We start from the raw sequence: 57671 nt of genomic DNA, 5'->3' as shown, positions 1-57671 counted from the left end.
TATCAATTACTACAAAGATGTCGCCACTCTGTGGCTGGAGGGCTTTCCACCTATTCTTTTTAGTTTCCGGATTGATCCGAATTGGTCATCTCATTTTCGATGAGCCATTTTCCTTTCTCATATTTCCATTGGGTGATGTAGGTACCCGCTAATTCACCCGGCAGATTTCCTTTCCATATGCCTCTTTCTACCACTATTGGATCGGAAACTATTACCGATTCAGCTTTGCTTGTTGTAAAACGAAAACCTGCATTGTAAATGAATGCATAATAATCTTTAATGTTTTCCCTGCCATAGATTGCATGGTAATTATCGGGAATCATACAGGCATTAACGGAATACAACATTGCAAGAGAATCAATTTTTCCGGAGTTGAACCATTTAACAAAATTTGCATTGGTTTCAGTTATTGTTTTTTTAGCACGGTCTTCGCTTTGAGCCTGACTATTGCTGATAAACAAAAAGATGAGCACGACTGATACAATGGGAACAGATAAAATCGATAGTTTTTTCATTGTGTTTGTTTTTAAATTAAATAAATCCAGAACATATTTATAAAGTTGCCCGAGCCAAATCCTGGTCTTATAAGCCATCCTGTCGAGGTTATAAGAGAATTTGCCAAATGAACTATAGATTTCGTAATCCAGTGTTTCGAAAATCAACCTGATTGTATAACTCCTGGGGGTCACTTCAGCTGATTCAATCCGCTGAATTGTCCTTAGACTTACATTGCATTTTCCGGCAAGTTGTCCCTGGGTCATCCCCTTGGCTAATCTCAGTTCCGAAATTTTCCTTCCTAAATCTGGCTGTTTCATAATTCATTTGAAATTCGGTGCAAGGATATATTGAACTTAAAAACTATTCAAATTTTAAGCAGGTCGTTGATGCGTCATTTATACGCCAAATTAGTAAAAATGCTGATAACTTGGGTGTTGGCAAAACCACCCTGTCGAGGTGGGTATACCCTGTCGAGGTGGTAACACTCGTGCAGGATTACATGCTTGACTATCTGCAATCTAATTTTTTATCTCCTTAAAATACGACAATTTTGGTGGAGGAGGTCCACCTACCAACCTCGGGTATGTTTTAAAATAAAACATTGGATGTTTGCATTTGATTCAGCCAAAATGTAAGTTTATAATCAGAAATAAACCATAACATATTCCAGAACCTATGGGATACCCCAAAGGCCAAACCCTAAAAGCCAGTTGTGTCATTGTTGACGATGAGCAGCAAGCGACAAGCATGATGACAAAGCTTTTATCTGCACATTCTTACCTGAAAATTGCCGATGTTGTAAATGATTCGAAACAGGCACTTGTGAGCATATTACATCATAAACCGGATTTGGTTTTCATGGATATACAAATGCCCGGCATGGATGGATTCGAGATTACAGAAGCTTTAAGTCATACTTCTGAAAGGCCATTCATTATATATGTAACAGCGTATGATAAATTTGCAATAAAGGCCATAAAGGCATCTGCCTTTGATTATTTGCTAAAACCTGTAAATGAAACAGATTTAGCGCTGACTATGGAACGTTTTATGGAACAATATTTAATAAAACAGCATAAAGTGGAATATACTGTTTTACTTGAGCAGGCATTGGGAAAAAAGATAAAATTCAATACATCAGGAGGATTTATCCTGATCAATCCACATGATATCCTATTTATTAAAGCCGACTGGAATTATTGCGAAATTTATACAGGCAATGAAAAACCCGAGCTAATTACTATGAATATTGGTTCGTTTGAGGAGACCCTTCCAAAAAGCTGTTTTGCCCGCATAAACCGCTCCACAATTATTAATCTGGCTTATCTTGAGCGGGTCAACCGGCTTAAAAGAATTTGCATACTGAAAAAAGATAATAAGAAATATGAATTTAAGATTCCAATTTTAAGAATCAGAGAGTTGGAAAAATGGTTGAATTGACACTTTTCTTCTTTTTAATTCGCTTTTATGAATTTCCTATATTCGAATATCTTACAATCGTCCAGTTTAATTATATAAATTCCTGCCGACAAGTTATCTGTATTAATACTTGTATTAGCTATAAAACTTCCTTCATACAATTTTTGACCCATGGAAGTATATATTTCATAATGAATTTGTTCTGTGTTCCCAATTGCTTCAATTATAAGTTTATTATTTACGGGATTCGGATAAAGAATTAATTTCTTTCCAAAACCGGCATAAGCAACTTCTGTAATAATAATATTTATTTTATTTGAAGGAAATGAACTACAGCCATTCAAGGTGACAACTACATAATATTCCCCGTCATAAGTAGGAATATAATCCTGAGATGTAGCACCATCTATTAACCCTGATTGATTATACCATTGATTGCCTGTAGTTTTATCTGAGTGTAATACATTTATTGCCTGTGTGATTACCGGTGAAGCCGGAGTTTCTGGTTGCGGATTGATAATTACATTGCCAGAGGCTAACGAAGTACAACCAAAAACATTAGTAACGGTAAACTTATATTGACCTTGTATGAACCCGTAAAGTGTTATATCAGATCCGTTTCCTTCAGTAATTCTGCCACCCGGATCACTTGTTAATGTCCAGGTTCCTGTCTCAGGCAAATTACCTAAAGTAATGCTACCTGTGGCCTCCATACAAGTTGGCTGAGTAGTTGCAGCAATCGCAGGTGGATTCGGTATATTGTCCGAAATATCACATGGACAACTTTTAGTTATAAAATTTAATCCTGCTACCCAAAAACTATAGTTATTGTTACCGCAAATTGTTCTTACTTCCCAGTCATAAGACAAACCGCAAGTTAATCCTGTGGCTAAAAATTGGCTCGAGTCAGTTGTCCTGCTAATCCAGTTCAAATCATTTACAGATTTATATCGTACTTCATATTCCAAAGAACTATTTACATCAGAATGCCAGTTTAGTAATGCGGAATTCTGATTTATAACAGATACTCCCAGACTGGTTGGTGAATTACATGGACAGGTAGCCGTATTAAAATTCTGTCCCGACACCCATGAACTATAATTCCCATCAACACAATTTGATCTGACCTCCCAAACATAGGTCAATCCGCAGGTCAGCCCTGAAATCGAATAATTGCTTGCAGTAATAGATTGAGTTATCCATGATAATGACGTTGCTTCTTTATATCTTACTTCATATCCCGAAGCGCCTGTAATATTTGCCCAATCCAGATCAGCTGTTGTCTGACCACTTGCACCAACTGTGAGATTATTTGGAGAATTACACTGGCAAGCTGTAAACTTGAAATCTTTTGCCGGGACCCAGGAACTGAACACACCATCGCTGCAATTTGATCTTACTTCCCAGTTATAAGTTATGCCACAGATTAGTCCGGTTAAATAATAATTATTAACCAATGTTTGCTGCACTGTCCAATTTAAACTTGTAGATGGTTTATACCGTATCTCATAAAAATAAGCGCCATTTACATTTGTCCAATTGAAGTTTGCTACACTCTGGCTGGTTACGGTTGCAGCCAATCCTGTTGGAGATACACATGCGCAGCCATCCTGAATAACGGTAACATTTTGAGAATTTACACCTGTTCCAGAAAGTGTTATGATTGCAGAACGATTATTAATACTAATATTTTCATTATAATTGACAGTAAGTGTGGTTGGATTAGTTTTGGCAGCTGAAAGCCAATCAGAAGTTTCAGTTGATTTCCATTCAGTATTGGAATTTATTGAAAATGTAGCAATACCTGCAGATGAAGAAACATTCTGGCTCACAGGCATAATCTCCAAGAACAAAACTATGAAGTTTTCGGCAGTTGCGTCCTTTGTTATATTCTGATATGATCTGCTTGTGGGTGTAAACGAATAATTATCTTTTAAAGGTGTAACTGTACCACTCCAGCCATAGGATACATTCAATGAATAATCTCCGTTTAAATCCGATACAACAGACATAGGAATACCATCGGTATAATTGAGAGTCACACCAGAAGCTCCGGCATTGCCTGAAATCTTGTACTGAACGATATCTGTAGCATAATCTTGTGCGAATTTATCTGCAATGATATTGGTATAGGATCTGGTTGCAGGAGTAAATATCACCCCAGGTTTGGAAGGTGTTATAGTCCCGCTCCATTTATAGGGGACTATAATAGTATAGTTTCCAATACCATCTGAGATGGCTGTTTTTGTAACGCCATCGATATATGTCATTGTTACACCTGACGCACTTGTATTGCCTGAAATTTTAAATGTAACGGCAGTTGCTGAGAAATTCTGCCCGCTTTGATCTGCGATTACATTAGAATAAACGGCATTGATCGGAATAAAGGAATAACCATTTTTGGTGGGTGTAACAATGCCATTCCAATTATAAGATACAGTGAACGAGTAATTACCATTTTCATCTGAAATAACTGATTTTGAAATACCATCGGTGTAGCTGAGAATAACGCCTGCTGTTCCGGCATTTCCACTAATTGAATAGACTAACGGATTAGCACTAAAATTCTGAGCAGAATAATCGGATGTTATATTTATATAAGATCTGTTAACGGGTAAAAAACTATAACCTTCTTTAAAAGGGATTACATTACCGTTCCAATTGTAAGAAACCCTTATAGTATAGTTTCCACTGGCATCAGAACTAATTGTTTTATGTGATCCATCATAAAAGCTTAATGAAACCCCTGGTAAACCTGTATTGCCATTTATAGTATAGGTTATAGGATTCGCTGCAAAATTTTGAGCTGATTGGTTATTATTTAAATTTGAATATGATCTCGACACAGGGCTAAATGTATAGCCCTGTTTGGAAGGCGTAATGGTTCCACCCCATTCAAAAGGAACAATGATTGAATAATCACCATTTAAATCTGAAGTAACTGACTTTGACGTTCCATCTGTATAAGTTAATGCTGTTCCATATATGTCGGTAATTCCACTTATGTTAATGTACGGAGCTGTCGTTTGAGTTACAGTAACCGTTTTGGGTGAAAATCCATTCCCACTCAAGGTTATTTCACCGGTTCGTGAAATGCTGCTGCTCTTATTAGCAAGGGTGCTAATGACAGTAATTACCTGATCATTGCGTCCCTCAGTACAGTTTATGTCGAACCAGGAAGTGTTTTCAGTTAGTTTCCAAGCTGTGTTGGAGGATATGGTGAATCTGCTGCTGCTACCTGTATTGTAGCTTAAAGCAATATCATAATAATCAACATCAGCAACTGGATCATAATGAACTACCGTATGAGAAGCACTAGAGCTATTATTAAGTCGATCAGTGGTATTGATTAATATATCGTTTTGACCGGAAACGATTGGGATGACTAAATTAAAGCTACCATCTGAAGCTATTGGGATGCTCTGAAATTCAGTCGCATTTAATTTAACTATAACAGATTTCAGGCCAACTGCATCAATAATATTCCCCTTTAAATGTACGGTATCATAACTGGTTTGAAAACCAGCAGGGGGATATGCTATGTTTATTTGTGGACCATCCAGGTCAAACGGAGCATAGAATTTTACAGTTGAACCATATATGGCTGCAATAATGTTTTTCGAACTCCAACGAACTCCGCGGATATCTTCTGTTGTGCCTGTAACGAGATCATATAAGATACGATTGTCCGACGGATCTATTATCTTTAAATATCCGTTACCGCTTGTATTCCCGGCACAAACCAAGCTTTTTCCATCAGGTGACCAATCAATTGAATAAAAACTCCCATTATCGGATCCCAATGAAAACTTATTAATCAGGGCACCCGTACCAGCATTAATAATATATAAATTATTATTTCCTGTATATTTTCTTCCAAGTACAGCAACTTTTGTTTTATCGGGTGATATGGAAATGCCATATAAAAATGGCCTTTCACTGGAAAATTTCCATCTTGTTATCGGGGATGCATTAAAGTTATACAAGTACGTGTTACCTTTTTCTGTCACTACAGCAAGATAATTTCCTTTCCAGTCCATGGCCTGGATGAGATCTGTTGCATCGTCGGTATAGCAATAGGTTTTTTGGAAATTTTCTCCATTATTGATAATTATTTGATTAAGTGAGCCACTAAAACTATTCGCCAGAGCAAACCTGATATCATCAGTACCATCAGACCATGCAACAGTATTTGTCCTTGTATTGTTTGGATTGTATGGAGTACATACTTTTGTTTGATTATCATAAATATAAAAAACAGGATTATCGTTTGATCTCCCCATGATAAGCTTTTGGCCTGTCTTAGAAAATGAAAGGGATGTTGGGTTCCCGGTATTTGGACCGCTATAAACTATATCAAATGAAGGGAATCCGACAATTTTACCTGGCGTGTAAGCAAATTCATTGCCATCTGCATTCCAGTCGATTTCACATTCCATATTTTCTGTTGAACTTGCATCGACAAGTGTATAGAAAGGCTGAATTTTAGGAATATCACCAACAAAAACCGATAAAGAGAATGTTGAAGTTGTAGGTCCCGCGGTTATTGTTATGGTGGCTATACCACTTGTATTGACATTTAATACCGGTGCGGGTAAAAATGTGCCCGGATCATCATTTTCGCCTAATATCTGAGTGAATGATTGACTACCATTCTGAAATTGGCCGAAATTGGTAGATACAGTGCAGGACACGCCTTCGACTGCCTGACCATTACTTGAAAATGAAACAAAAGGATCTAATTTGTAACTGGATCCTGATGCGTTAGTTGACAATAAAAATGTATTAAGAGTTATATTGTAGGTCCCATTTCCGGCAGAAGTAACCTTAATTGTGGTGGAACCTGAGGGACTATTGGTTGTTTGTGCAGTTGCCTGGATTGTAGTTGTACCGGTTTGATCAGGAGTAAATAAAGTTTTCACTACTCCCTGAGCATTTGTTACAGCATTTCCCGGAATTAACTGACCAAAAGTGGAATAAAACTGGATTGGAATTCCTGACATTGGCTGCCCGAGTCCGTTTACCAACGTGGCTGTTATGGTTGATGTATTTGAGCCATCGAAAATAATCTGAGAAGGATAAGCAAGAACACTCAAACCGGCATTTGCTACCTGAAATGAAGCATTATATGAGGTTGCGGCCTGATAACCGGTCTTTGAGGCATTCACCATTAAGTTATGCGGACCGGTTGCTGTGGGGGCTGTGAATGTAGCCCTATAAATGCCGTTTTCAATTTCGCTACAGGTTACAGGTGATTTATTATCTAATGAATAGCTTACATTAGCACCGGTTAATTGATTATTTAAGGTAATCGAAACCGTAACATTTTCAGAAGGTAAATAAGCTGACTTATCAAATTGAACTGAAGAAAATGAAATTTTTGCCGGTGATGAAGTTGTGACCTTAATCATATACGGATGTAAATGAGGATCAGTCAATGCTTCTCCTTTTATTTTCATATAATATGTTTCTCCATATTGTACCGAAAAAGTAAAGTAGCCCGTATTATCAGGAAAATCGGAATGGTCTATTAGCATGAAAGGAGTTCCATTACTGGAGTTATAAAGTGCTATTTGCCAATTATTTATATTATTAAATTCACGTATATCAATTCTACCAGTACCAGTTATATCAGAAGTGAACTTATAGTAATCTACATCAAGATGATTGTTTTGTGATTTAAAGGTTGCAAAACCGCTTATGTATTGACTAATTGGCTGATTAATCTGTAATTCATAAGCAAATTGTTTTAAATCTGGTTCGTCCATTCCCCTTAACAAACTGTAAACATCCTTTGTTTCGTTCATATGAAAGGCATTCATTAATAACGTATCGGAAATTCCATGAGGACAAGAACCTTCATTATCGTGTAACCATTGTCGATTTAACATTACCACTCCATCAAACACAGTACCCCAGTTTGAAGTAAGCCAGGTATAAGGTATGTTGGTAGGTAATGGCATATAGGAGTTGTCTTTAAATTTATTTACCGGATCATTTATACCAGAAACTGAGTTTATTAAACCATCACAATTAATATCATTATTATGATAGCCTGTCCCTAGAATTCCCTCATAACCACCATATAAATACAACATATCTATACAGCTGCTTAAATCACATAGTTCAAATCTTAGGTCTCTTACAGCTTCTGATTTAGAATCAAGTATTAAGGGAATCGTAAGAGTTAAGTCGTTCGCACCTGAATGCGGTGTTCCAATTGTCAAAACCTTTGCCACATCATGTCCATCCGTTTGATTGGGATCTATCCAATAAGAATGAGGATTATTGGTTATTCCATTTATAGTTCTCTGTAAATACTCTCTTATCGCCAATCCGCCCATCGAATGTCCTACCAAGATAACTTTATCAGATTTTTCAAGTATCAATACTTCCTTAATCATTTTACCTAATGCGTAGCCCTGCTTGTAGATTGCGCTTTGGTTGCTTTTTATATGGTCTTCGTGTCCCTCTTCGGCGAATTGTGAATTATCAAAATTTATAACATATAACCGATTACTTGAAGGCACTGCAGGTTTTACTCTCCAGCCGATAACATCTATATCATTTGATAATATTGATGATGATAAACTTCCGTTGTCATGATTCAGGCAAACATCAAATATTTTAGCATCACCACCTAACTCGGCCACTATTTCATTCCAAGTAGTATTGCTACCTATAAGCCCATGAACAAATATTAGCGGATATGGAGGCTTCGCAAATTGGGACAATAGGTAAAAAGGAAAAAATTGAATTACCAGAAGGACAATAAATACCTTCATCTTGATATTTGAGGATAAGTGGTTTGCTTTCATATAGGATAATTAAGCAGGTATTATTTATACCTGAATGAGAATAAATTAAGGCGCCCTTTAATGAAGTAAGTAGTCTGCCATAAAAATATCGGATTCCATTATAGCTGATTTCAAATAATCATTTGGTTGATGGAAAGAAAGGATTTTATATAGAAAAGATATATCAGGTTGAATTCGTTATTAACGAGTGCTAATGGAAAATAAGTCATGCAAACGAGGCGAGGAGAGATTGACTATAAAAAAAGCCCCGCCATAATATGGCGGGGCTTTAACTAAATATCTAATATGCTAAAAAGCTAATAAGCTAAAACTTATACGCATTGTCTTCAATGAGCCTGTCGGCTATTCGGCGGCGGGCATCCTTGGTGTTTACGCCGGTTACCTTTGTTAAGGTTTCCATAGTTTTTACAAGAGATGTTGCAGTGGCTGCATCTGCAAAAGCGTAGATGGCATCACTGGCTTCCTTGCGGATTTTGTCGGCTGCATCATAAATGAAAACATCAGCAATATCCCTGTATATTGAAGCAGCTGCTTCGCCCTTCATTCCCTGAAGTTTCTGCACTCTGAGAACAAGTGATTCGCCTACATAGGTTTCCATCATCATATTGGAAATGTTGTTCAGCACTTCTTCCTCGCTCACAAGCTGTTTTCCGAACTTGGTGTTTACACCGTGAATGGCAATGAGAATGGCTTTCTTGAAGTTATCAATGTAACGCAGTTTTTCCTGGAACCAGTTTTCGTTTCCTGTCTTTCCATCAGTAAGCGTCGATGCTTTCTCATACATTTCGGATGCCCTGTCGAACAGTTTGAAATCGCCCTTCATGGCGCGCTTCATAGCTGTGTCAACAACCAGGAGGCGGTTGATTTCATTGGTTCCTTCGAAAATACGGTTGATCCTTGAATCACGATAGCCTTTTTCAACGGCCATCTCAGCGGAATAACCCATACCGCCATGGATCTGTACAGCCTCGTCGATTACATAATCAAGAACTTCCGATCCATATACCTTAAGAATGGCGGCTTCAACAGCATAATGACTGATACCATCAATCGAAGCCTTACCTTTATCGCAACCTTCCACTTTGTATTTTTCAATCAGGTCGTCTATATCCTTACTAACCCTGTAAGTGGCGGATTCGGATGCATAGGTACGGATTACCTGTTCGGCCAGTTTGTACTTTATAGCGCCGAATGTTGAAATCAGCACACCAAACTGCTTGCGCTCATTGGCATATTTTACTGAATCATTGATCGCTTTCTTTGCAGCTCCAAGCACATTGGCACCCAGTTTCAGGCGGCCCATATGCAGGATGCTCAATGCAATGCGGAAACCTTCACCACGGCGACCCAGCAGGTTTTCAACCGGAACTTTTACATCGGTATAGAAAATCTGGCAGGTTGATGATCCTTTAATACCCATTTTATGTTCATCGGGATTAACAAGGACACCCGGAAAATCCTTCTCAACAATAAATGCACTGAGTACCCTGTCGTTGTCGATCTTTGCAAATACTGTCTGCACATCGGCAAAACCGGCATTGGTGATCCACATTTTCTGACCGTTGAGGATATAATATTTGCCGTCTTCCGAAAGTTTTGCGTTAGTTTTGCCTGCGTTGGCATCGCTTCCTGCACCCGGTTCGGTAAGGCAGTATGCGCCCAGCATTTCACCGGTTGCGAGTTTGGTAACATAACGCTCACGCTGGTCTCCATTTCCATAATACATGATCGGCAGGGTACCGATTCCGCAATGTGCCATGAAAGCTACAGAGAATGAGTAACCGGCACCAATGGTTTCAGCTGCAAGCATCTGGGTTACAAACGACTGTCCGAAACCATTATATTCTTCAGGTATTGAAATGCCCATTAATCCAAGTTCGCCGGATTTTTTAAGCATGCTTTTCATCAACTCGCGATCCTGCTTGTCAACCTTATCCACATTCGGATATACTTCGGTTGTAAGGAAATCCTGGCAGGTTTGGGCGATCATTCGTTGTTCTTCGTTGAACTCCTCGGGAATAAAAACGTCTTTTGATTCTACATTCTCGACAAGAAATTCACCGCTTTTCAATACTTTTCTATCCATTGTTCGTTTTTTGAGTTATAAATCTAAATCCATTGCGATCAGCTCGGCAATGTCATAATTCTTTATTTCTTCTTCTTTGTTCTTGTATTTTAGACCGTCGGTCATCATGGTCATGCAGAAAGGACATGCTGTTGCAATCACAGAAGCACCGGTTTCAATGGCGTCTTCAATCCTTTCGATAAAAATCTCCTTGTTACCCTTTTCGGCTTCCTTAAACATCTGGGCACCGCCGGCACCACAACACAAGGCAAAGCTTTTGTTCCTCTTCATCTCAGCATAATTGCCAGTAAGGCCATGAATCACATTCCTGGGTTCTTTATAAATATCATTGGCGCGTCCCAGGTAGCAGGGATCATGGTATGTCACTTTCTTATCAGCAGGAAGAGCCTTTTTCAGCTTAAGCTTACCTTCCCTCATTTTTTCATCAAGGAATTGTGTATAGTGAATCACTTCATAATTACCGCCCAGGTCAGGATATTCATTTTTGAAGATGTTAAAGCAATGAGGACATATTGTAAGAATCTTCTTTACCTCATACATTTTGAACAGTTCAATATTCTGCAAAGCCTGCATCTGATAAAGCATTTCATTGCCTGCCCTGCGTGCCGGATCGCCGGTGCAGGTTTCTTCCCTGCCCAACACGGCATAACTTACACCAAGGTGTGTCAACACTTTGGTGAATGCCCTGGCCACTTTTTTATAACGGTCGTCAAATGCCCCTGCACAACCTACCCAGAACAGGTACTCAGGTTTCTCGCCCCGGGCAAACAATTCCGACATTATTGGAATATTAATTATCATTTACGATTTACGATTTACGATTTACGATTCTTAGCACATTGGCATATTGGCACATTGGCACATTGGCACGGCACATTATCAGTGTGACTTCATTTCAAGATCTTTTGCCCACAATAACCTGTCTTCAGGTGAAAACTGCCAGGGTGCGCCGTTGTTTTCAATATTGCTGAAAACACTCTTGATTTCACCGGGAGCAGATGCTTCTTCCATTACAAGGTACCTGCGCATATCCACAATGATTGTCGGGTGGTTGATATTGATCGGACATTCTTTTGCGCAGGCATTGCAGGTAGTGCAGGCCCAGAGTTCTTCCTCGGTAATGTAATCCCTTAACAGGGATTTATTATCGGTATAAGCCTTGCCGTTCTTCACCATACCGGGTCCTTTTTCATTCATCCTTGCCCGGACGTCCATGATAACCTTACGGGGGGATAGTTTCTTGCCCGTGATGTTGGCAGGACAAACAGAAGTGCATCTTCCGCACTGTGTGCATGAAAGAGAATCAAAATAATTCTTCCACGTTACATCTTCAATATCTTTAATACCGAACCGTTCGACAGGAGCATCGGTAACCGGGACGGCAGCTGCTGTATCAGGATTCAGCATGAGCTTCACTTCGCGGGTTATGCTGTCCATGTTCGTCAGTTTTCCCAGGGGATCAAGGCGTGACAAAAACGTGTTCGGAACTGACATGAATACATGGAAATGTTTTGAATAGGGAAGCATGTTAGCAAAGACGAATATCAGCAGGATGTGAGCCCACCAGCATACTTCATGAAGAATGTGAACGCTGCCTGATGAAAGATTTGTGAAGAGACCCGCAAAGGCAGAACTGACAGGGAAGACACCACTTACAGGTTCACCGGCAAGCGATTGCTGTGCTACATAAAAAGTATTCATCCCCAATAAAGACAGCATCAGAAGAAGGATCATTGAAAGTGCGATGTTTGCATCTATATGGGTGCTCTTTTTCATTTCAATTCCTTCAAACCGCTTGATATGAAAGAAAAGCCTGCGGCTGAGGAAAACAAGGATTGAAATCGCCACAATCAGGGCGAAAACATCACCGGATCCGCTGATGATTTTGTAGAGAACCCCCAGCACATTCAAAGCTCTTTCGGTATCGAAGAGCCCGTCGATTACCATTTCAATACTGCCGATGAGAATAACACAGAATCCCCAGAAAACAAGGGCATGAAGTAACCCGATTACAGGACGGCGGAAAATCTTGGTCTGTCCAAAGGCCACATCCATCATAACACCGAACCTTTTTCCCAGGTCTTTCACCGGAAAACCTTTCCTGGTGAGCCGGAAAAACCCGACAAGCCGGCTGACTGTATATGCGAATACACCCAGGGTAAGAAGGAGAGCTATAGAAAAGATTATTTGTTTCATCTATTAACCTGTTTGTTTTTGATTTTGCAGCTCGCAGACTGTCAGGTCATAGCTTACAGACCCTTGTCCCATTGACTCTGACGTCCATTCGGATTCTGTCAGGACATAGCCTGCAGCCTGCAGCCTATAGCCTTTATTTGCTTTTTATTTCTTTTACGGCTTCCACCAGTTTAGGTAAAACCTTCTGCACATCACCCACAATTCCGAATTGGGCTGCTTCAAAAATTGGAGCGTCCTTATCGGTATTTACAGCCACGATATATTTGGATGAACTGACTCCAGCCAGGTGCTGTGTTGCACCTGATATGCCAAGAGCAATATAAAGATTCGGCGCAATGATCTTGCCTGTCTGACCCGTATGTTCTTCATGACCCCTCCAACCTTCGTCGGAAACAGGTCTAGAACATGCAGTAGCTGCACCGAGCAGACCAGCCAATTCTACAAGCGGACCCCAGTTATCCGCCGATTTCATTCCACGTCCGCCGGAAACTACAATTTCAGCGTCGGTTAACAGTATTTTACCTGTTTGTTTCTGGACCTCTTTAACCTGTGTCCTGATCCCGGCACGGTCAACCTGAACAGAGACATTCTCAACAGTTGCTCCATTGTTCTTTTCTACAAGGTCAAAAGAATTCTGCGCCAGTGTCAGAATTTTGACATCGGTGTTGATCTGCAGATGTGCAAATGCATTTCCTGAATAGGCACGTTTATAAACAACAAATGGATTGGTGCTTAACGGAAGGGCACTTACGCCTGAGCCGATACCTGCCTTCAATTTAACTGACAGCCTTGGAGCAAGCGCTTTACCCGAATTGTTATTGGCAAGAATAACGACTCCTGCATTTTCCTGTACAGAAATTCCGGAAATAATTTTTGTGTAAGTCTGGTTATCCAGTACCTCAAGCCCTTCAGCATTGGCACTGATAATTTTATTTACACCATAATTGGCAAGTTTTGTCAACTCACTGTCGTCAACCTTACCAATTGAAAGGGCAACAGCGGATGTATTCAATAATTCAGCCACCTTTGCGGCATAGGAAGCAAGTTCGAATGACAGTTTCTTGAATTTACCATCCCAGTTTTCAGTATATACCAGTACAGACATAATTTTCCTGATTTAAATGTTGAAATGAATTTTACTAGATAAGTTTAGCCTCGTTTTGGAGAATCGCAATAAGCTGGCCCGGGTTTTCCGGATCGATAAACCTGCAGGCAGCACGGGGCTTGGGCATTTCATATTTTATAACCTGTGTGAAAGCATCACAAGCAACCGGTTCCATAAGCTTGATGGGTTTTGTGCGGGCCATCATGATACCGCGCATGGCAGCAATTCTTGGTTCTTTGGCAATACCTTTCTGAACTATGGCAACCAGGGGTGTTGGTACAGTAATTGTTTCCCTTCCGCCATCAATTTCACGGTTAATAATAACCTGTCCGTTTTCAATATTCAGACCGGAAACGGCAGATACAGAAGGATAATCAAGCAATTCTGAAAGCATACCGCCCACAGTTGATCCGTTATGATCACTGGATTCGATACCACAAAGGATAATATCGAACTGCTCCGCTTTTACAACTTCAGCAAGCTGAAGGGCTACGAAATAGGCGTCTGACGGTTCAGCATTGATCCTTATAGCATTATCTGCACCAATCGCAAGGGCTTTCCTGATCGTAGGCTCGGAAGCAGCAGTTCCTACATGGGCTACTGTTACCGATGCAATGCCGTTGGCTGCATTATCTTTTAATTCAAGGGCACGGGTAAGCGACAGCTCATCCCATGGGTTAATAACCCATTGAATACCTGTTACATCCAGTTTCCGGAAATCTTCTATAAATTTAACTTTGGTAGTGGTGTCAGGAACATTACTGATACATACAAGAATTTTCATCTAAGCAAATTTTTTAATTATACAACACGGAATATGTTATAACCTTCACTATGAGTGATTTATATCATAAACTATAAGGGGTTTTTGCAGCCTGCCCCTAATTTTCAGGCCTACAAATATAAAATAAAATAGAAAAATACAACCCGTATGGTGCTTATTTGGAATTTTTCAGAATTACATGTAATAAATGAAATATGTTGATAAAGTCAGGCCTTCCATTAGTCAAAATGTGAAAAAACGAAAAGGATTAATGATTAATTTTGTTAGTGTGATTCTCAGGAAATGAAGGAATTGATTCAACGGACTATAGATCTCTTAAAGAAAAAGGTAAGAGAAAATCTTGAGGTTATTAACAGTAACCAAACTCTTCTTAACGATTTGCTAAAACAACCTTTTTCAAAGGAAAGAACCTACCTGATAGAGAAAAATTACTCCGCCAACAAAACACTGCTGTCTGAAAACAACGAACTTATCAGTCTTCAGATTACACTCATCAGCTTTCTTGAAAAGCATAAAGAAATGCTTTCGGAATGGCAGCCGGAAAATGAAACTCCTATTGACCAGGACCTGGATGCACTGCTTGACGATGATGAATTGTTCGATCTGACGATCCAGGGAAAACTTGGCTTCGGAAAAGATCATCCCCGTTTCACCGATGAAGCCTTTTTTAATAAACTACTGAGTTATTATTCATCCATCGAGGCCTATGAAAAGTGCACCGCCATTATGGATCTGAAGAATAAAAACCTTTTGCGGGACTCAGATATAACTCACTGACACTTTTTTTAGCAGTTTCTCTTCGAGCAACTGCGCAATACGGTTAACCACGGTTCTTCTGATCTCCAGTTCCACAGGAAGATGCGGATCCTGGTGAGCTATATTGATGCGCGTACCGATAATAATTTTGATGGCATCGCTTTCCAGGATAAGCTTAACGATCTCATCAGCGGGCCCCCTGTTCAGCTTGGTATTTGGGCTGTATGCCTTTAGAATTTTCTCAACTTTATTCAATGTAAGGATGCCTTCGGTGAACAGATCGATACCCTCCATTACGTTGATCGGTGGCAGTTCGGGATCTTCAAACTTGAATACGTCTTCGATTTTCAGGTTCAGTTCACGTGAAACAATATCCCCTGTTGTAGCTCCCATTACAATCTTTTTGCCTTTAAATTCACGCACCTCGGCGGCAAGAGTTTTGTCATCTTCCTTGTTGTATGGTGGCCCGGTACAGATAAGCAATTCACGGGGCTCCCTGAAATAAATAATACCGCAGGTTGTATCATCCTTCGACTGAAAACCGTCGTTCCGGTAGGCCATGTTGAGGATCCGGCCGGCCAGGTCGCGTGCCGAAATATGAGGATATTGCCTGATCATATCTATGGCAAACCGGCCCACGTTGTCGATTCCCCAGCCAAACGGCAGTCTCGGCGTTCCAAGTCCCGACTGCGTTATACCGTCTGTGCAGAAAACGATTCTGTCGCCTTTAACCGGCGTGAAAGTACACTTTCTGATCTTCTTGGAACATTTGGTATCACCGTGGAGAACAATTGTCTTTGAATCCTCCGGTTTAAGTATTTTCCGGTCGCGGATAATTATGCATTCAGGGTTGTCATATTCCACCATGGTTACCCTGTTTCCCTGTTCGATATCAATAATAGTGAAGGTGGAATAATTCATTTTGCGCTCACTGCATTCAGGAAGCGTTTTCATAATGATTTCAGCCGTTTTCTCCGGCTCTTTGTGTTCTTTCGTAAAGTTAACTGCCATAGTAGCAGTAAGCGTGGCCAGAATGCTGGCTTTCACGCCATGTCCCATTCCATCGGACAATACAACCACAATGCGGTTTTCTTCCTTCACTTTGCTTGAAAGAAAGATATCACCGCATATCCGCTGTCCTTCATAGCTTTTCTGCTGGTAATCCACTTCAACAAAAAAATCCTCACGCATGGGAATGTATTTACGATTTACGATTTATGATTTATGATTTACGATTTACGATTTACGATTTACGATTTACGATTAAAAGAATTAATTGTCAGGTCCGGCAGAGACGCGATTCATCGCGTCTCTACGAAGGAACCATGTTACTTCTTGTGCCCCTCGCCTTTATAAAATTCTATAATCGAATTCAACATATGTTCAATGTCGGTAGCGCCTTCACCTAAAAGAAAGCCTATTTTCTGAACCATTTCAAGATTCCTGTCGATTACCTCCGTGATCCGGTTAATCACTTCTGCGCGCTGAACTTCGGGGGCTCGCATATCCCTGATGATGCCGCCTGCTATCTTTCCTTTCTCGATAGGGAAAATAGAAACGTTGAGCAATTCATCCCCCACTTTTATATCCCTGTTTTCAATGCTTTCATTCTCCGATATAACATACGAAAACAGGTTTACCAGGTGTGACGGGACCAGTTTATTCAGATCGGCGCCCGTAAGACCCGGGATCACTTCATTGATTTGCTCGGCCTCTTCACCCAGGATGGTTGTGAATGTGGCGTTAGCCTTTACAATCTTGAGCAAATGGTCGACGATTACAACACCGGCCCTTAGTTTTTCGAGCATGGCGTTGGTAAGCTCAGATGCCTGCGAAGCACTTTCCTTTTCAAATTTTGTTTTTGCCTCGGATTCTTTCAATGCCTTGCGCGCCTGGGCCAGCTTTTCGTTCAGTTCATGAAGTGATGACTCAAATTGTTTGCTGCTGCGGCGTGCATATGAAATACACATTTCAGGAATCGTAATGCCGTTGGCAATATCCCTTGCAAAATCAATACAGCTCGAATATCCGCATTCAAGGCATGCTACAGGGTTATTTTCGGGTTTACCCAGGTCACGGAGTATTTCAGCTATTTTTTCCTGGCCAGGCATCGGTAACCGCTGATCATCTGAATTAAATGTCCTTGTAAGGTCTAATTCCATATATTTCTGCAGGTTATCATACCATTCCACCCGGAAGAAGTTCTGAATGCGCTTGTTTGCATACTTGATCACCTGGAATTCCTTGTACCATCGGTTACCTCTTTTGGTCATACCCGGTCCGTCGAGGCCGTTCCCAAAACTGATATAAAAATGACGCTGGATTGTTGTGATATTAGCCTCAAACTGGGCGATAGCCGACAACATGGCTTCCTTGCCTTCGATTGAGAACATGCTTGCCGTCAAAAGGTTCTCATCCATATCTGCTGCCTGTGCAAAACCGTTTGTGAGAGGAAACAGGGAACCCTTATAGCTGATAGGACCATCAACAGAAGAAAATTCAAGGTTTGATTCGTCAATACTGTATATGGCAAACAGTTTCCTTAATTCTTCAAAAGTGATAACCACATCCACCCTGCCATCACCGTCATGCCGTAAGGCTTCATTTTTAGTGGCAATCTGGGGCCCTATATACAATATTTTAATGTCATCTGTATAAATTGATCTGACAATCTTTGCCATTGTGATCATGGGCGTTTGGAGAGGCGTCAGGTTACTGATCAGGTTGGGATGGAATTTTTCGATAAAGTTTACAACAACCGGATCAATTGAGGCAATATAGTAGCGTCCCCTGAAATCATTCAGCAAACTCAGGTATTTATAGGCTAAAAGGTCAATTGCAAAGGATATCTCATGCACATGATGCACACCGAGTGACTTGATCATGGTGACAAATTTCCGGTGATCGGATATGTCATCAAATTCAGCAGCAATACTTGGAGAAACCAAAGCCACGATTTTGTCACCCGATTCGAATAACTGCCTGGCTTCGTCGATTGAACTGCGATAGCTAAGTGCACCGGGTTCACAAACCTTGATGCAATCGCCGCAACCGATACACCAGTTATTATTCACTTGGGGGAACGAGTCATCCGCAAGCAAATGAATGGCCTTTACGGGGCACGTTCTGACGCAGGCATAGCACTTAGTGCACAGCTTTTCATCCAGATTGACCAGTGGTTCAGGCACCATACCGGTTTTATTTTAATAAATCATGCAGTCCTTCAGCAAGAATATGATGAATGTTTTCTTCGGACACTTCGTTGTATACTTTGCCTCCGATTTTCAAATTCGGACCAATATTGCACTCCCCAAAACAATGATCTCCCTTGAATAATACCTTTTCGGTGAGACCATGCTGAACGATATATCGCTGAACAATTTTCAGAATGTTCTTATTTCCCCGTGCAAAACATGAACTACCAAGACAAATGATGATTTCTCTGCGATGATTCATCAGATTTACTGAATATGCTGTAAAGATAGAAAAGAATAAAAACGGTACAACTTTATGCGTCAAGTTGTAAATAGTTATTTTTTGTATTTTAGCTTTATCAACTCATACATGATGAACAGCCTTCCTGAAAAAACAATTGAGCGTTTGAGCGAGTACAGGCGAACCCTGTTCCGGTGCCTTGACGAAGGTAAAACTCATATTTTTTCACACGAACTTGCTGATTTGCATAATATAACTGCCGTGCAGGTCAGGCGCGATATTATGTTCATGGGCTATGCCAGCCAGGGTCGTAAAGGCTACGATATTACTGAACTGATCCAGGTTATTGGGAAAATTCTTGACCCTACGGATGTTTTAAATATAGCTATTGTGGGTTACGGCCATCTTGGAAAGGCAATTTCTTCGTACCTTTTAAACAGGAGGCCTAATCTGAAGATTGTAGCAGCCTTTGATATCGATCCGAAAAAAATCGGATCCAATTCGGTTGTTACCTGTTATTCGGTTGACCGCCTAAGGGAAATAATTTCAGCCAGCAATATTTCACTCGCATTGCTTACCGTTTCAGCCGCAGCGGCCCAACAAATGGCAAAAGCCCTTGTAGCTTCAGGAATAAAAGGTATTCTCAACTTTACATCGGCCAACCTGAGCGTACCTCCTGATATTTACCTTGAAGAATATGATATGATCACTTTGCTTGAAAAGGTAGCCTATTTTGTTAAAATGGCCGAACGCCTTTCATGACTTTCGAGGGCAGCTTTAATTATGCGTATGACATTCAATGCTTCTTCAGGCTTGACAGCCAGTTCGGCACCATTGACAATGGTCTCAAATAAGTTTTTATAAAAATCCTGGTAACACCCTGCGTAAGTCTCAACACGTCCCCTGAAATGGATTCCATTCACAGTTGTATTCAGAATTCCCCAATTGGCTTCCGGTTCCCTGCCCCAATCGGGTTCATCGGGATACCGGCCGGCAATCAGCGCTTCCTCCTGCGGATCAGTGCCATATTTAACATAGGATCCTTCAGTTCCGTGAAGCATAAACCTTGGCCCGGGTTCGCGCACCAGGTAACTGCTTTTCAGAGAAACTTTAAGGTCCGCATAATATAAATTCAGGTCAAACAGGTCATCAACAAGCGATCCTGTGCGTTGCTTGCGCAAATCGGCATAAACAGCATCCGGCATGCCGAAAAGAAAAAGACTCTGGTCAATCAGGTGAGAACCCAGGTTATACAGTGTACTGGCTTTCAATTCCGCTTTCTCTTTCCATGAATCCCTGATAAAATTTCTGAACCTGTCGAAATGCGCTATATACTCTACAAGCCGGCCCACCATCCTGCTTTCTATTATTTTTCTTATTGTAAGAAAATCACCTTCCCAACGCCTGCTTTGAAATACGGTCAAAATCCGGTTCTGCTCGCGCGAAATCCGGATGAGTTCTTCTCCTTCACTAATTTCATGAATAAAAGGCTTCTCAACCACTACGTGTTTTCCAGCCAGAAGGGCTGCTTTTGAGTATTCAAAATGTGTATGATCCGGTGTGTTCACAAGTACCAGGTCTATCTCAGGATCCTGAATAATTTCATCTGCAGTCCTTACAATGGTTACATACGGATATCTTTCAAGTGCATCGTTTGATGAGCGTTGCATGATTTTTTTCATTTCATAACCGGGAAGCACATGCAGCAACGGGCAATGGAAAACCTTACCCGACATGCCATACGAAAGAATACCAACACGGATTTTATCCATACAAATAATGAATTAGGGATTATGAATGAAAGATAGTGAAAAAAAGAACCGGTTAAAACCAGTTCTTTCTTCTGAACAGAAGCACACCAAAGGATGCCGCACCAAGACACATCAAAACTACCAATGCAAAGCCCCACGGGTTGTTTTCAAAATTGTTGGGAACATTCATACCGTAAAGACTTGCAATGAATGTGGGAATCATAAGAATAATAGTAATAATGGCAACCTGTTTCATCACCACGTTCAGGTTATTCGAAATCACACTGGCAAACGCATCCATCATACCACTCTGAATATCGCTGTATATATTGGCCATCTCAATAGCCTGGCGATTTTCGATAATTACGTCCTCAACAAGATCCTCATCCAGGTCAAGCGCTTTAATGTACTTTGAATTGCGGAGCTTGGCAATCAGAATGTCATTTGATCGCAATGAAGTCATAAAGTATACAAGGCACTTTTCCATACGGAGCATCTTATGCAATTCCTCGTTCTTTGTTGATTTTTCAAGATCCTTTTCAATATCTCCAACCTGGATGTTGATCAGTTTGAGATAATGCATATACAAATTGGCAACCTGCAGGAATATCTGCATGATAAAATTAGCCTTATTATTAAAATCAACTTTTTTATTGCGAAGCATTGCCGGTACCAATTCATTTTTGGTCTGGCAAATAGTGATTATGAGGTTGTTCGAAACCAGAATTCCAAGAGGAACGGTTGTGTAAGGAATGCCATTTTGTGAATTGGCTACAGGAATACGGATAATGATGGTGAACCAGGACTCATCCATTTCACTGCGTGCTCTTTCATCTACGTCAAGGATGTCATTAAGTTCTTCAGGAGGAACTTTGAGCTTTCCGGTCAGGAATTCAATTTCATCTTCCGTAGGGTTGGTTACGGAAATCCAGTCGTTTTTTGAGAATGATTCTACGGCAGTAAAGCCATTGTTGTAAGTCCAATAGGTAATCATAGCGACCTCCTGTCTGTATAAAACCGCAGCAGGCCCCCATGACCGGCTGCAGGTCAGTTTAACTTATAATAATATACACCCGCGTGATAATCGTCCATAAACGGAAAACTTTGATGCAAAGAAAACAAAATACTTTTTAATCACATGGCATTTTAAGAATTTTTTACTTTTCCATGATGGCATTATACAGAACCTGCTGAACATCAGTGCGCACATTCATTTCAATTATCCTGTTATTTTCGGCATTCGGGTATACCCTGTTCGACAGAAATATATACACAAGGTCATAAGCAGGGTCCACCCAAATCATGGTACCGGTAAAACCGGTGTGACCATAACTCAGGTCGGATGCGCTGCGGCATGCCGGGCTTGCCTTTGTCACATCGGGTTCCGGTTTATCGAAACCCAGTCCCCTCCGGCTTCCTTTAATACCCATCCGGTCTTTCGTAAAAAGTTCTATTGTTTTTTCTCCCAGGTATCTTTCACTTGCGTACTCTCCCCCATTCAGCATCATCTGGAAAAGTTTGGCCAGGTCAACCGCATTTCCAAATAAGCCGGCATGTCCTGATATGCCTCCGAACATGGCTGCACGGGGATCGTGAACATACCCGTGAACCAGCTGATGCCTGAATAACTGGTCATCCTCTGTGGGTGCGATTTCATCCATGTCGAACCGGTGTAACGGGTTAAAGCAGAGACTTCCCGCACCAAGTCGCCTGTAAAACAGGGAGTCAACAAGCCGGTCAAACGGAACCCGGGTAATCGTGTCAATCATCTGCCTTAAAAGAATAAAGCCGAGATCGCTGTAAACATATTCTTTCTTTTCCCTCAGAGGTGAAGCGGATATGCCATTGTACATGGTGTCGGGCCAGCTTTTACAGATGTAAATGTTATCTGCCACACAATACGGAAATTGCCCGGATGGCTTACGCGATATGATGTTGTTTTTAAACTGTGTATACCGGTTAAGGTATTGCCCGTTCCCAATTTTAATAGGGTTAACATCCGACAAAGACGGGGCTACAAGGATGTTTCCTTTAAAAACAGGTTCCTCTGTGTCGAAATAAAACTGGATAAATGGCTGAAGACCCGACTGGTGGAGCAACACATCAGCAACGTATAAATTCTTTTTATTTGTTTTTTCAAGGTATGGCAGGTAGGCCGAAAGTTTCTGGTTAATTCCCACGCAACCCTCGTCAACAAGGTGCATCATGGCCTGTGTTGTGGCCGCCACCTTGGTTACCGATGCCAGGTCATACAAGTCGGAGCTTTTTACCGGCCGGTTATGGTTGTATTCGTGGTACCCCCATGTTTTATTCAGGATTACTTTGCCTTTCCTTGCAACGACAACTTCACATCCCGGAAATGCCTGGTAATCCATAGCTTTTTGAATTATTGCATCAATCTTGTCGAGTGTATCCTGGCTCATCCCCACCTCAAGAGGAATTGTAAATTTCAGTCTGCCGCATCCGGCCATGGGAATACCTGACTTAATTGCTTTCCATGATTCGCAGCTTACAGGAAGGGTACCATTAATGCCGGCAGCTCCGAAAATAGCCTGGGCTGAACGGTTCTGAACCTGTGCTGAATTCTCATATGAAACAATAAGGCCCTTTACTTTATCCAGATTCGTGAAACGACTTATAGTGTAGGGACTTGTAAAAAGGTCGAGTATCACCTTATAGCCTGATGAAAGAGAATCGGCAATGGTGATCAGCGTGTCACTAATGCCATATTGATTGGCGGGACTGACCGAATTACCATGAACGCTGGCTATGACAAGATTATATTTCCGAAGTTCATGATACACACTGTCCGTTTTCCGTATATCCTTACCATCCAGGAAAAACTTTTTAACGGGCATATACAGGTTCAATGCATCACTGAATGCCGTATCCTTTTCACTGCTCAGAACAACGGAAGCGATTTTCAATGTATCAAGCCGCTTCAGCGGAAGAATGCTATTTTCATTTTGCAGCAGGGTAATCGCCAGTTCTGTAAGCTTCTGCTGCAACAGCACATATTCCGGTTTATTCAGGTCCTTTGTGAGATTTGAAAGAATTATGGGGCGATAATGATTTAATCCGGCCCAGTATTTCGCCGACAATACTTTCCTGCATTTGGCGTCAATCAGAGCCTGGTCTATCTTTTTATTCCTGACTTTGCGGGCGAGATCTTTGATCACATCCTGCACGTCCTCAGGCATCAGCAGTATATCGTTCCCTGCTTCCAGCGCCATCTGTGCGGCTTCGAGCGGTTTATAATACCTGGTTATCGCCCGCATGTTCAATGCATCCGTAAAAACAAGCCCTTTGAAACCCATTTGCTTTTTTAACAGGGAATCCACAACGAGTCCGGAAAGCGAGGACGGCATGTTCTCAGCCGGGTCAATCGCCGGAACACTTAAATGTGCTGTCATTACACCCGAAAGTCCATTAAATATCAGTTCCCTGAAAGGCTTTAACTCCAGGCTGTCGAGACGCTCGCGCGACTGGTTAATGACAGGTATATCCTTATGGGAATCGGTTTCAGTGTCACCGTGACCGGGAAAATGCTTGGCAACTGCCAGGATGCCTCCGTTCTCAAGCCCGATCATATAAAAAAGTGATTTCCGGCTCACTGTTTCAAGGTCTTCACCAAACGACCTGCGATTAATCACCGGGTTACAGGGGTTATTGTTTACATCAACAACCGGTGCAAAATTGATATGAACACCGAGCCGCTTCATTTGCCGTGCAATCTGAACGCCCATATCAAAGATCAGCCGGTCGTCTTCAACCGCACCGAGCATCATCTGGCTGGGGTAGCGAATAGTACTGTCAAGCCTCATGGCCAGACCGTTCTCGGCATCCATTCCGATCAACAGCGGAGTTTCTGAAAGCGACTGGTAGTAATTGGTAAGTTCTGCCTGGTGATATGGTGTGCCCTGGAAAAAAACAATGCCACCTATCTTGTTTTCACGGATCAGCCGGGTTATTTCAGCTTCATTCCCTATGTTGTTATTCGAATACGCTGCCACCATTACCAATTGGGCAATACGTTCTTCAATGCTCATTGAGTCGAGCATTGAATCTACCCAGGTTGAGGGCGCTTTGAGAAATTCAGGATCCGCCTTGACTTTGGGTAAGCCTGTCTCCTTGTCGTTTAGCCGGTTTTCGGGAATCGACCGGGTAAAAACAATGATAACAACCGCAAAACACACTATCAATACCGACCTCAATAAATACCTGTTCATTTGCCCAAAGCCCTTTTTAACTTCTACTCATAAGTATGACACAGGGTTGCATAAGATATCATGAATTTATCCAATTTATGCAACCCTGTGAAAATGTCATGCTGAGTGTTTACCCTGAGTTTATCGAAGGGATTCGAAGCATGACTCGTTAACAAAGAAATAGTATTTTGGAATATATGATTCCGGCAAACCGGTGATTGAGATCACTGCTTTCAGCGTTTATTTAAACGGAATGTCCTTGAAAAAGTCCCGGAAAAATCAAACAGTACCCAGATGTAGCAAATTGAAGTGAAAAACCAGATAACTGCTATGTTAAACCAGAGTGTTTCAGTTTCCTGGTTCTGAAAGATTTTGACAGGACTGAACAAGGCAGCCCTGCCCCACGAGGATGTGGGTGTATCGTATATCATTCCTGTATTCCTGACTATAGTATTGTCAACAATACGGAACACTTTTTCACTATTCTTGTTTACAACCACATGTTCGATGGCTGCATTATGAAAAGACGTCATCATATCTTTCAGTTTATCGGCACCGATTGAATCGTTAAGATGCTGCATCAGCCTGGACTTAGCCTTATTCAGCGTATCATACTGATCACTGAAATAGGATGTAAGGTAAGTGGAGAGGTAACCGTTCACTTCCTGCGCAAGCTCTTCTTTTTTGATCATGTCGGGCATCTGGTTTAGGTACTCAAACGGAAGGGCTCCTGAGACCTTGGAGGCTCGTTCCATTTCATGCTTTAAAAAAGCCAGGTTGTTTATCGCAGTATCCCTGTTTCCTGAAAAACAGGAAGCAAAAGCCCTTTCCATTTGAGGAACAGCATGAAAAAAATAGAAAGATGCCTGGTCGAGTTTTTTGTCTATCGGGTAAATAAGTTTTTCGTACTCGTTTTTCCTGAATTGTTCCACTGCAAGAGCTTCATAACCCCAGCGTGAAACCATGAGATCACCAAGGAATGGCGTATACCGGTGATCGCCAAGGTTAAGTCTTTCAAATGTGATGAGTCCTCCGCCCAAAAGTAACTGAAGTCCGATCACCAACGGAATAACGGCTTTATATAACGAATGCCTGCTGGTAACCGCTGCCGAAACAGTTAGTCCCAGTAATGCACCAAAGCAGGTCGCACTAAACAGCACAATCCAGTAAATGGTAAACATCCCTTTAATGCCGAGAATATAATTACCGCACATCACATACAAAAGAATCTGCACCGCAAGGACAGGAAATAAATACAGAATTTTTGAATTCAGGTAACTGAACCGGCTGAATTCCTGGTATTCTTCCTTCTCCAGTATATTCTTTTCCCTTATTATTTCATCAATGCTGGCTGAAAGACCAAGAAAGATGGCGATCACCACGCTGACAAACTGGTAAACCGGGATGTTTTTATTGGCAAAATATGTATATACAGAGCCATCCGCCGTGTGGAAAAGCCAGCCTATCACTATTGCAGCAAGAGGACCAACTATGAGTGCCTTAATGATTTCATTCAGTTTCGAAAACTTGCACTTAAAATTGCGGATTGAAAAAATAAGCAGCTGGATTTCAAGGTTCGGTATTTTAAGAATCCGGGCAGGAAGTCTTGTCCGTGCCACAAGTCCGCTGTCATGGAGCGCCTGTTCCCGCAGGTAAATGTTATGCCACGACTGAGGTTCATTAACCCTGTTCCATACGTGAGCTTCTTTATCCGGTAACCTGTAATTGAGCCAATCCAGTAATCGGGCCGGATCGGTTACTTCGTTACCCGGGTAATTCAGTTTAAGATTTTTAAGCAGATAGGCAGATGCTGATTTTACCGGTCCATTATATACAGGATACCCGCCCTGGTCGATTATCCAGATCTTGTCAAACAAAAGAAAAGTTTCGCTGTCGACCTGGCTGATGGAAGTGATAACAAGATTTCCGGAAAAGGAATAGTCGTGCAGTACCTTGATCACTTTATTGGCATCTGACATACCGAGGCCTGAAAGAGCGTTGTCAACCAGGAGAATCTGCGGTTCACGCAACAGTTCCAGGGCTATATTGATCAACCGGCGCTGACCGGGTTGTATCATTTTATTATCGGGTTTGCCCACAACAATATGTTTGATCTCGATCAGATCAATCTGGCTGAGAAGTGCGTTTACCTTATCGTCAATTTCCTTCTTGCCCAGGTTACTGTAAAAAAGCCGGGCCGTTAGCGAAAGATTATCCGCCACTGTCAGATCTTCAAGGAGCAGGTCCTCTTCAGGAATAAAACCTATGATTCCCTTTAGCAGGTATTTGTTTTTCCACAAATCATACCCGTTGATTGTAATGCTGCCTGTTGTTGGTTTGAATTTACCGGCCAGCAGTTTAAGAAGTGTACTTTTTCCGACACCTTCACGACCTACAATTCCGATCAGCTGCCCGGTTGTTTCACGAGAGGTCAGCGAATGTATTTCTTTTACTCCTTTATTATTTACGTATTGAACCCTGTCGATTGCAAAGGTAAGCTCGCGTTTTTCATTCAATTGCAGAAAACGGCTTTTGATATCCGAAAAGGTAAGTACCGGAACACCGTCAATACTGAGTTCGGTTCCGGGTTTAAGCAACCGGAACCGGCAATAAGACATTGTATCCTGGTCAAAAACCTTTTCATGATTATCAATGCAACGGACCACATAACTCCGGATGGAGTCGACGAACATAACAAGCAGATGCCCTCTTATCTGGTTCAGTGTAAAGTTTCCCGACACTGCCCGTCCCCGTGGTACGTTGTCTTCAATCCAGCGTCCTTCAAGCATCTCATTATCCACGGCATCCTGCGGAGAAATCAGCAAATATTCACTTGAAGTGATGCCAAAAACATTTTCCTGGCTGAAAAAGGTTCTGAATTTGTCAATGAGATCGGTATCAATCCCTATCTGCTCGTAAACCGATCTCAATCTACTATTAAAAACACTGTTGTCGTGAAAATTTAAAAGGGCATCCTGAATCAGAAGCAGAAGATAAATTTTTTGCGTGTTGCTGAGGGTATTGTTTATTTCAATGCATATCTTTTCAAGTTTGTCTGATTCATCAGTCATTTCAGGAAGAGATCCATGCTTGACACCCATCCTTGAAAAATAGTGATGCACCGAAACAGTCTGTTCCTCCTGAACTTCAGATTCAAGCAAAATGGCTAGATGTTGGGCAAGTGTGAAAACAGTTTCGTTCATCAACAAGCAATTCTATCAGTAAAATTAATTATTTTGCAAGGTTAAAGGTTACAACATTATTTTTTTGATGTTAAAAAAACAAAAAGCTCAAAGATTTGTTATATACTTGAATCAATAAAGGTCTTTAAACGTGTGACGAATCTCACCTAATAAGGTGATCTAAATCACCAAGTGTTTTTCAACTTATAATGACAAAGAGCGTAAATTTGTAATGTAAATATTCATAGTCAGAATAGGTTGTTTAAAATGAATTAAGATTGGTTTTTGTCAGATAGGGTTTATTAGTTTTGGGTGTTGGATCCCGGTGTAAAAGCCGGGATCTTTTTTTTATCCAAATTTGGCTAACTTTAACCAAATTTCTGATATGATTCAGTTCCGATTCGTTATTACACTGCTGATCCTCAGCATGACAGGCAACCGGGTATTGTCCTCCTCCTACGAATTCAGCAAAACAAACTATGATGTGCTGTTTTATTTCCTGAATCTAAATGTTAGCGACAGTTCAACGTATATCTCAGGATCCACTTCGGTTCTTATAAAAATCATGGCTCCCGCAGGAGAATCAGTCTCACTTGATTTCTCTTCAAAACTCACTGTAGATTCTGTTACCTTAAACGGAAGCAAGACATTGTACCAGCGACCCGGTGACACATTGAAAATCACTCCTTCTGAGTCTTTTGTTGACGGGAACACTGCCAATATCACCGTTTATTACCATGGTTTGGGAAAAAATTACAGTTCCAACGGAATCTTTAACCGTTACAGTTCTTCATGGAACAAAAATATTACATGGACACTTTCAGAACCTTTTGGTGCTTATGAATGGTTTCCATGCAAACAATCACTTACAGACAAAGCCGATTCGGTTTATGTTTTCCTGAGCACCGATAAGAACCGGAAAGTCGGTTCAAATGGTCTTCTCACAAATGAAGTGCCCTTGCCGGATAATCGGGTAAGGTATGAATGGAAATCAAAATACCCTATCGACTATTACCTGATTTCATTTACTGTGAGCGATTACATGGATTACAGCTTTTATGCTCCACTGAATAGCGAAGGAGATTCCGTACTGGTCCAGAATTACATTTATAACGACAGCAATTACCTGTTGCAAAATAAACAGGATATTGACAAAACATCGGATCTTCTTTATATGTTTTCGGGATTGATCGGGAAATATCCATTTGCTGATGAAAAATACGGCCATTGTGTATCGCCCTTTTCAGGCGGCATGGAACACCAGACGATGACGACCCTTGTAAATTTTTCATTTTCACTTGTTGCCCACGAGATGTTCCATCAGTGGTTCGGTGATTATGTTACCTGCGCAACATGGCAGGATATCTGGTTTAATGAAGGTTTTGCTTCTTATGGCGAATACCTGGCATACCAATACCTGGTTTCACAACAGAGTGCGGATCAGTGGATAAGAAATACGAATGAATATGTTAAGGCCGAACCCGGAGGCAGCATTTATGTTCCTTTGGAGCAGACGGATGATGAAGGCCGGATTTTTGACGCGCGGCTGTCCTATAAAAAAGGGGCATCCATGATCCATATGATCCGGCAGGAAGTGGGTAACGACAGCCTGTTTTTCGACATTCTTAAAGGATTTCTTGAAGAAAATAAATTCGGAACAGTAACCGGTGATGATTTCAGAAATTACCTGGACGAAAGGACAGGCAAAGATTTTACCCAATTCTTCAACCAGTGGTATTACGGAGAAGGATACCCGATCCATTCGATCCGGTGGGAACAAAGGAATGATACCCTATATATAAATTCACTGCAGACGACTTCATCAACCACCCCGTTTTTTAATCTGCTTCTGGAATTTAAAGCGGTCACTGAAAACGGAGACTCGATCCTTTCATTCAGGCAAACTGCATCGTATAATCAGTGGCAGGTATATATGCCGGTAAAGGTGACGGCACTCCAGGCCGATCCGAATCGCTGGCTGCTTATCAATATTTCCGATATTAGTGTTTTGCCCGAAGTTCACTCTGAAAGTGGATTTGCCATAATGCCTAACCCGGCCAGGGAACGGATTACTATCAGGCTTGATCAGCCTGTTAATAATTATAAAATTTTTATTGTTAATGCTGAAGGCCGCATCATGTACACCCGTGAATCGGGTTCGCAGCAGGAAGTAATTCCGGTACACAACTATCCTTCTGGCATTTATTTCGTTTTGATCCGCAATGGCTTTAATCTGAGCCGACGTAAATTCATTATAAACTGACATGAACCGGCATCTTAGTATTTTTCTGGCCTTACTTTTCATTTTCCCTTTGTTTTGCCCGGGGCAGCAGCAGCATGTTTCAACAAAATCAAAAATTGCAATAGACAATTATAACCTGGCGTTAAGGAACTTTTCAACCAACCAGTATGGCCGTGCCGAACAACAACTGTTAACGGCCATAAATGAAGACACAAATTTTATTGACGCTTATCTAGTGCTTGCGGAGGTTTATGAGGACTGGAAGAAACCGTTGAATGCCATAGAGGTTTACCACAGAGCCCTCCCGAAAGATGAAAAATACTATCCTTATGGGTATGTAAGGCTTGGTAACCTGGAATATAAAGAAGGTTTGTATGAAAATGCGAAAAGCAGTTACAGCCGCTTTCTTGACCTGGAACAGAGAAATATTTCACAGATTGAAAAGGCAAAAATCGGGATCACCCGATGTGATTACGCCATTGAGCTTATGAAACATCCTGTTGAATTTAAACCTGTAAATCTCGGTCCCCGTGTGAATTCACCCGGGGATGATTACTGGCCAAGCCTTTCAGCAGATGAAAAGACACTAGTTATAACAAGGCTAGTCCGTAGTGAGGAATTCATGAAAAATTTCCAGGAAGATTTTTACATCAGCCACTGGAACGACAGTGCATGGACATATATGGAAAATGCGGGAAAGCCTTTAAATACCGGAGATAATGAAGGGGCGCAATCCATTACAGGCGATGGACGCTTTATGGTTTTCACGGCATGCAACCGGGGTGATGGCCTTGGACGGTGTGATCTGTATGCTTCGGAAAAAGAAGGAGAAACCTGGAAGACACCGTATAATTTAGGCAGTCCCGTAAATACAAAATTCAGGGAGACTCAGCCTTCCCTGACCCCCGACGGTCGTACCCTTTATTTTTCAAGTGACCGGCCGGGAGGAAAAGGACAGCATGATATATGGGTTACATCGATCGGTGAAGACGGCAAATGGACTGAACCCAAAAACCTTGGCGATACTATAAACACAGACGGAATTGAGATGTCTCCTTTCATTCACCAGGACAATCAGTCGTTGTATTATTCGTCTGACGGTCTACCCGGCCTCGGCGGGTATGATCTGTTTGTGTCAAAAAAAGACAGCAACGGCAGATGGCAGAAACCGGTAAACCTCGGATATCCGATCAACACCAACCGTGATGAGATCGGCCTTATTGTAAATTCAAAAGGTGATAAAGCGTATTATGCATCGGATATGAGCGATAATGCCGGAAAAGACATCTATGAATTTGAAATGCCTGTTCAGTTAAGACCATTGACAGTTACTTATATGAAAGGTAAAGTTTTTGATGCGCTTACCTACAAGCCGTTGAAAGCTGATTTCCAGTTAATTGATCTGGAAACCGGTAAAATGGCTTTCAATGCCTATTCTGACAGTGTCAGCGGGGAATTCCTTGTGAGCATCCCGGTGAACCGAAATTATATGCTGAATGTATCCAGGAAGTCGTATCTTTTCTATTCTGAAAATTTTGCCCTGCTCAATGTTTTCAATTCCGAAAAACCCTTTTTAAAAGATGTGCCCCTGCAACCGCTTGTTGCCGGAAGCACTGTCATACTAAAAAATGTTTTCTTTGAAACCGATTCATACCTGCTCAGGGATGAATCAAAAATTGAGCTTAACAAAGTGGTGAAAATGCTGAAGGAAAATCCTTCCATCCGGATTGAGATCGGCGGGCACACCGATAATACCGGATCCGCGGAACATAACCAACAACTGTCAGAAAACAGGGCCAAATCGGTAGCTGATTTTTTAACCGCGTCATCCATAAACGCCAGCAGGATATTATGGAAGGGCTATGGTTTCAATGTTCCCGTTGCATCTAACGACACTCCGGAAGGCCGTGCCCAGAATCGAAGGACGGAGATGAAGATTGTAAAGTAACTAGCCGTCATTGCGAACACCGGTTCCTACGGTATGAAGCAATCTTGAATTCCTCCTGAACACTTCACCAAAATCCTTGTTTACTAAGTGTATGAGTTATATGAAACTTCTCATAGTGGCAGGTATTTTATTCGGGCATTTGATTACGGCAAAGGGAGGAAACTTTTTTAAGGATTACCTCAAAAATCGCTACCCGATCCAATTTGTTCATGAGATTCCTGCCCAATCTACCAACCAGATTTTGATGATCAGCTCGAGGTACTTCAAACCTCAGAAGAATTATTTGCTGAAAAGGGGAATACAACCCTGGTTTCAGCTATTCTATTTTAAAGTGGCTTTGAAAAACGATACCGCCTGGGTGCAACCGTTGGAAGACCTCAACGACGCTAAAGGGTTTTTCCCGAATGACCGCGATTTTCTTGTATACATTGATGGTCATGGAAAAACATTCGGCCAAACCATGGAAAGAGGATTTGAATTGACCGACCGGTTTAATATCAATATGGTCATTTTCGACTGGCCTTCGGATTATCTTGCCCTCAGAAAAACGATTTATAACGCCGATGAAGTGGCAGTAGGTTTTGTGGAAGCCATGCGGACTTTCAATGATTTTCATGTCAGCCACTACAACTCTTCAATGGTTTCAGTTATTTTTCACAGCATGGGCAACAGGATTCTTAAAGATGTGGCCGGTTCAAGACTGATCCATCAGATGCCCGACAACTTATTCAGTAATATTATAATCAACGCGGCGGCTGTAAAGCAGCAAAATCATGCGAAATGGGTTGAAAGGCTGAACATCCAGAAAAGGATTTATATTACAAAGAATAACAGGGATTTTAATCTTAGGGGCGCAGCTATTCTCCGGTGTGCGGAACAACTGGGACTGGGTAACCATAATTTTGCCAGGAACGCCTGGTATGTGAACTTCAGCGTTTTTTCAACGATCGATCACAACCTGTTTTTGGGAAGATCACAACTTGAAAAGGACAAGCCCGAGATTTTCACTTTTTACGACCTGGCCTTTCACGGGAAAGAAGTAAGTTTTAACAGCGATACAGGACTTCAGATTTTAAGTCCTTCAGATAGAAATTTTCTTTTTTCAGTAAGATAATCCGACCTTGAATCACCATAGTCAAAGCGTAATCTTTCAAACTTCAATCCCTGGCGGGGATGTGACCATGTTATGTGCAGGCTCATGCGATTGTAACTATCTTTGCTGCGTAATAATCCGTAGGTTGAACTTTTAGGGGCCATGACATTATAATTGAAAACACATCAGCATTATATACGAAAACAAACAAGAATAGTGCCAGTTTTATATGCATTTGAGATCTTTTTTCCATAATTTTATAATAAAATCAACCTTATCCTTTAAACAGAACTTATGAATAAGCCTGAAATTGCCGGGAAAATTATACAGTATATTGTAAAAGCGCAGAACAATCCCGTTTTACACGAAGAAATTTTTACGGATAAAAATGTAGGTACAAGCAAGCATGAATTTCTCTTTTTTATAAAACCCGAAATAACCCTTAAAGATCCGGGGCTTAAAACGGAAGCCATAATCAATATGATGCTGGATAAAATGGAGAAATTTGACCTTGCTATCAGGGATATCCGGATACTGGGAGCTTCATACCTTGATAAATACAACATTATAGCCCGGCATTATGGTGTTATAAATGCCATGAGCCGGAATCCGGTCGAGTATTTCTCCCAGGAGGCTGTTGATAAATTCAGGGATGCATTCGGCACTGAACCCGATGAAACCAATGTAATCGGTAGCCTTGAATTTCTGAAAGAGTTCGTACAGTTTGACCCCGTTTCCCTCGAAACACTATGGCAGAACAGCAAGTCGGTTAAGCTTGCAGGGGGAACCTATTGTGCTGATGTAGCTGTTGACGGGCAGCAGTTATACCTGGTGAACGGCTTTCATCCGCGCCAGTTGATTCATTTCACTGAAAAAGGACGTTCCATTGTGGCCTTCACACTTAAAGGCGATCTGAACTGGTCGGATGCCCGGAACAGTTTTATAGGTAAAACCAATCCTGCCGATGCGGCAAAGGGAAGTTTAAGGAATGACCTTCTGGTAAACAGGGAAAAATATGGTCTTAAATCGGTTTCCCCCAGCCATAACGGTTTCCACCTGTCGGCCGGACCGGTTGAAGGACTTGTTGAACTGATCCGGTACTGCTCCGATTTCTCAACCGGGCGTGAAAAAGAAATTGATGATTTTCTATTCGGACGTCAGTTGCTTGAAATCTTCACTCCTCATGAGGTAGATAAAATATGTACCAATTCCTTTGTAATTTCCGAAGGCAAAAAAATCAGCGTTTTCGATCTCACCGAAGAGAAAAACAGTGATGCTGCGCTTGAGACATTAAGAAAATCATCGTTTGCTGAATAAATTGATACGGGTCGGACCAGACCTTATAACACCCAGTTTTTATCAATGTTCTCGGGCTTAATGATCTCAAAAAAGCTGTAGATACTTTCACAGACCAAAAGAAAATTGAGTACCTAATGATATAAATTATTGTTATAAAGTTCTATCCATGCTTTTTTTTCCTCGAACCTTGCAACTAATTTCATTTGTGGTAAATTTCTAGACTGTAGAAATTTTTCATTTGTATCATAATTTGATACTATCACATATTTAGCATTCTCCGGTTGATTGTTTAAATTTGTGAATATTTCATTATGCTTAACATATCCGGCAAGTGTATCAGTCATTATTCTTCCTTGAATGAAAAAAACCGCAATGCTTTCATCCTTGATATCTTTCTTGAGACAGAGATTAATCATTTCTTGATTAACCTTTACGGCATTTCTAAATCCCAATGTGTGGTCGCTATTGTTTTGAAAATTAATATATTTTATTTGCAAACCACTGAAAAGTATTAAAAAAGCAAACAGAAAGTACCTATTTCGAAAGGTTGAAAAGATAATGCCAACTGATATTAATATAAAAATAGGGATGTTGCTGAGGATATATCTTTTTGAAAAGAAATTGATTGAACCTATTAATGAATAAATAATAATAAACAACAAGAAAATTAAATATATATTTAAATTTTCAACCTTTCTTTTTTTATAAAGTAGCCAAAGTAAAGCAAATATCATCATAAAAAATAAAAGATTCCTACCTTGAAGTAAGAACGTAAATGTGATATAACTGGTCACAAGCTTCTGCCATATATCTTCCTTTGAAAGACTAATGAATCCAATATGTTCCGGAAACAGAAACCAACCATGCATTTCCTTTTGAAGAAAAAGAAAAATTAGCAGTGGTAGTGTTGGTAACGTTAACTTAACAAGATTACGAACAAGTATTTTCCATGATCTGTTATGTATTTTATAGCTGGAAATTATGTAAGATATTAAGCATGTGGCTATAGCCGCTATGCCGGTTTCTTTTGTTAATGAAGCGGCAGATGCAAATATGAAATACCCAACATAATTGTTTTGAATAAAAAAATATAGTGTTAATAGACTGAATAAGGCGACCATTACTTCGGGTAGGACCAGTGTACTTTGTGCGAGAAATGTAGGTTGAAGTGAAAGTATAATAACACACGTGAAAGCTATTTCTCCACTTTTAAATAAATTTTTACTAATGCTAAAAATCGAAAGTAATAATGTGCATGCAACCAACAAATTAAAAAAATGCGCAGATGTAATTGTATTTCCAAATATCTTCAACCAAGTTCCATTTAAAACATGAAAAAGCATGGGATGTCCCCTATAAAGTTCTGTGGGCAGTGCATTTGGTAAAAAAGAAATACCGGTATGTGCCATCGTTCTAACCGCAGGTCCGTATACCCATGCCTCATCCCAATAAAAAGGTAATTTTATATAGGGAATCTTAACAATAAGGAATCCAACTGTAATTGCAACGGATAACAATAAATATAGGTTTTCACAACAAAATCGTACAATATTTTTCCTGAAGTTCACCAATTAATAATATTATTTAAATGTAAATTAATCGTTTTAAGCCATATTCCACATTCAAATATATTTATAATTTGCAATCCGCATTAAGATCTCTCATAGAGCTGATTAATAAAATTTAAGAATACAACCGCGTCATTTTCGGTAACCGGCAGTAGCATTTAATCATCAATGGCAACCAGGTGGGGCTTTAAATAATCGTTTATATCGACCCCGGGTTTAATAGCTGATTATCTCAAAAGGAAGATTGATGTTTTCCTTGAATTCAATGCCGATATCATACATGTCTTCGTCATCCTGCTCGTAATACCACAGGATATTTACTGCGTGACCGGCTTCATTGAGGCTTTCGAGCTTGAAGAGGATATCCTGAACGAGTTTTGAAGTAGCCGTATTAAAATAGATGTACTTAAAAATGAATTCCGTCTTTTTAACCGGATGCGATTTGTAGGCATCAAGCCAGTCGAGCACCGGCTGGTAAAACGTTACCACATCTTCGGGGAGCGACCTTCCGGATATTTCAAAAATATCGCTGTCAGGATCGAATATTACCCGCGGAGTATCATTAGTTGCCTTTATATCGAGTGGTTCCATCCGGTAATAAATATGTTTTAAAGGTATTAAAAGAATTTTAAAACCCAAATTTTTAGAAGGCGCTTTGTCCGGTACCAAGGATGTCTTACCTTTATATAAAAAACAACATGATGGCATATCAACCCAATCCCGGCCGGTACGAGTTTCTCAAATATAACCGCTGTGGCCGGAGCGGATTAAAACTTCCCCCGATCTCATTAGGTTTGTGGCATAACTTCGGATGCGTCGATAATTTTGAGAACAGCAGGGCCATGATTCGCTTTGCGTTTGATTCAGGCATAACCCATTTCGACCTGGCAAATAATTACGGACCTCCTCCGGGATCAGCCGAAGAAAATTTCGGGATCATTCTGGAAAAAGATCTAAAGCAATACAGGGATGAGATTATTATTTCAACCAAAGCCGGATATACCATGTGGGATGGACCTTACGGTGATTTTGGCTCCAGGAAATACCTTCTTGCCAGTCTCGATCAGAGTCTCAGAAGAATGAAAACCGATTACGTAGATATTTTTTACTCTCACAGGCCTGATCCGGAAACACCACTGGAAGAAACCATGTCAGCACTTGCTGATGCCGTTAAACAGGGCAAAGCATTGTATGCTGGTATCAGCAACTACCCTGCCGAAAGAACAAAACAGGCATCTGAGATTCTCAGAAAGCTCGGAACACCCTGCCTCATTCACCAACCCAAGTATTCCATGTTCGAGCGCTGGGTAGAAGAGAGCCTGCTGAATGTAGTTGAAAATGAAGGCATTGGTTTAATAGCCTTCTCGCCCCTTGCACAGGGATTGCTTACCGACCGGTACCTGAAGGGCATACCTGAAGGATCAAGAGCTTCGAAACCACATGGTTTTCTGAAGCAAAAAGATATCACCGAAGAAAAACTGGCAAAAATCAGGAAGCTGAATGATATAGCCGTTTCAAGGGGACAAACATTAGCCCAGATGGCCATAGTGTGGCTGCTCAAAGACCACAGGGTAACTTCAGTACTGATAGGTTCAAGCTCTGTTGAACAATTGAAAGTCAACCTGGACTCTTTGAAAAATCAAGGCTTTTCAAAGGAAGAGTTGGACAGGATTGAGGAGATACTGCATTAGTTCCATATTGTTTCAAGGTAGTTCCAAATTTGTTCCAAATGTTCCAGGTTTGAAACAATCTTGAAACTACTTTGGAACAACTTTGGAACTACCTTGTAACTACTTTGGAACAACTTTGGAACTACCTTGTAACCTCATTCATACTTAAGTATATCGGCAGGATTGGTAAGAGCGGCCTTATAGGTGCGGTAACTTACCGTTATAAAGGCGATAAGCATGACTATGGCAATGGATGCAAGAAATGGCCAATATCCGGGAGTTATATGATATACAAAATTCTGGAGCCATTTATTCATAACAAAGTACGAAAAAATACCCGCAGGGATTGTGGCAATCAACACCAGGAACGAAAATTCGCGTGTAAAAAGCAGGATAATCCCTTTGATTGAACTTCCCAGCACTTTTCGCAGTGAAATTTCCCTTGCCCTCTGCTCCGTGGCAAATGAGGTAAGGCCAAACAATCCAAGACTTGCAATGAAAATAGCAAGAATTGAAAAGGCTACGGCAATTCTGGCGGTTCTTCTTTCTTCTTTATAGAAATTCTCAAATTCCTGGTCAAGGAAGAAATATTGAAAAGGCTCTTCATTTGTAAAGGAATCCCAAACCTTTTTGATCTGGGTAATGGATTGCTTCATATTCTCCTTTTGCAAACGGATTGTTATATAACCCGTCCAATCCCATTTTTCAGGCTTCAACATAAATACGTGAGGTTCTATCGCCTGCCTTAGCGATTGATTATGGAAATCCTTACTAATACCTACCACATTGTAATATGATCTTTCCTCCATGGTTCTTCCCGGCTGAATAAACCGCGTGTTATAAGGGTCTTTGAGCCCGAAACGTCGAACCGCTTCCTGGTTCAGGATCATCATGGATGTATCGGTCGGGAAACTTCTATCAAATGTTCTACCGTCAGTAACTTTTATATCATAGGTAGAAAGGAAATCATAATCCACCCAGTTCACCCACATCAGGTAAGTATTTTCAGCCGGCCTGCCTTCGATTTGAAATCCGTTGTTGTTATTCGGATACCCGGGAATACAGGTTGAATTGGCGCAATTGATCACAGTGGGTATTTTCTTTATCTCGTTCTTAAAGGGGATAATTTGTTTGCGCAGTGCATCTGTCCGACGGATGATAAGCAGCTGTTCCTTGTCAAATCCAAGATCTTTATTGACCATATAATGAATCTGCCTGAAAATCACAAAGGAACTCATAATAAGGAAAATGGAAATGGAAAACTGGATAACGACAAGTATACTGCGGATACGGATATTTGAGGTACCTAATTTGAGCTTACCATACAACACTTTGACGGGCACAAATGACGACAGGAACCATGCAGGGTAACTTCCGGAGAAAACACCGACCAGCACAGCCAGCAGTAGAATTCCGGGGATGACGTACCATTTTGAAAAATAACCGATTTCAAGGTCGGTCTGCAGCATATTGTTAAATACAGGAAGCACCATTTCAACAATAATGACGGCCAGTATAAGCGAAATCACCGTAAGAAGAATGGATTCAAGGATAAACTGGTTAATCAGCTGGTTTTTTGTTGAACCTACCACTTTGCGAAGACCGACTTCCCTTGAACGCTTGGTGGAACGTGCGGTTGAAAGATTCATGTAATTTATGCCGGCTACTACGAGTATTAAAAGGGCCACAGCCGAAAATATATATATATACTTTCTGTCGTTTGCCGGTTTGAATTCTGAACCGATATCAGGGTTCAGATGAACATCAGACAAAGGCTGAAGATAAAGACCATATTCATTTCCCGAGGCCTTGAAAGCATTCAGGTCCATACCCAGTATCTTTTGTACCTGCGGTCCTACATATTTCTCAATAATGGTAGGTATCTTTTTCTGAAGACTTTCTGCTGACACGCCTTTTCTTAACAGGAGGTATGTTGAAAAGCTGTTGGAAAGCCAGAAATCATCCTTTGCACGGGGATGTGAAACAAAAGAAATAAGCAGATCAAAATCAAAGTGACTGTCTTCAGGAACATCCTGCATTACACCGGTTACCGTATAAAGCGTGGTATCGGTTCCAATCCGGAGATGCTGGCCTACAGGATCATTTTTGCTGAAATACTTTTCTGCCTGTTTTTCAGTCAATACAACAGTGTTTGGACTTGCCAGTGCGGTTTTCGGATCACCATTAAGCAATTTAAGCGAGAAAACCCCAAAAAATGAAGAATCGGCAAGTGCTACCTTATTTTCGATAAACTTGCGGTCATCCACTCTGACAACAGTTTCATCCCAGCTTGTCATTCTCACGGCTGCTTCCACTTCGGGAAATTCCTCAACAAAAGCCCTGGCTGTGGGTGCTGCTGTCCAGGCGCCCTTAAATTCAGATTCGCCCATTTTACCAACCAGGTAGAGCCGGTAAATGCGATCATAGTTTGCATTGAATTTATCGTAATTCAATTCATGAATTACAAACATAAAAATGAGCAGACTGCAGGCAAAACCAACCGCCAGGCCCAGTATATTGATGATAACGTATGTTTTGTTTCTGAAAATATTTCTGTAGGCTGTTTTTAGAAAGTTTGAAAACATAAATCACAGGTTTTTAAGATAAGACGATTGTCATTGGGTGAAGTTACACACTACTTATATTTCACCGGATAATTATTTTATTTCCGCATTTACTGCAGGTTCCGTCATTCGAAAGGGCAACCATTTCTATTTCGTATCCGGCCCTCCTGATAACAACTGTATGACACTTACTGCACACGGTATCCTGGAAATTTTTCAAATAAATGTTACCCGCATAAACATAATTCAGTTTTTCAGCCGCAATATCCAGCAGGTTTTCCATCAATTCCTCAGGTGTTGATTCCAGTCCCATTTTATATGCCGGATGATATCTTGAAATATGAAGAATGGTTTCAGGACCAAGTTCATCACATATCCATTCTGTCATATCTCTGAATACAACAGGATCATCATTCTGCCCCGGAACCACAAGACAGGTCAGTTCAAGATGACGGCCTGATTTGCGGATCCGATAAAGGCTTTCCAGAACAGGCTGAAGCGATGATCCCGTGAACTTCCTGTAGAATTCCTCAGTGAAACCCTTTATATCAATGTTAAATGCGTCAATATATTGAAGCAGATCATCCAGAGGTTTTTCACTTATAAAACCATTGGACACCATGATATTCTTAAGTCCCGCCTCATGAACCAGCTGCGCGGTTTCCAACATATATTCAAACCACATTCCGGGTTCATTATAGGTAAAAGCAATGCCCAGGTTCCTGGTATCGGATTTGGCCAGTCCGGCAATTTCAGACGGCAGGTAATTCCTGTCGAATTGATATTCCCGTATTGAAGTCTGAGAAATCTGCCAGTTCTGGCAGCACTTACACCGCATATTACAGCCGACACTGCCAATTGAAAGAACATGGGATCCGGGATAGAAATGATACAGGGGTTTCTTTTCAACCGGATCATGATGAAGGGCTGAAAGTTTGCCCCAGGTTTCTGCTATCAGTTTGCCGCCAATATTGCGCCGCACTTTGCAGATGCCTGTATTACCTTCAGTTACAAGGCAGAAGTGAGGGCATAAAGTACATCGTATCTTACCGTCAGTTCGTTCATAATACAACGCTTCCATGACAATCGCTTTTTTAATTACTTTTATGGCGGCTTACGATTGTAAATTTGCAAAAAATTATTCATCGGGCTTTAATCTGAAACGCATGACTTCCAAAGAAATTAAATTCCTTCGCAAACAGGTGGCATCCTTTATGCGCAGATTATACTCAAGGGGATTGACAACGGCTTCGGGAGGCAACATCAGCTTTCATACCGGTGAAGAAATTTTAATTACACCTTCGGCTATTGACAAAGCTGTTGTGAGGGGCAGGCATATTGGCATTATGGACCCTGAGGGGAAAAATCTCACTCCTGAATTAAAGTTGAGCATTGAAAGCGCCATGCATGCCGCAATATACAAAGTACGTCCCGATGTGAAAGCCATTGTACATGCCCATCCCCCGGTAGCCACATCATTTACAGCCATGAAACAACCCATAAACTGTTCCCTTATTGCCGAAGCCCGTGCGGTTTTAGGACAACCTGCATTGGCGCCTTATGCCTTAATGGGAACAACCGGGCTGGCCGAAATAACTGCTCAAACGGCTTCAGAATTCAACCCACTTCCGAATGTCATTCTTTTGCAAAACCATGGAATTGTGTGCCTTGGTAAAGATCTGCTTACCGCCTTTGACAGGATGGAAGTTCTTGAAGCTGCTGCCCGGATGACTGTGTTAACATCCGTTATGGGGTCAGTAAATCAGTTGAGCACTGAGCAGATGGCGGCCATTGATGCCATGATGAATTCCGCAAATTAACCGATATAGTATGTTTTCCTTTCAAATTACACCACGGTTCGGAGATATAGACGGACTTGGACATGTGAATAACAACGTGGTGCCTACCTGGTTTGAAACAGCCAGGAACCCTTTCTTCCGGTATTTTAATAAGGACCTGGACCTCAAACAATGGAATCTCATCCTGGCAAGGTTTGAAGTTGACTTTCTCAACCAGATGTATTACGGCCGTGATGTGGAGATCAGAAGCTGGGTCACGAGGCTTGGCCGTTCATCCTTTGAAATTTACCAGGAAGCCTGGCAGGACGATAAAATAGGAGCCAAGGGAAAAGCAGTGCTTGTACATTTCGATTTCGCTGAACAGAAATCGGTTCCTGTTCCCGGGGACATTAAAAAGGAACTTGAAAAACATTTTCTTGAGACTAAAAACAGTTAACTGGTAATCCGGTATTTTTCCGCGAAATCGTCTGCGATATAATTGTCGTAACTCATACACACGTGAGTGGCAAAATCAACTGCCGTGGTTACAATCGATTCCCATACTTTTTCATCCAGGTTGTTCAGATCCCTGTGCGTTATGTTATTCCGGTATAATGAATATACGATTCCTGCATTGAAATTATCACCTGCCCCAATTGTGCTCACCGGCTCAATAGTTTTAACCGGATATTTAGCAGCAACTTTTGCCGTTCGGATAAACACCCCTTTTTTATTGGCTGTGTAAAGGAGGTTTGGACACAAGTCCCTGATTTCAGAATAGGCTTCATCGGCGTTGTCTGACCCGAGGATAAATGAAAAATCCTCATTGGAACCCCTCACAATATTGGCATGACTGAAGTTCTCAAGAATCAGTGGCTTTAATGTAGTAAGTGTGTGCAGGTATTGTTTCCTGAAATTCGGGTCATAAATAACAATCGCTTTTTTGCGGTTGGCCTGCCGGATAAATTCCATCAGCTTTTTCCTGACTTCAATGGTCACGGCGTAAATGGATCCGAACAATACAATATCATCCTGGTTAATTTCAGGAAAATTAACTGCCAGGCGTTGTTCAGGATATATCTTGTAAAAATCATAGCTGGCATCATTGTTTTCATTCAGAAATGCTAGGGCAAGCGTTGATTTGCCGTCGTAATAACGGTAGACGAATTCCGTTGAAACATGATTGTCCCGCAGAAATTCATCAATTATGTTTCCCACTTCATCCAAACCGTATTCTCCAAGAAAGAATACCGGCAGATTAAGTCTGCCCAATGTAACAGCACTGTTGAGGCAGGCACCCCCCGCTTTTGCCGTCACGGGCAGTTTATTTTTAAAAAGTATGTCAAGGACAGTTTCTCCAACTGTAAATATCTTCCTCATAATCAATGAAATTGAAAAATTATCACCTGTTTTGCGAAGTTAGGATATATAATTAAAAACACCGTTTTATTTTTGCAGCGGTTTTGAAATTTTGTCATGTTTTTTGGAAGACAAGATTTTGGTATATTTATTGTTTCCCTGTAAAAACAAAAAATAATAATAAGGATATCTCCATGAGCTTTTTTAAAACGTTGCACACCGATCCGGTGCCATCATCGGGAATGAATAACCTGACACCTTCTGAACATGTAAAATGCCTGATTGTCGGATCGGGGCCGGCAGGTTACACGGCTGCCATTTATGCAGCACGGGCCAATTTGCATCCTGTACTTTACAAGGGACTTGAGCCGGGCGGACAGTTAACAACAACAACCGATGTGGAAAACTTTCCGGGATATCCGAAAGGGATTACAGGTCCAAAACTCATGGATGACCTTGATGAACAGGCCGCCCGTTTTGGTACAGACATCCGGTGGGGCATTGTGACAGCTGTTGATTTTTCAAAAACGCCGCACAAAGTTGTCGTTGATGATAAAACCATGCTCGAAGCCGATACGGTAATCATTGCAACGGGAGCCACAGCAAAATACCTGGGACTTGAATCGGAGGATAAATATAAAGGATCGGGTGTTTCAGCATGTGCCACGTGCGACGGTTTTTTCTACAGGGGCAAGGACGTTGCCGTCGTAGGCGGAGGTGATACAGCATGCGAAGAAGCCCTTTACCTGGCGGGTTTGTGTAAGAAAGTATATCTGATTGTCAGGAAGAATTTTCTGAGAGCATCGAAAATCATGCAGATGCGGGTTGAAAACGCACCGAATATTGAAGTTCTTTTTGAAAGGAATACAAAGGAAATACGGGGCACTGATGTAGTACAGGAAGTTGTCCTCATAAAACGCCAGGGAGAGGTGGATGAAATGGAAGAAGTAATAAAAATTGACGGGTTTTTCCTTGCCATTGGTCATACTCCCAATTCTGAAGTATTCAAGCAGTATATTGAAACCGATGAAACCGGTTATATCAAAACCATACCGGGTACACCAAAAACATATGTGCCAGGAGTGTTTGCCTGCGGGGATGTACAGGACAAGGTGTATCGCCAGGCCGTTACCGCTGCAGGTTCTGGTTGCCAGGCAGCCATTGAGGCGGAAAGGTATTTGAGTCATTTGGCGATTTAAGGGAAACGTCATTGCGAGGAGCTTGATTTATAATTGATTATAGCAGTATTAAAAGTCGACGAAGCAATCTACCAGAACAGGAAGGGCGCTTCAAAGAGCACAGATTCCAAAGTAACATTTTACACCTGTTTCTTTTTGCAGAGTTCTGCCAGTGCGGGCAAATTGCTTCGTCGCGATTAATTGGTACTATAATCATTGTGATTCAAGCTCCTCGCAATGACGTAGAATCTTTATAAACTTTCGCTGCAATTTTATGTAAATTAGGGATAAACCATTAATTTAGTGCCTTTCAAATTTTAGTCAGACGTCAACGTCAAACTCTAAACGATAAACAAGTAACTCATGGCACGAATTAAGAAAGTATTCCTTGAGGCATCCGAAATGCCCACTCAATGGTATAACCTGGCTCCCGATCTTCCCACTCCAATGCTTCCGCCACTGGGACCTGACGGAAAACCGGTTTCACCCGATATGCTGGCGCCGGTATTTCCTATGAATCTTATTGAGCAGGAAGTAAGTACGCAGCGGTGGATTGATATCCCGGAAGAAGTGCTCAATATGCTGGCTTTATACAGGCCTACACCGCTTGTCAGGGCATATGAGCTTGAAGCAGCTTTGAAAACACCGGCAAGGATCTATTATAAAAACGAAAGCGTTTCACCTGCCGGAAGTCACAAACTGAACACAGCCATTGCCCAGGCATGGTACAACAAACAATTCGGAATTAAAAAGCTCACAACTGAAACCGGCGCGGGTCAATGGGGAAGTGCCCTTTCGCAGGCCTGTGCTTTAATAGGTCTCGAATGCAAGGTTTTCATGGTTCGCATCAGTTTCGACCAAAAACCTTTCCGCAAACTGCTTATGAATGCCTACGGGGCAACCTGCATTGCCAGTCCCAGCCTGGAAACCCAGGCAGGACGCGATATTCTCGCGAAGTATCCTGACACGCCCGGCAGTCTTGGCATTGCAATAAGTGAAGCCGTTGAAGCTGCTGTAACGGATCCTACCGGCCAGACCCGCTATAGCCTGGGAAGCGTATTGAATCATGTAATGCTTCACCAGACTATCATTGGTCTTGAAGTGAAAAAACAACTTGTCAAATTCGGTGAAAAGAAACCTGATGTGGTAATTGCCTGTGCCGGCGGCGGAAGTAATTTTGCAGGTATATCATTTCCGTTTATTTATGATAAGCTTCATGGTGATCAGATTGAAATCATCCCGGTAGAGCCCAGTTCATGCCCTACCCTCACCCGCGGGCCTTTCCTTTATGATTTCGGCGATACAGCCAAAATGACTCCGTTGCTGCCTATGTATACGCTGGGACATAACTTCATCCCTGAGCCTATCCATGCGGGCGGACTCCGTTACCATGGTATGAGTCCCCTTGTTTCGGCAGCCCTGAACGATAAGCTCATTAACCCGGTAGCCATTGACCAGGTTGAGTGTTATGAGGCCGGTATCCTGTTTACAAGGAGCGAAGGCATAATTCCGGCACCTGAAACCACTCATGCCATTGCAGGTGCAATAAGGGAAGCTAAAAAAGCAAAAGAAGAAGGCAAAGAAAAGGTAATTGTGTTCAATCTCAGCGGTCACGGTTTAATGGACCTTGTTGGTTATGATAAATACCTTACAGGTAAACTGGTGAAGCATGAAATGTCGGATACAGAATTATTCGGAAACCTGAAGGAACTGGAAAATTATCCGAAACCTTCCTGATGCTTTACCTACACGGTTAAAAAAGAAAATCCCCGGCCATCTCCCGGGGATTTTTCATGAAAGGATTATTTATATGGCCTAACGTGAAAGTGGTGTTTCTACATTTTTATCCATTTTAACCCCCGAATAACCTTCAACACCCATTTCTTCGAGATCAACTCCTTCAAGCTCAATCTTGGGATCGACCCTTAAGCCAACTGTTAAATCAATAAGTTTAAACATTACCCATCCAATTGCACCTACATAGATAATATTGGTAGCTACTCCGATCAGCTGAGCCACAAACTGACCTCCGTCACCATAAAAGAGTCCGGTAACCTTGCCGGCAACACCATTCCAGCCATCACCATATGTTCCGTCGGCAAACAAACCGAGTGCAAGGCATCCCCAGGCACCGTTAATACCATGAACGGCGATTGCACCGACAGGGTCATCAATTTTAAGTTTTCTTTCAATAAAGAAGGCGGCTTCAATAACAAGCACACCTGAAATTACCCCTATTAGTGCGGCACTGCCTACCGAAACAAATCCGCATGGTGCTGTAATTGCCACAAGTCCGGCAAGCATACCGTTAAGCATCATGGTGGGATCGGGCTTTTTGGTTTTGAAAATCCACATGTATAAAGTAGAGGCAATTGCGCCTGTTGCTGAGGCGATCATTGTATTGACGGCAACAACTGAAATTCTAAGATCGCCGCCTGCAAGCGTTGAACCCGGGTTAAATCCGAACCATCCGAATGCGAGGATAAAGGTTCCGATAATAGCCATAGGGATGTTATGACCCGGGATAGCGTTAGCTGATCCGTCTTTATTGTACTTTCCAAGACGCGGCCCGATCATTGCTGCTCCCACAACGGCCAGCACACCACCCGTCATATGAACAACCGATGAGCCGGCAAAATCAACATGTCCGTGCCCGAGTCCAAAATTTGTACCGAGGTCGGCTAACCAGCCACCTCCCCATACCCAGTTTCCATATATCGGGTAAATAACAGAACCAACGAATATGCCGTATATGAAAAATGCTAGGTATTTCCAGCGTTCAGCCATTGATCCGGTAGGTATTGTGGCCGTGGTATCCATAAACACCATCTGGAAAAGGAACAGGGCAAACACGCTCACATCATATACCCCGGCGAGCCCGAAACCCTTAAAACCGATTATATCAAAAGTTTTTCCAAACAGGTGGATCGAAATCTCATGACTCAGTCCTCCAAACCCTCCAAGGGTACCAAGACTTCCAACCCCTCCGAACATGAATGCAAAACCGGTTAGGAAGAATCCAATCATACCTAACGGATAAATCAGGAAGTTCATGGCCATCGTATGTGCAGCATTTTTTGCACGGGTAAGGCCAGCCTCAACCATGGCAAAACCTGCCTGCATAAACATAACAAGGAAACCGGTGATCAGGACCCACATCATATTGATGGCAACCTTATTATGACCGGCCTGAGCGGCCACTTCTTCAAGTGTCGGACTACCTGCTGTAGCTGCAGGTACATCATTTGCGGTTCCCGTTGATACGCCTGAAGGATCAGGTACAGGCTCCTGCGCGCTGGTAAACACCGAAACTCCTAATGTCAGTACCAGCGCTATAATTAGAAATAGCAAATTCTTTTTCATGGCTATGATTTTTTCGTTATGAATTTAAAGTAATGAGTCTCCCGGTCCTGCAGTGGATGCTTCACCCCTGGCACCGTTGCTGATTCTGACAGATTCCTCAATATTGTAACTGAAAATCATGCCGTCACCAACTTCACCCGTAAATGCAGCTTTCTGGATGCAATCGATCGTTTTCTGAACATTCACATCACGAAGGACTAAGGATATAAAAATCCTGGGAATATACTGTGTATCATAAACCGTTCCGCGGTAGGTATGGTGACCACGGGTCAGCTCATTACCCACACCGGAAGCATCCCAGTACGAAAAGAAATCAATACCGATTTTTTTAAGTTCGGTTTTAACTTCTTCGAACTTAGATGTTCTGATTATTGCCTCGATTTTTTTCATATATATTGGTGTTTTGATGATTTATCAAAGTGACAGCCCTACGACAACATATAGTGCTTCTTTCTCAGGATTCACAATGACCTGCCCGCTTACCGGTATACTGAAGGTATCGGTGATTTTAATTTCTTTTGAAGTGCCGATACCGATATGGCATACGTTGAAATCCCCATTTGTAGTATGCCAACCGTCTCCGGCACCCACACTGACTGAAAAGTTTTTAAACGCATATCCTGCCTGGAAATACATATCCTGGCCCTTCGAAGCCGCACCTCCGGCTTCATTTACAATGTAATTGGCACTAAGTGATAAACCACCTGTGGTAAATCCGGCATTCAACTCTATTGCATGACTTCCAGTAGAATCAGAAAAATCAGATAATTTTAATGAGGGATAATAATAATCCGTTACACCCAGACTTAAACCAAAAGGAAATGCATAGGAAATATAAGGATCTGCCTCTGTATATCCACTTGCATCAAAAGCACCCCAAACGCCCAGAGTGAGGCCACCGGCAGTAAAAGTTACGCTTGGCTGAAGAGATGGTCCGGTTCCCAATTTTGACCCTCTCCAGATATAATTACTGTAGATATCCATTTTCACATCAAAAGCGGCTTTGCTTTCCGTTTCCTGTCCCTGCACATTCATAGCAAAGACAATTAGAACTAGGGAAACGAGACCTGAAGTTTGTAGTACTTTTTTCATGACTGTTGTTTTTGGTTTTTCTTGGGACAAAAATAATTAAATATTTAATATACCCCAATATTTTGAGGATATATTTTATTATTTATTATATAATTTAAATTATCACCCCTTTTTTATTGGGGTATAAATTATAGTTTTTATCGTTTTTGAGTTTTGTACCCCATTTGAATTAATTTCATCTTTTGGTGACGGAAAATGAAAAAAGTTAAATTTTGTTTATTTATTTACCTAATATGTTAAATTTATTGCATTAAACCGCTTCTTTTTCGCGAAATATTACCTAAGCCTTACATGCCTAAACAAGAAGAAATATCTGTGCAGGATCTTAATCAGTTGCTGCATAAACAGGACTTAAAGCTTCAGAAAACATATGAGCTTTTGCGGGAGAGTGAGGAAAAATTCAGGGTTGCATTTAAAATCAGCCCCGATTCAATAAATATCAACCGCCTCTCTGACGGGCTGTTTATTGATATCAACGAAGGGTTTACGCACATCACGGGATACACCTGGAAGGATGTTGAAGGCAAAACTTCCAAAGACATTAATATCTGGTATGATCAGGAGGATCGGAAAAAACTGGTAAAAGCCCTTCAGGAAAACGGGAAGGTTTTTAACCTCGAAGCCCGTTTTATGCTGAAAAATGGTACCATAAAAACAGCTTTAATGTCAGCCTCCATCCTGTCTTTAAATGGTGAAGATTATATATTGTCTGTTACCCGGGATATTGATGAAATCATAAGGGCAAGAGCCCAACTCAGGGAAAGCGAATTAAGGTTCAGGCAACTGGCAGAAAACATTGATGACATTTTCTGGCTCACTGAAGGCCGGAAACTTTTGTATATCAATAATGCCCTTGAAGATAAATTCGGATATGATATTGGCAGGTTTTATAACCACATTGAGGAGGTAGCCAATATCATCCACACGGATGACCTTCATATTTATTATGATCTTATTAAAGCCGATTACCGTTCTTCTGATCCCGTCAGCAGGCAAATACGTGTCACCGATGTCAAGGGAACTGTGCATTGGCTTTGGGTGCGGCTTTTCCCGGTTCCGGTTTCATCCGGTGAAATCCGTCGTGTTGTGGGGATTGCCAGCGATATAACATTTCAGAAAGAAATTGAATCCGAACTGAGATCTGCCAAAGAAAAGGCCCAGGAGAGTGACAGACTGAAATCGGCTTTTCTCGCCAATTTATCCCATGAGATTCGAACTCCCATGAACGGAATTATCGGTTTCTCAGAACTACTTACTCGAGAAGTGCCTGAAAACCCTACTTTTAACAGTTACGTTGAAGTCATTAATAAATGCAATGACCAGCTTCTTCATATAATTGATGACCTTGTAGACATTTCAAAAATTGAGGCGGGCCAGATGCTTCTGAACGAAAGAGATTGCCGGATTGCCCGGGTAATTGAAGACCTTTACATTATGTACCTGAAAGAATGTGAAAGGATGGGGAAAAATTCGGTCCTTCTTTATAAAGATTACAATCCGCAGTTCTTCGACACCGTTATAACTACCGATGAAAACCGGTTGCGACAGATTTTAATGAACCTGCTGAACAATGCCCTGAAATTTACTGAGGAAGGTCATATCCGTTTTGGTTTCCATGCCGGGGACAAGAATGGAATGATTGAATTTTTTGTGGAGGATTCCGGCATCGGAATTCCGGAATCACAGATTGAAACGATTTTTAAACCTTTCCGGCAGATTCAGCAATCCGGATCCAGGATTTATGGAGGAACGGGCCTTGGCCTGTCGATTTGCAGGGGACTTCTGAAACTGATGGGAGGCACAATCCGGGTTGAAAGTGAACCGGGCAAGGGATCCAGGTTTAATTTCTCAATTCCTCGGAAACATATCAGGAACAAGGTTAAGGAAAAAGATAACTTTATAAATAAAGAAGATATTATGCAATTTGAAGGTAAAACTGTACTTGTTGTTGAAGATGACGATATGAACTATGCATTCCTGCAGGAAGTTCTTTCAGCAACAGGTATGGAAATTGACCGTGCCATAAATGGAGAAGAAGCAGTTGAAAAGGCGATAAATAATAAACCGGGAATTATCATTATGGATATCCGGCTTCCGATAATGAGCGGCCTTGACGCAACTAAAAAGATCCGCGAGCAAAAAATTACAGTGCCCATAATTGCACAGACAGCCTACGCAATGTCTGAAGATAAGGCCAAATGCCTCGCCGCGGGTTGTGATGATTATGTTTCAAAACCCATCCATAAAGAACTTCTGCTGAAAAAGATGGATTATCATTTGCACAGAACCATAACATAATGGGAACGTCATTGCGAGCCACGGGTTCTTGCGGAGGCGAAGCAATACTAAATCCATATTTCAGTCATGCTCCTACTAATGACGATTTGTTTTTCCTCACCATTATTACACAGAGAACCACTGAGAAGACACAGAGAACCACTGAGAAAACAGATTTTTTCTCTGTGAACCTCTGTGGTGCCTCTGTGAACCTCTGTGTAAATATGTTGTCATTTCACCGGGTGATCTTTAAAAAGGTGTTCTTACTCGCAATGACGTGCGCTTTTACTATATTTGTCCCTTCAAATTTCTACAATGAGCAGCGAAGTAAAGAAGATTCTTGAAGCAGAGGCAAAAGCCGTTCTTAATATCCCAGCCACCGAAAATTTTGAAAAGGCCTGTGATCTTATCTTTGAAAGTGTTCATGGTAAGGGTGGAAAAGTAGTGGCCAGCGGTATGGGAAAAGCCGGTCAGATTGCCCTTAACATCGCCACTACCTTATCAGCTACCGGAACCCCGGCCATTTTTCTGCACCCTGCCGATGCACAACACGGTGACCTTGGCGTAATTCAGCCGAATGATATCCTTTTGCTTGTATCGAATTCAGGAAAAACTCTTGAAATTCTTGAATTATATGAATTGGCGAAAAGGCTGGGTTACAACATGCATACTATTGTCATCACAGGTAATGCCGACAGTGAACTCGGACATCTTGCCGACGTAACCATATCCACCGGTCACCCCGCCGAAGTTTGTCCTCTCGGCCTCACACCCACCACTTCAACCACTGTGATGACCGTCATTGGCGACGCACTGGTAGTACTCATGATGAAGAAGATCGGGTTTACAGCAGCCGATTATGCCAAAAGGCATCATGGAGGTTATCTTGGCATTAAATCGCGGCACGCCGCCCAAAACGAAAAGTAATAAATAAAAAAGGCGCCTCAGGCGCCTTTTTTTATGATGATTATCCGAGAAGGGAAGCAATCCTGTCGGACTTAAACTGTCCGGCTTTCAGCTTTTCCTGGATTTCTGCAAATGCATTTACAGTGTACTCCACATCTTCGAGTGTATGAGCAGCTGTGGGTATAATTCTGAGCATAATGGTATCCTTGGGAACTACAGGATATACAACCATTGAACAGAAGATCTTGTAATTCTCACGAAGATCGATAACCACGTTAGTCGCTTCAGCAACGGTACCTGATAAAAAAACAGGTGTTACAGGGGATTCGGTGTTGCCAAGGTTCAGGCCTTTTGCACGGAAACCCGACTGAAGGGCGTTTACAACAGTCCACAATTTTTCACGGATCTCGGGGCGTGTTTTAATGAGTTCAAGACGTTTCAAAGCACCGATAACCATAGGCATAGGCAGTGATTTTGCAAATGTCTGTGAACGCATGTTATAACGCAGGTAGTTGATCACATCTTCTTTACCGGCTATGAAAGCGCCGATTCCGGCCATTGATTTGGCAAACGTACTGAAATAGAGATCAATCTCATCCTGAACGCCGAAATGTTCACCTGTTCCGGCACCCGTTTTACCCATAGTTCCGAAACCATGAGCATCATCAACAAGTATACGGAATTCAAATTTTTTCTTCAGGTCGGCCACTGCCTTCAGATTACCCAGGTCACCTGCCATACCAAACACACCTTCAGTGATTACAAGGATTCCACCGCCTGTTTCAGTAGCCAGCTTGGTAGCTCTTTCGAGCTCCTTCTCCAGCTTTTCCATATTATTATGCGGATAAACAAAACGTTTACCCATATGCAACCTTAAACCATCGACGATGCAGGCATGTGCCTCGGAATCATAAACCACCACATCGTTTCTTCCCAGGACGGAATCAATGATAGACATCATGCCCTGGTAACCGTAGTTTAACAGAAATGCATCTTCCTTGCCTACAAACTCAGCAAGCTGATTCTCAAGTTCCTCATGTTTGGTTGTCTGTCCCGACATCATCCTTGCACCCATCGGAGCAGCCATACCGTATTCTTTAGCTGCGTCAGCATCGGCTTTTCTTACCTCAGGCATGTTAGCCAGCCCGAGATAATTATTGAGACTCCAGTTCAAAAGCTCTTTTCCCCTGAACCTCATCCTCGGTCCGATTTCACCTTCAAGCTTCGGAAACATAAAATATCCGTGTGCGACCTGCTGATATTGTCCCAGTGGGCCTCTGCTCTTTTTAATCTTGTCAAATATATCCACGACAAAAAGAATTTTAGTTAATAAAAGTGAAAGCAAAAGTAATTTTTTTTGTATTACCGTCAAGAAAACTATAATAAGATTTACTTTTACGAATTCTAAAAATGAATCATCTGCAATTGTATTGTCTTAAAAATTTGTAACTTTGCGCGATGTTTAAAAACCGTAAACATATTTCAATCATTGCTTTAACCGGCATGATCCTGTTTTTCTCATGCTCGGGTTATGAGAAAATTCTTAAAAGCGATGACATTAATTTAAAATATTCAAAGGCCTTTTATTATTACGACAGGGAGGATTATGTGAAAGCGGCCACATTATTTGATCAGCTTGCACCTTTGATAAGAGGAACGCGCAGGGCCGACTCTGTGTATTATTTCCAGGCTATGACCCAATATAAATTGAATGATTATATTATAGCAGGTCACTATTTCGACAATTTTGTCCAGATGTACGGCAACAGTCATTTGATTGAAGAGGCGTCATATATGACAGCCTATTGTTTTTACATGCAGTCGCCTCGACCCGAACTGGATCAGACAAGCACCAACCAGGCTATTGATGCATTCAGGCTTTACATGATCCGCTTTCCGAATAGTTCTCGTATCGCTGATTGTCAGAGGATTATCCAGGAACTGAATGAAAAATTAATGGAGAAGGAATACCTGTCCGCACAGTTATATTATAACCTGGATGATTATAAAGCTTCTGTAGTTTCCCTCGGTAACTGCCTGGCTGATTTTCCCGATTCAAAGTACAGGGAAGAAATCATGTTCAAGCTGTTCAAATCGAAATTCATGCTGGCTATGAACAGCATTGCTTCAAAACAGACTGAGCGATTCCAGGATGCCATTGATGAGTACTATACTTTTATTGCGGAGTTTCCGCAAAGTAATAATAAAAAAGAAGCCGATGATATGTATGAACGAGCTTCCAAATATGTTAAAGACACTGATAACGAATTAACTAAAAATTGATGGAACAAAATACAGATTTTAAAAAGTCAAAAGCACCGTCTACCACTATTACAAGAGACCTTAACATGCTTGAAGCGAAGACGGGAAACATTTACGAAGCTGTTATGATCTGCTCCAAAAGAGCCAACCAGATTTCTGTTGAAATAAAGGAAGAACTCAACCGCAAACTCGAAGAATTTGCAAATTATACTGACAATCTCGAAGAGGTATTTGAAAACCGCGAACAGATTGAGATTTCAAAGTTTTATGAAAGATTGCCCAAGCATACGCTGATCGCTCTTGAGGAATTTGAAAACGATCAGATCTACGTCCGTAAAGCGGAGTAGTATTTTACCATGCTTAACGGGAAGAAAATATTAATCGGTGTTACCGGTAGTATTGCTGCCTATAAGGCAGCTTCCCTGATTCGGTTGCTTGTTAAGGAAAATTGTGAGGTCAGGGTGATCATGACTCCCCTGTCGAAGGAGTTTATTACCCCTTTGACACTGGCCACGCTTTCAAAAAATGCTATACTTACCGATTTCTTTGATCCCACAAACGGAAACTGGAACAGCCATGTTGACCTTGGGTTATGGGCCGATGCTTATGTTATCGCCCCTGCAAGCGCCAATACAATAGCCAAAATGGCTCACGGAATTGCGGATAACCTTCTGCTTACTACATATTTATCAGCACGGTGCCCGGTTTTCATTGCCCCGGCAATGGACCTGGATATGCTTGCCCATCCATCCACACAGAAAAACCTTGAGATTCTCCGTGGTTACGGTAATCATATCATGGAACCTGCAACAGGTGAACTCGCCAGTGGCCTTTCAGGTAAAGGCCGGATGGAGGAACCTGAACGCATTATGGAAGTGATCACAGGTTTTTTCAGCCATCCGGCCGAAAAAAAAAACTCCCGCTGATTCTTAAAGGAAAAAAAATTCTTGTCACCGCCGGCCCAACCTATGAGCCGATTGATGCCGTCCGGTTCGTCGGTAATTATTCATCGGGGAAAATGGGCTATGCTCTTGCCGAGGAACTGGCATCCCAAGGATCCGAAGTGATTCTTGTTAGCGGTCCGGTTTCCATTAGTGCAGTGCATCCCGCCATACATGTTAAACGGGTGCAGACTGCAGAACAAATGCTCCGGGAGTGCCTTGATATTTTCGAACATACAGACGGTGCCATTTTATCCGCCGCAGTGGCTGATTTTCGTCCGAAATCACCGGTTACTCATAAAATTAAAAGAAAAGAAGCCGACATAAATCTTGTACTTGAACCGAATCCGGATATCGCCGCAACACTCGGCAGGATTAAAACCGGTAAGCAATTTCTCGCCGGCTTTGCTCTTGAAACGGAAAACGGAATAGAACATGCACAGGAAAAGCTTGAAAGGAAGAATTTCGATTTCATCGTGCTGAATTCATTGTCTGACAAAGGATCCGGATTTAACAGCGATACCAATAAGATTACGATTATCGGCAGAAACAATAAACCGGTTGAATTTGAGTTAAAGTCAAAACAGGATGTCGCCAATGACATTGTTGAATACCTGGCAAATCAAATTTTGATATGAAAAGAATCTTTACCGCTGCATTTTTCATTATCCTGGCATTCCAGGCCAGATCGCAGGAATTGCGGTGTGATGTGCGTATTACTTCTTCAAAAGTGCAGGGAACCAACAGGCAGATTTTTGAAACACTTCAAAGTGCCATTAATGAATTCATGAACAGCAGGGCATGGACGAACTACAAATTCGGCATCAACGAACGAATCGAATGCAGCATGCTGTTCAATATACAGGATTATTCAACCGATCAGTTCAAAGGTACGCTTCAGATACAGGTCAGAAGGCCGGTATTTAATTCTTCATACAACACTGTTCTATTTAATTATATTGATAACGACCTTGATTTCAGGTACCAGGAATTCCAGCCACTTGAATTCAGTGAAACATCACATCTCTCGAATCTCACCTCCATGCTGGCCTTTTATGCCAATGTAATTTTGGGTCTTGATTTTGATTCATTCGGTCTGAATTCAGGAACCGAGTTTTTCCAACGGGCAGAAAAAATTGTAAACAATGCACAGAACGCCAACGAAAGGGGCTGGAGGGCAGGTGAAAGCACAAGCAGGAAGAACCGGTACTGGCTGATTAACAATATTCTCAATGATGACTATGCCCCTGTGAGAGAATTCATTTATAAATACCACCGCCTGGGGCTGGATATGATGTATGATAAGATCACCGATGGCCGCACTGCCATTTCAGAGAGCCTCGTGCTTCTCCAAAGTGTTTACAGAAACCGCCCTGATCCGTTCATGCACTTTTTCCAGGTCATTCTCGATGCAAAATCCGATGAGTTTGTGAATGTGTACCAGGGAGCCATGGACGATGAGAAGAAACGCGTTATGGCAATCCTTAACCAGATTGACCCGACCCACGGGGATAAATACAGAAAGATTTCGAACCAGTAAAATTTATTATCTTGCACTAAATTGTACAGGATATGCTTTCCAACCTTATCGTTGAGAATTATGCACTTATCAGTAAACTTGACATTGAATTTAAGAAAGGCCTGACTATTATTACCGGTGAAACAGGAGCCGGAAAATCAATTCTTCTCGGAGCTCTGGCCCTTATTCTGGGTCGAAGGGCAGATACCTCGGTACTTTATGATAAAGAAAAAAAATGCATTGTCGAAGGCACATTTGATATTACGAATTACAGGCTCAATAATTTTTTCAACGATAACGCACTTGATTACGCGAATCAGACGATAGTGCGAAGGGAAATCCTGTCATCGGGAAAATCAAGAGCGTTTATCAAT

General features: G+C 41.6%; 43 protein-coding genes (1 of these 43 only partly in view). 20 read left to right on the top strand and 23 right to left on the bottom strand.

The genetic code is table 11. The features are described from left to right. Nucleotides 1-59: 59 nt before the first annotated feature. Nucleotides 60-815, bottom strand: coding sequence for a helix-turn-helix domain-containing protein (locus VK179_08485; protein ID HLO58766.1), 756 nt, complete (start codon nt 813-815; stop codon nt 60-62). A gap of 358 nt (nt 816-1173) precedes the next feature. Between VK179_08485 and VK179_08480 the strand changes: the two genes are divergently transcribed. Further along, complete coding sequence (locus VK179_08480) at nt 1174-1938, top strand: LytTR family DNA-binding domain-containing protein (GenBank protein HLO58765.1); 765 nt, start codon at nt 1174-1176, stop codon at nt 1936-1938. Between the two features lie 14 nt (nt 1939-1952). Here the strand turns inward: VK179_08480 and VK179_08475 are convergent, their stop codons facing one another. From VK179_08475 to VK179_08450, 6 genes are all read right to left on the bottom strand, one after another. Continuing rightward, a complete protein-coding gene (locus VK179_08475; protein HLO58764.1) occupies nt 1953-8735 on the bottom strand; it encodes a T9SS type A sorting domain-containing protein in 6783 nt (2260 codons plus the stop codon). Between the two features lie 304 nt (nt 8736-9039). Continuing rightward, the gene (locus tag VK179_08470; GenBank protein HLO58763.1) at nt 9040-10821 is read right to left on the bottom strand and encodes an acyl-CoA dehydrogenase family protein; all 1782 of its coding nucleotides are present in this window, start codon (nt 10819-10821) and stop codon (nt 9040-9042) included. Nucleotides 10822-10836: 15 nt separating this feature from the next. Further along, nucleotides 10837-11601 carry a (Fe-S)-binding protein gene (locus tag VK179_08465; protein ID HLO58762.1) on the bottom strand — a complete coding sequence of 255 codons (765 nt, stop codon included), beginning with the start codon at nt 11599-11601 and terminating at the stop codon, nt 10837-10839. Between the two features lie 99 nt (nt 11602-11700). After that, on the bottom strand, nt 11701-13017 hold the full coding sequence (locus VK179_08460; protein ID HLO58761.1) for a (Fe-S)-binding protein: 1317 nt from the start codon (nt 13015-13017) through the stop codon (nt 11701-11703). 133 nt (nt 13018-13150) lie between these two features. After that, nucleotides 13151-14122, bottom strand: coding sequence for an electron transfer flavoprotein subunit alpha/FixB family protein (locus VK179_08455; GenBank protein ID HLO58760.1), 972 nt, complete (start codon nt 14120-14122; stop codon nt 13151-13153). 34 nt (nt 14123-14156) lie between these two features. After that, entirely contained in the window at nt 14157-14906 is a 750-nt protein-coding gene (locus VK179_08450; protein ID HLO58759.1) for an electron transfer flavoprotein subunit beta/FixA family protein, read from the bottom strand. Between the two features lie 282 nt (nt 14907-15188). On the opposite strand from VK179_08450, the gene VK179_08445 reads away from it, so the two are divergent. Further along, the gene (locus tag VK179_08445; GenBank protein ID HLO58758.1) at nt 15189-15683 is read left to right on the top strand and encodes a hypothetical protein; all 495 of its coding nucleotides are present in this window, start codon (nt 15189-15191) and stop codon (nt 15681-15683) included. On the opposite strand, the gene VK179_08440 is transcribed toward VK179_08445, so the two are convergent. The 3 genes from VK179_08440 to VK179_08430 all read right to left on the bottom strand — a co-directional run bounded on the left by VK179_08440 (nt 15666) and on the right by VK179_08430 (nt 19118). After that, complete coding sequence (locus VK179_08440; protein HLO58757.1) at nt 15666-16853, bottom strand: SpoIIE family protein phosphatase; 1188 nt, start codon at nt 16851-16853, stop codon at nt 15666-15668. The two genes, VK179_08445 and VK179_08440, sit on opposite strands and share 18 nt — an antisense overlap. A gap of 137 nt (nt 16854-16990) precedes the next feature. Continuing rightward, nucleotides 16991-18853 (bottom strand): [Fe-Fe] hydrogenase large subunit C-terminal domain-containing protein, encoded by a 1863-nt coding sequence (locus tag VK179_08435; GenBank protein HLO58756.1) that lies wholly within the window; start codon nt 18851-18853, stop codon nt 16991-16993. Nucleotides 18854-18860: 7 nt separating this feature from the next. Then, entirely contained in the window at nt 18861-19118 is a 258-nt protein-coding gene (locus VK179_08430) for an NAD(P)H-dependent oxidoreductase subunit E (protein ID HLO58755.1), read from the bottom strand. A gap of 54 nt (nt 19119-19172) precedes the next feature. Between VK179_08430 and VK179_08425 the strand changes: the two genes are divergently transcribed. After that, nucleotides 19173-19859, top strand: a complete 687-nt coding sequence (locus VK179_08425; protein ID HLO58754.1) for a redox-sensing transcriptional repressor Rex — start codon at nt 19173-19175, stop codon at nt 19857-19859. On the opposite strand, the gene VK179_08420 is transcribed toward VK179_08425, so the two are convergent. From VK179_08420 to VK179_08405, 4 genes are all read right to left on the bottom strand, one after another. Next, complete coding sequence (locus tag VK179_08420) at nt 19826-20869, bottom strand: Gfo/Idh/MocA family oxidoreductase (protein HLO58753.1); 1044 nt, start codon at nt 20867-20869, stop codon at nt 19826-19828. The two genes, VK179_08425 and VK179_08420, sit on opposite strands and share 34 nt — an antisense overlap. A gap of 52 nt (nt 20870-20921) precedes the next feature. Then, nucleotides 20922-21842 carry a magnesium transporter CorA family protein gene (locus VK179_08415; protein ID HLO58752.1) on the bottom strand — a complete coding sequence of 307 codons (921 nt, stop codon included), beginning with the start codon at nt 21840-21842 and terminating at the stop codon, nt 20922-20924. Nucleotides 21843-22005: 163 nt separating this feature from the next. Then, a complete protein-coding gene (locus VK179_08410; GenBank protein HLO58751.1) occupies nt 22006-25077 on the bottom strand; it encodes a glycoside hydrolase family 3 N-terminal domain-containing protein in 3072 nt (1023 codons plus the stop codon). Nucleotides 25078-25289: 212 nt separating this feature from the next. Further along, complete coding sequence (locus VK179_08405; protein ID HLO58750.1) at nt 25290-28259, bottom strand: ATP-binding cassette domain-containing protein; 2970 nt, start codon at nt 28257-28259, stop codon at nt 25290-25292. 364 nt (nt 28260-28623) lie between these two features. On the opposite strand from VK179_08405, the gene VK179_08400 reads away from it, so the two are divergent. The 4 genes from VK179_08400 to VK179_08385 all read left to right on the top strand — a co-directional run bounded on the left by VK179_08400 (nt 28624) and on the right by VK179_08385 (nt 34838). Further along, complete coding sequence (locus VK179_08400) at nt 28624-30501, top strand: M1 family aminopeptidase (GenBank protein ID HLO58749.1); 1878 nt, start codon at nt 28624-28626, stop codon at nt 30499-30501. Between the two features lies 1 nt (nt 30502). Continuing rightward, nucleotides 30503-32428: an OmpA family protein gene (locus tag VK179_08395; GenBank protein ID HLO58748.1), complete on the top strand. Its 1926-nt coding sequence runs from the start codon at nt 30503-30505 to the stop codon at nt 32426-32428. 100 nt (nt 32429-32528) lie between these two features. Continuing rightward, entirely contained in the window at nt 32529-33542 is a 1014-nt protein-coding gene (locus tag VK179_08390) for an alpha/beta hydrolase (GenBank protein ID HLO58747.1), read from the top strand. 273 nt (nt 33543-33815) lie between these two features. Beyond that, nucleotides 33816-34838: a hypothetical protein gene (locus VK179_08385; protein HLO58746.1), complete on the top strand. Its 1023-nt coding sequence runs from the start codon at nt 33816-33818 to the stop codon at nt 34836-34838. A 113-nt stretch (nt 34839-34951) separates the two neighbouring features. On the opposite strand, the gene VK179_08380 is transcribed toward VK179_08385, so the two are convergent. Both VK179_08380 and VK179_08375 read right to left on the bottom strand, forming a co-directional pair. Next, nucleotides 34952-36337: a glycosyltransferase family 39 protein gene (locus VK179_08380; protein ID HLO58745.1), complete on the bottom strand. Its 1386-nt coding sequence runs from the start codon at nt 36335-36337 to the stop codon at nt 34952-34954. A gap of 267 nt (nt 36338-36604) precedes the next feature. Then, nucleotides 36605-36979 carry a DUF1987 domain-containing protein gene (locus VK179_08375; GenBank protein HLO58744.1) on the bottom strand — a complete coding sequence of 125 codons (375 nt, stop codon included), beginning with the start codon at nt 36977-36979 and terminating at the stop codon, nt 36605-36607. 110 nt (nt 36980-37089) lie between these two features. Between VK179_08375 and mgrA the strand changes: the two genes are divergently transcribed. Further along, nucleotides 37090-38079 carry an L-glyceraldehyde 3-phosphate reductase gene (mgrA, locus tag VK179_08370; GenBank protein HLO58743.1) on the top strand — a complete coding sequence of 330 codons (990 nt, stop codon included), beginning with the start codon at nt 37090-37092 and terminating at the stop codon, nt 38077-38079. Nucleotides 38080-38213: 134 nt separating this feature from the next. On the opposite strand, the gene VK179_08365 is transcribed toward mgrA, so the two are convergent. Further along, on the bottom strand, nt 38214-40643 hold the full coding sequence (locus VK179_08365; protein ID HLO58742.1) for an ABC transporter permease: 2430 nt from the start codon (nt 40641-40643) through the stop codon (nt 38214-38216). Between the two features lie 61 nt (nt 40644-40704). After that, nucleotides 40705-41703 (bottom strand): AmmeMemoRadiSam system radical SAM enzyme, encoded by a 999-nt coding sequence (amrS, locus tag VK179_08360; GenBank protein ID HLO58741.1) that lies wholly within the window; start codon nt 41701-41703, stop codon nt 40705-40707. 85 nt (nt 41704-41788) lie between these two features. Here amrS and VK179_08355 point away from each other — a divergent pair, with 85 nt between their 5' ends. Both VK179_08355 and VK179_08350 read left to right on the top strand, forming a co-directional pair. Further along, nucleotides 41789-42442, top strand: coding sequence for a class II aldolase/adducin family protein (locus tag VK179_08355; protein HLO58740.1), 654 nt, complete (start codon nt 41789-41791; stop codon nt 42440-42442). Nucleotides 42443-42452: 10 nt separating this feature from the next. Next, nucleotides 42453-42857: a thioesterase family protein gene (locus VK179_08350; GenBank protein HLO58739.1), complete on the top strand. Its 405-nt coding sequence runs from the start codon at nt 42453-42455 to the stop codon at nt 42855-42857. On the opposite strand, the gene VK179_08345 is transcribed toward VK179_08350, so the two are convergent. Continuing rightward, nucleotides 42854-43780 carry a PfkB family carbohydrate kinase gene (locus VK179_08345; protein HLO58738.1) on the bottom strand — a complete coding sequence of 309 codons (927 nt, stop codon included), beginning with the start codon at nt 43778-43780 and terminating at the stop codon, nt 42854-42856. The two genes, VK179_08350 and VK179_08345, sit on opposite strands and share 4 nt — an antisense overlap. Nucleotides 43781-43953: 173 nt before the next feature. Between VK179_08345 and trxB the strand changes: the two genes are divergently transcribed. Both trxB and VK179_08335 read left to right on the top strand, forming a co-directional pair. After that, a complete protein-coding gene (gene trxB / locus VK179_08340; protein HLO58737.1) occupies nt 43954-44958 on the top strand; it encodes a thioredoxin-disulfide reductase in 1005 nt (334 codons plus the stop codon). Nucleotides 44959-45300: 342 nt separating this feature from the next. Further along, on the top strand, nt 45301-46674 hold the full coding sequence (locus VK179_08335; GenBank protein HLO58736.1) for a TrpB-like pyridoxal phosphate-dependent enzyme: 1374 nt from the start codon (nt 45301-45303) through the stop codon (nt 46672-46674). A gap of 78 nt (nt 46675-46752) precedes the next feature. Here the strand turns inward: VK179_08335 and VK179_08330 are convergent, their stop codons facing one another. Genes VK179_08330 through VK179_08320 form a run of 3 tightly spaced genes read right to left on the bottom strand, consistent with a single transcriptional unit; the run spans nt 46753 to nt 49392 of the window. After that, the gene (locus VK179_08330; GenBank protein HLO58735.1) at nt 46753-48300 is read right to left on the bottom strand and encodes an ammonium transporter; all 1548 of its coding nucleotides are present in this window, start codon (nt 48298-48300) and stop codon (nt 46753-46755) included. 24 nt (nt 48301-48324) lie between these two features. After that, nucleotides 48325-48690, bottom strand: a complete 366-nt coding sequence (locus VK179_08325; GenBank protein ID HLO58734.1) for a P-II family nitrogen regulator — start codon at nt 48688-48690, stop codon at nt 48325-48327. Nucleotides 48691-48714: 24 nt separating this feature from the next. Further along, entirely contained in the window at nt 48715-49392 is a 678-nt protein-coding gene (locus tag VK179_08320) for a TorF family putative porin (GenBank protein HLO58733.1), read from the bottom strand. A 291-nt stretch (nt 49393-49683) separates the two neighbouring features. On the opposite strand from VK179_08320, the gene VK179_08315 reads away from it, so the two are divergent. Together VK179_08315 and VK179_08310 are read left to right on the top strand one after the other, a co-directional pair. Beyond that, the gene (locus VK179_08315; protein ID HLO58732.1) at nt 49684-51690 is read left to right on the top strand and encodes an ATP-binding protein; all 2007 of its coding nucleotides are present in this window, start codon (nt 49684-49686) and stop codon (nt 51688-51690) included. Nucleotides 51691-51984: 294 nt separating this feature from the next. Continuing rightward, nucleotides 51985-52596: an SIS domain-containing protein gene (locus tag VK179_08310; protein ID HLO58731.1), complete on the top strand. Its 612-nt coding sequence runs from the start codon at nt 51985-51987 to the stop codon at nt 52594-52596. A 40-nt stretch (nt 52597-52636) separates the two neighbouring features. Here the strand turns inward: VK179_08310 and VK179_08305 are convergent, their stop codons facing one another. Further along, nucleotides 52637-53884: a pyridoxal phosphate-dependent aminotransferase family protein gene (locus VK179_08305; protein ID HLO58730.1), complete on the bottom strand. Its 1248-nt coding sequence runs from the start codon at nt 53882-53884 to the stop codon at nt 52637-52639. Between the two features lie 149 nt (nt 53885-54033). Between VK179_08305 and bamD the strand changes: the two genes are divergently transcribed. The 6 genes in view from bamD to recN are tightly spaced (at most 32 nt apart) and all read left to right on the top strand, a layout consistent with a single transcriptional unit that may run on beyond the window. Beyond that, nucleotides 54034-54858 carry an outer membrane protein assembly factor BamD gene (gene bamD, locus VK179_08300; protein HLO58729.1) on the top strand — a complete coding sequence of 275 codons (825 nt, stop codon included), beginning with the start codon at nt 54034-54036 and terminating at the stop codon, nt 54856-54858. Continuing rightward, nucleotides 54858-55184, top strand: coding sequence for a DNA-directed RNA polymerase subunit omega (locus VK179_08295; protein ID HLO58728.1), 327 nt, complete (start codon nt 54858-54860; stop codon nt 55182-55184). Before bamD ends, VK179_08295 begins: the two co-directional genes overlap by 1 nt. Nucleotides 55185-55193: 9 nt before the next feature. Then, on the top strand, nt 55194-55763 hold the full coding sequence (locus VK179_08290) for a flavoprotein (protein HLO58727.1): 570 nt from the start codon (nt 55194-55196) through the stop codon (nt 55761-55763). Beyond that, on the top strand, nt 55760-56416 hold the full coding sequence (locus VK179_08285) for a phosphopantothenoylcysteine decarboxylase (protein HLO58726.1): 657 nt from the start codon (nt 55760-55762) through the stop codon (nt 56414-56416). The genes VK179_08290 and VK179_08285 overlap by 4 nt, the downstream gene beginning before the upstream one ends. Continuing rightward, the gene (locus VK179_08280) at nt 56413-57318 is read left to right on the top strand and encodes a DUF4835 family protein (protein ID HLO58725.1); all 906 of its coding nucleotides are present in this window, start codon (nt 56413-56415) and stop codon (nt 57316-57318) included. Before VK179_08285 ends, VK179_08280 begins: the two co-directional genes overlap by 4 nt. A 32-nt stretch (nt 57319-57350) precedes the next feature. Continuing rightward, nucleotides 57351-57671, top strand: partial view of a DNA repair protein RecN gene (gene recN / locus VK179_08275; protein ID HLO58724.1) — the 5' portion only. Its footprint extends 1335 nt past the window's final position; 321 of the gene's 1656 nt are visible here — the first part of the coding sequence; its start codon is at nt 57351-57353; its stop codon lies off the right edge, out of view.

The sequence above is a fragment of the Bacteroidales bacterium genome (genome assembly GCA_035299085.1).
Classification (GTDB): Bacteria; Bacteroidota; Bacteroidia; order Bacteroidales; family UBA10428; genus UBA5072.
Note: the sequence above shows the minus strand (reverse complement) of the source record. Positions and strands in the feature narration are given on the sequence as shown.

Coding starts and splice junctions, on each gene's coding strand:
- VK179_08485 (HLO58766.1), bottom strand. CDS start 815: ATGAAACAGCCAGATTTAGGAAGGAAAATTTCGGAACTGAGATTAGCC.
- VK179_08480 (HLO58765.1), top strand. CDS start 1,174: ATGGGATACCCCAAAGGCCAAACCCTAAAAGCCAGTTGTGTCATTGTT.
- VK179_08475 (HLO58764.1), bottom strand. CDS start 8,735: ATGAAAGCAAACCACTTATCCTCAAATATCAAGATGAAGGTATTTATT.
- VK179_08470 (HLO58763.1), bottom strand. CDS start 10,821: ATGGATAGAAAAGTATTGAAAAGCGGTGAATTTCTTGTCGAGAATGTA.
- VK179_08465 (HLO58762.1), bottom strand. CDS start 11,601: ATGTCGGAATTGTTTGCCCGGGGCGAGAAACCTGAGTACCTGTTCTGG.
- VK179_08460 (HLO58761.1), bottom strand. CDS start 13,017: ATGAAACAAATAATCTTTTCTATAGCTCTCCTTCTTACCCTGGGTGTA.
- VK179_08455 (HLO58760.1), bottom strand. CDS start 14,122: ATGTCTGTACTGGTATATACTGAAAACTGGGATGGTAAATTCAAGAAA.
- VK179_08450 (HLO58759.1), bottom strand. CDS start 14,906: ATGAAAATTCTTGTATGTATCAGTAATGTTCCTGACACCACTACCAAA.
- VK179_08445 (HLO58758.1), top strand. CDS start 15,189: ATGAAGGAATTGATTCAACGGACTATAGATCTCTTAAAGAAAAAGGTA.
- VK179_08440 (HLO58757.1), bottom strand. CDS start 16,853: ATGCGTGAGGATTTTTTTGTTGAAGTGGATTACCAGCAGAAAAGCTAT.
- VK179_08435 (HLO58756.1), bottom strand. CDS start 18,853: ATGGTGCCTGAACCACTGGTCAATCTGGATGAAAAGCTGTGCACTAAG.
- VK179_08430 (HLO58755.1), bottom strand. CDS start 19,118: ATGAATCATCGCAGAGAAATCATCATTTGTCTTGGTAGTTCATGTTTT.
- VK179_08425 (HLO58754.1), top strand. CDS start 19,173: ATGCGTCAAGTTGTAAATAGTTATTTTTTGTATTTTAGCTTTATCAAC.
- VK179_08420 (HLO58753.1), bottom strand. CDS start 20,869: ATGGATAAAATCCGTGTTGGTATTCTTTCGTATGGCATGTCGGGTAAG.
- VK179_08415 (HLO58752.1), bottom strand. CDS start 21,842: ATGATTACCTATTGGACTTACAACAATGGCTTTACTGCCGTAGAATCA.
- VK179_08410 (HLO58751.1), bottom strand. CDS start 25,077: ATGAACAGGTATTTATTGAGGTCGGTATTGATAGTGTGTTTTGCGGTT.
- VK179_08405 (HLO58750.1), bottom strand. CDS start 28,259: ATGAACGAAACTGTTTTCACACTTGCCCAACATCTAGCCATTTTGCTT.
- VK179_08400 (HLO58749.1), top strand. CDS start 28,624: ATGATTCAGTTCCGATTCGTTATTACACTGCTGATCCTCAGCATGACA.
- VK179_08395 (HLO58748.1), top strand. CDS start 30,503: ATGAACCGGCATCTTAGTATTTTTCTGGCCTTACTTTTCATTTTCCCT.
- VK179_08390 (HLO58747.1), top strand. CDS start 32,529: ATGAAACTTCTCATAGTGGCAGGTATTTTATTCGGGCATTTGATTACG.
- VK179_08385 (HLO58746.1), top strand. CDS start 33,816: ATGAATAAGCCTGAAATTGCCGGGAAAATTATACAGTATATTGTAAAA.
- VK179_08375 (HLO58744.1), bottom strand. CDS start 36,979: ATGGAACCACTCGATATAAAGGCAACTAATGATACTCCGCGGGTAATA.
- mgrA (HLO58743.1), top strand. CDS start 37,090: ATGGCATATCAACCCAATCCCGGCCGGTACGAGTTTCTCAAATATAAC.
- VK179_08365 (HLO58742.1), bottom strand. CDS start 40,643: ATGTTTTCAAACTTTCTAAAAACAGCCTACAGAAATATTTTCAGAAAC.
- amrS (HLO58741.1), bottom strand. CDS start 41,703: ATGGAAGCGTTGTATTATGAACGAACTGACGGTAAGATACGATGTACT.
- VK179_08355 (HLO58740.1), top strand. CDS start 41,789: ATGACTTCCAAAGAAATTAAATTCCTTCGCAAACAGGTGGCATCCTTT.
- VK179_08350 (HLO58739.1), top strand. CDS start 42,453: ATGTTTTCCTTTCAAATTACACCACGGTTCGGAGATATAGACGGACTT.
- VK179_08345 (HLO58738.1), bottom strand. CDS start 43,780: ATGAGGAAGATATTTACAGTTGGAGAAACTGTCCTTGACATACTTTTT.
- trxB (HLO58737.1), top strand. CDS start 43,954: ATGAGCTTTTTTAAAACGTTGCACACCGATCCGGTGCCATCATCGGGA.
- VK179_08335 (HLO58736.1), top strand. CDS start 45,301: ATGGCACGAATTAAGAAAGTATTCCTTGAGGCATCCGAAATGCCCACT.
- VK179_08330 (HLO58735.1), bottom strand. CDS start 48,300: ATGAAAAAGAATTTGCTATTTCTAATTATAGCGCTGGTACTGACATTA.
- VK179_08325 (HLO58734.1), bottom strand. CDS start 48,690: ATGAAAAAAATCGAGGCAATAATCAGAACATCTAAGTTCGAAGAAGTT.
- VK179_08320 (HLO58733.1), bottom strand. CDS start 49,392: ATGAAAAAAGTACTACAAACTTCAGGTCTCGTTTCCCTAGTTCTAATT.
- VK179_08315 (HLO58732.1), top strand. CDS start 49,684: ATGCCTAAACAAGAAGAAATATCTGTGCAGGATCTTAATCAGTTGCTG.
- VK179_08310 (HLO58731.1), top strand. CDS start 51,985: ATGAGCAGCGAAGTAAAGAAGATTCTTGAAGCAGAGGCAAAAGCCGTT.
- bamD (HLO58729.1), top strand. CDS start 54,034: ATGTTTAAAAACCGTAAACATATTTCAATCATTGCTTTAACCGGCATG.
- VK179_08295 (HLO58728.1), top strand. CDS start 54,858: ATGGAACAAAATACAGATTTTAAAAAGTCAAAAGCACCGTCTACCACT.
- VK179_08290 (HLO58727.1), top strand. CDS start 55,194: ATGCTTAACGGGAAGAAAATATTAATCGGTGTTACCGGTAGTATTGCT.
- VK179_08280 (HLO58725.1), top strand. CDS start 56,413: ATGAAAAGAATCTTTACCGCTGCATTTTTCATTATCCTGGCATTCCAG.